Raw genomic sequence first — 57671 nt, forward strand, 5'->3', positions numbered from 1 at the left:
TCTGCTATGATAACTGAAACATTTTTTGTTGGACAAACTGAGAACTCTAAGTCCATTTCCATAAATTGTCGAAAATTTCTAAGCTTTAAAGTTTTAATTTTCATAGTCAATTCCCTCTCGTATTGCTATTTTAACTGAGATTTCGTCTACTTTATTATAGTATTCCCTTTCCTTCTCACTAGTATCTTTTGCTGTTGGAAATGGATTTTCTTTATATATCCTTTTTTCATTCTGCAAAATATACTTCAAAATTTCCTTTATATCTTCATTATTTATTAAATCCATATTCATTAACCTCCAATAAATCTCTATAAGCTTCTTCTATAATATCAATTTTTTTCTGAATTTCATTATAATTATCCGCACCATCTTGATATGCTTTCATTCTTTTTAATTCTCTAGCTACAAAATACGCATCCGCTTCATCCGGCTCAAACGTATCAGCATTATAGTCTTGAGGTAACATTACATAATCATAAATTTTTGACGTTGGTTTACCTGGATAAGTTCTTAAAATACGACCTCGCCTTTGAATAAATTCAGTTTGAGAATCAGTACTTGATAATATATATGCATCTGTAACTTCCGGTAAGTTTATCCCCTGGTCTAAGCATTTTATAGCTACAAGAACATTTAATTTTCTTTCTTTAAACTGTGTCAATATTTTTTTCCGTTCATCAGAATTCACTTGACTTCTTATCTTTCTCAGTTTTACTCGTTCGATTTCGCTTAGTTTTTTTGCTACAATATCAATATGTTTTTCTTCGAATTTATTTATATTATTGTTGTAACCTCCGGGAGAGCAGTAAACAATTGATTGATATTCATCATCTCTGCTTGAAAAGCTTGAAACTAGTTCATCAATTTTTGATGTCGAAGAGTTAGCAATTGTGGCGGTTATTTTTTCTATCTGATTTATTGCTTCTATGTTTTTTTTCAATAATTTTTCTTTATTAGTATAATAAATATTTCTATATTGTTCTAAAGATTCTTTATCAAAGTATAATAACTTTATATAATATTCATAGTTATTTAAAAAACCACTTTTTATTGCCTCATTTAAAGAGTATGAAAAAACGATTCCTCCAAAAAAACTAATTAATTCTTTGCTTTCATTTTTATTTTTTCTGAACGGAGTGGCACTAATTCCTAAGCGGTAATTAAATATATCTTCTAGTTGTTCGAACTTCCTTCTAGTTGTTTCACTGCCAAAGCTATGTACTTCATCGGAAATAATCAATCTTTCAATTTTTGAAACATTAATTATTTCTATAAATTTATTACTAATAAAAGTATCCCTCGTAACAATTACGTTGATATACCCATGACTCATACTAGAAAGTCTTCTTATTCTATTTTTTAAAGTTCCTGGCCATGAGGGGTTATCTCCAGAACAAATAATTGCTCTGGAACCACTATTAATTATATCTTCCTCCCATTGATATAAGAGTTCAATTTGAGGGACTACTATCACAGTCACCATTTTTTTTATTTCTTTCGCTAATTCTTGATAACATGCTAACGCTGTAATTGTTTTACCAGTACCAGTTGCCATTTCTAAAAGCCCTCTATAGTTGTTTTCGCGCCAACTTTCTACAGCTTTCAACTGATATTTGTAGAGACTACTATACTTTTTATAGATATTAACTGTAGAAAATATATCTTCAGAGTTCGACATGTTAGTTTTAGATATTCTTTCAATTTGTTCAATAAGTTCTTTAGTAACATCCAAGAGTATTAAGTCTGCTTTTTCTCCGCTCCAAATTTTATTAAAGTCATTTTCTATCTCATCCACGTATTTTTTATTTTCCCAATCATTTAGAACAACTAATGACTCATAATTATTAAACATTGCGTTATTTGTTTCATTATTAGAACCTGTAAATGCTAACCTGTTACCCTCGCTATCCTTAAATATACCCTTTTTATCATGAAACATACCTGTTCTTTCCGTGACCACAAATTTAATATCTACTGCTTTTCGAGCGATTAAATTGGATATTAATGGGAGCGTTTTACTATCATCAGAAATTTTCTTTAATTCTGTAGCAATAAACTCTGATATTTTCTCCCTCATACCATATCCCAATCGTATATTCTCTTTATCTTCATCGGACATAAGTGGGGAGCAAAGTATCTGTATGTATAAGTTATTAATATTTATACTATCTTCAATTTCTAATGCAAGATTTTCTAAAAATGAGGCAGAAAAATACCCCGAAATTCGTTTATACGACTCTGATTGTCTAATTGCTGGCTTATAGAATTCATCCAACATCTTATTATCGTAAGATGTGTAAGATATCCTCCATTTTATTTTTTTTAAGCTCATTTTATATCCACCTCACTTTATTTTTGGTTGTTATATATAAACATATTAACATATTCACAGAATAGATCATATTCAATATTAACGAATATCCCTTCTGATGTATTTAAATAATCTAAGTTAATATAAATTATAAATATAACACTTCTTTTTTATCTAAATAGCCTCAACTATATTTTTTAGATTTTAATCAAATAAAGAATAAGCAAGTCACCTCTATGATAGCGCTAAATATATTGGTTTATTATTTAATCCTCACCTCTCTTATGCACTATGTACAAAGATCTGTTTATTTTCTAGATGAATGGAGCTTCCTGTTTTCGTTCAAAAATAGTATGATAACAGCATAGCTATTATAAGAAGCTTCACGCTATAAATGTATCCGTTATCATTATTGTTTTGGCAATAAAACCAACATATAAATAGTTGGAAAATTATAGGAATAGGAGGAATTATACATGAGTAGTAACACGAGAAATAAAAAAGGCTTTTTTGATCGTTTTAAGGACATAGGGCCTGCAGCAATTGTAACCAGTGCTTTTATTGGACCTGGTACCATTACAACCACAACAATTGCTGGGGTTAACTTTAAATACGAATTGCTTTAGGCAATTCTATTCTCTGGTTTTTCTTTGTTGGTTTTAATGGAAATGTCACAAAGAATTGGTATTGTCTCTAATCGTGATATTGCCGAAGCATCTATCTCTACTTTTAATGACAATAAAACTGCAAGCCTAATTATTAAAGGTTTAATGGTCATTACTCTCTTTGCAACGGCTTTTGGATTTGAAGCTGGAAACTTAATTGGGGTTCTCTCGGTTTAGCTGATGTTTTAAGCTTACCGCAATGGGCAGCAGCTATCATTCTTGGCGGAGCAAGTTTTTATGCAGTTGTAGTAGGAACTGCCAAAACACTTGAAACATTAATGTCGATTTTTGTTGGTGTTATGGGAATTGTTTTTGTTATTACCATGTTTTTAGTTAGACCAGATTTCGGTGAAGTATTAAGAGGGTTTGTTCCAACAGGAATTCCTGATGGTTCTATTGTTAATATTGTTGCTTTAATTGGTACGACTTTAATTGGGATTAACTTGTTAATGAAAGCTATTACTACTGCTGAAAAATGGCAAGGAGAAGAACATTTGCCAGCAGCTCGTTTTGATACTGTTTTTAATGTGGGGATTGGTATTCTTATCACCGCAGCTATTGTTATTACTAGTGGAACTGTTTTATATGGAACTGGTACGGTTGTAAGTAGTCCCATAATTTTCTCACAAATGTTGGAACCTGTTTTAGGAAACTCAGCACGTATGATTGGTGACGTTAGGATTGCTGCTGCTGGGTTATCTTCAGCTATTGCAACACCACTTATTTTGAAAGTGGTTTTGGCTCGTCTCTTTAAATGGTAAGCAAATGGAACAAAAGCACGTGTAGCAGGTGGTTCCGCTGTTATTTTCGGAACAATATTTGCAGCGTTAGGAACAAGTCCAACGCAAATCATTATCTTTGCTTCTGCTTTTAGTGGTTTGTTCTTGCCTATCATAGCAATTTTAATCATGATTGCTGCAAACAACAAAAAATTACTAGGTAAACATAAAAATACAATTGTACAAAATATACTCGGTGGGATTGCAACTCTAGTAACATTAGGATTGGGAATCAATAGCTTATTGAAATTCTTTACAAATCTCTCTAACCTATAATTTGGTGCTCATTCATCATTAAAAGAGTATTTTATAATGCTAATGATGAATTTTCGATAAAAATCATCATTGGAACTACTTTAATAGAATCTAATGATGAAAATAGTGCTTATTTCATCATTAGAAGGCGTAAAACAAATGCTAATGATGAAAAGAGTCAGGACAAAAATGTCCTGACTCTTTTTTAATCTTAAGATAAGCCCAATACGTCCTCTTGATTATCTTGTTTCATCCATTCGGCTACTTCTACTGCCGTTCCTAGTACAAAATGGCTCCCTTCAACTAAGTGTTGGCTACCCTGTTCGTAATCCAACCCGCTCGATTCATAATCGTATGTTAAAGCGACTCGCTTTTTCTCAATAGCTGAATTTGGATGGGGTATTGCCGAAATCAATGATTTCGTATAAGGATGAATCGGGTTAGAAAATATCTCTTCTGTTGTTCCCGTCTCAATCATATGTCCTAAATGAAGCACGCCAATCCGATCAGAGATATAGCGGACCATGGACAGGTCATGCGCAATAAAGAGATAAGCAACGTTTGTTTCTTCTTGAATTTCTTTCATCAAGTTAACAATTTGTGCTTGAATGGAAACATCTAGTGCACTAATTGCTTCATCGGCAATAATCAGCTCCGGATTCATAATGAGCGCACGGGCGATACCCAGACGTTGGCGTTGGCCTCCTGAGAATTGGCTGGGGAAACGCCCCGCAAATTCCCGCGATAGACCAACACGCTCAAGAATCTCCATCACTCGGTCTGCACGTTCTTTTTTACTACCTGCTTTACCGTGTATATCCAAGCCATGCGCAACAATATCCATGACATTCTTCCGTGGATTTAAACTAGCCATTGGATCTTGAAAAATCATCTGCATCTTTGTTCGAAGTGTTTCTGTAGTTGGTTTATCAAGTTTATTTGAAATGTCCAATCCTTTAAAACGAATCTCACCATCCGTAATTTCATGCAACCGAATGACAGAGCGTCCAATCGTTGATTTCCCACTCCCAGATTCGCCTACGAGTCCGTATGTTTCGCCTGGATAAATATTAAAGGAGACTCCATCAACTGCTTTTACACTATAATGACGATTCACTTTAAAATGCTGTTTAAGATTTTCCACACTTAAAAGTGGTTCACTTACTGATGCCATAGGCTGCCTCCTCCTTTCTCATGCGTTCAATTCGTTCGATTAACTCTTGTGGCAAATCATACTGCGGAGCGTGTTCACTTAGTAACCAAGTTGCCGCTGAATGTGTATGCGTTAGCTGGAACATAGGTGGCTCTTCTCGTCTATCAATTTCAAGCGCATAATTATTACGCGGATAAAAGGGGTCCCCCACAATTTCTTTAGTCATATTAGGAGGATTGCCTGGTATTGAATACAATTTGCTTGTTTTCGTATCTAAGTCTGGCATAGCTAACAGTAATCCCCATGTATAAGGGTGTTGCGGGCGATAAAAGATATCGTCCGTTGTCCCTTTTTCTACAATTTTACCTGCATACATGACGTTCACATAATCTGCGACTTTGGCTACGACCCCCAAGTCATGGGTAATATAGATGACTGAAATACCCGTTTTCTCTTGAATATCTTGAATCAACTCTAATATTTTAGCTTGAATCGTCACATCGAGAGCCGTCGTTGGTTCATCACAAATTAGCACATCCGGGTCACAGGCAAGAGCAATTGCAATGACGATTCGCTGGCGCATTCCTCCCGATAAATGATGCGGATAATTATTCATACGCGCTTCTGGATTCGTGATACCGACGAGTTCCAGTAATCGGACTGCTTTTTCATACGCTTCTTTTTTTGGTGTTTGATAATGTGTCAGCATTCCTTCCATTATCTGGTTACCCACACTCATGGTCGGGTCTAAGGAAGTCATGGGATCTTGAAAGACCATTGCGATGCGTTTACCATTAATAGTATGGCGCATTTGTTTTTTCGATAGCTCTAGTAAATCTTGACAAGTATCTTGGTCATTGTCCTTATAATAATAATGAATTTGGCCGCTCTCAATAGCTCCATTCTTACTAAGAATACCCATAATGGCTTTAACGGTTACCGATTTTCCACTCCCGGATTCACCGACAATTGCGACTGTTTCACCTCTATACAAGTCTAAGTCAACACCACGAACTGCACACAATTTTCCACCTGATGTTTTAAAACTAATGGCTAAATCTCTAATTTCTAATACTTTATCTCGTGTCATCGTTAGACCTCCTTTAGGGTTGGATCAAGTGCATCGCGTAAGCCATCTGCTAATAAGTTAAAACTTAGCATTAAAAGCGCAAATACTAGTACTGGTGGAACAATCATATAGAAATGTGTTGTCAATGACTTAAAGTTTTCCGAGATTAAAGAGCCTAGCGAAGCCATTGGCACAGGTATTCCAATCCCAACAAAGGCTAAAAATGCTTCTGTAAAAATTGCGTTAGGAATCGAAAACATTGACATAATAAGGAGCTGGGAAAAAATGTTCGGTAATACTTCCTTGTACATAATTGGAAAGTCCTTGGCTCCCATTGTACGAGCTGCCAAAACATACTCACTCTCTTTTAATTTTAGCATGGAGGCACGAGCAATTCGGCTCATCCCAATCCAACCCGTTAAAGCAATCGCTAAGGTGATACTGAGTAACCCGGGTTTTAAAATAATAATTAATAAGGTGACCACAACGAGACTAGGAATACCATTAATGATTTCCAAAACTCGCTGCATAATTGTATCCACTCTACCACCATAGTAGCCCGAAACCATGCCATAAGTCATCCCAATCAATACATCCGCAATAACGGCTACTAAAGCAATATAAAGTGATATTCTGGTTCCCATCCACGTTCTGGTAAACAAATCTCTCCCCAACACATCAGTTCCAAACCAGTGATAAACATCTTCACCACCTGCTAGAGTTTCATACTTATTAACAACCAGTTCTCCAGTCGACGTTTTTAAAGTCTCAGAGCCGTCAAACAGACCTACTTTTTCTAATAGTGGGATGCGTGGAGCCATACTCTCATGTCCGGATATTTGTTGATCAAATTCGTAACCTGACATAAGTGGCCCGGCAAAAGCCATAAAAGAAATAAATATGATCATGACAAAGCCAAAAACTGAGCCTTTATTTCGGGCAACACGTTTAATCATTTGTTTCCATCGTGCTTCTTCAGAGTAATCCTCCTCAATGGTTAGTACTCCTGTAGTACCAATAAATTTGAATGATTCTGCTGTTTTGTTTATTGAGTTATCCATTTCCATTCTCCTTTACCAAACGAATTCTTGGGTCAAGGACACCGTACAGAATATCCACTACTAACATGATGCCAACATACATGGCGCTATATACAAATGCCAAAGCTAAGATTACATTATAGTCATTTGATTGGATTGCTTGAATCATCAATTGACCGATTCCTGGAATTGAAAATATTTTTTCAACTACGAGGCTACCAGTCATTAAACTAACAATCAGTGGTCCAAGAATGGTAATGATTGAAATGGAGGCATTACGTAACGCATGTTTAAGGATTAACTGCATACCAGATACCCCTTTACTTTCAACCAGTTGCATGTAATCGGAATTCATGACCTCTATCATCTCGGTTCGAGTAAAACGTGCAATGGTTGCTGTAACCGTCATACTCAAAGCTAAAGCAGGTAAGACGTAAGCAACCGCCCCTTGATCTTGACTGTAGAGCATAGGAAACCAACCAAGTCGGAATCCTAAATAATAAGAAAGTCCTAATGCAAAAACGTAAGAAGGAATAGATACTCCAATAACGGAAAAGAAAGTTGCAGCTGTATCAATCATTGTATTGTGTTTTAGAGCTGCCACAGTTCCTAAAATTAATCCTAAAATACTACCAATTACAATCGAAACTGCTCCTAAAGTCAAAGATATAGGCAAGCGGTTTTTTAAAAGGAGTGATACTGGCGTATTTTTTGAGATAGTATAAGAATCTCCAAAGTCACCTACAAGCATATTTTTTAAGTAACGGAAAAATTGTACAAAAACGGAATCATTCAAACCGTACTTCTCCCTTAAAATCATTTGTTGTTCAATGGATAACTTTTCATCGTTAAAAGGAGACCCAGGCATCCATTGCATCAGTGTAAAGAGGACAAGAATAATCACAAACAAAGTCAAAATGGATAAAAGAACACGTTTTGCAATATATTTTTTCATTTGAGTCTTCCTTTCTATTTTATTAAAAATGAAAAAGGATGCTGTGACTGCTTCTAGTCGGATAAACCCAACCGTTGCCTTGTCATGTATGCACCCTCTTCATTATTACAAGTTCGTATTAATCGATTGTCGCATTCTTAAACACACGTGGTACTCCGACAGAATGGAAATCAACTCCAGAAACGTTACTCTTAATCATTACGGCACTACCTTTTTGGTAGACTGGTAATACACTGGCATCATCAAGAATGATTTGTTCTGCTTCTTTTAACGCTTCCCAGCGGGCTTCTTTATCTAATGATAACTCGCCGTTTTGAGAAGAGAAAATCAGTTCGTCATATTCTGCATTTGTCCAACTACCATCATTATTAGAGCCGTCTGTTACCCATAAATCCAAGTAAGTCATCGGGTCAGCATAGTCAGGTCCCCATCTGGTTAGACCAAGATCATAGTCTTTACTCTTCATACGATCGAGACGTGTTTTCTTAGGCATTTGTTCAATTTCAATTGTGACACCTTCAAGGTTTTCTTCAATTTGTGACTTCAACATTTGAGAAACGTTAACAGCACTTTCAGTATCTTCTACCAACATACTGAATGTAAATTCTTCAGCAGCCAATTCGTCTTTTGCTTCTTCAAACAAAGCAACCGCTGCTTCCGGATCATATTCCAGGTAAGTTCCGGTTGTTGAACGGAAGTCTTCCCCGTCTGGTCCATTGGCCAAGTCAACCGGTACTATATAATTAGCTGGTTTGGAGCCATCCTTTAATGCTGTATTAACAATGGATTCCTTATCAATAGAGGTTGCAATTGCTTTCCTCAAATTTGCGTTATCCAAACCTTCTACCATTGTATTAGGAGAAATATACCAAACAAAACCGTCTTGAATATTAACAAATTCAGGATCATCCTTGAATAAATCTACTTGTTCTCCCGCTAAAGCAACGACATCAATATCGCCATTTTGGTAAGACAGCATTGTTTGTTGGGAATCCTTAATAACTTGGAAATTTAATGCATCAATCGCAACATTTTCTGCGTCGTAATAATCTTCATTTTTAACCAATTTAATGGATGTTGTAAGTGGCTCATACGCTTCTACTTTAAAGGCACCGTTAGCAATGAGCGTATCTGCTGAAGTTCCATAGTCATCCCCTACTTCTTCCATAAAGGCTTGATTCATAGGAAAGAATGAAATAAATGCCATTAAACTTTCGAAGTATGGGACAGGGTTAGATAGTTTCACTTCAAGCGTTTTATCGTCAAGGGCGGTCACACCCAATTGATCGGGATCAGCGGTACCATCAATAACATCTCCGGCATTTTCAACCCCTGCAATTCCCATGATATAAGCATACTCACTACCTGTATCAGGGTCTGCTAACCGGCGCCAAGCATATACGAAGTCATCCGCAGTAACCGGATCTCCATTCGTCCAAGAAGCATCTCTTAATTTGAAGGTATAGGTTAAACCGTCCTCACTCATCTCGGCTGATTCTGCCATTCCTAAAACAGGATCACCAGAAGAATCAAGCTGATAGAGACCTTCGATGATACTAGAAATAACTTCAAACGAAGCTCCATCTGTTCCAATTTGTGGATCCATTGAGGCAACTTCAACATCAAATTGCACATCTAAGGTTTTATCCCCATTTGTCCCGGTTGTGGCAGAATCCATGTTTGAATTCGCATCTGCAGAATCATTACCGCTGTCAGTTCCACATGCGGCCAGCAGTGTTAGCGCAGCTAAACTTGTAGCATATAATTTCAATCTTTTTTTATGTTTCATTTATATTCCTCCTTATAGCTGCCCGAACATTAACATTAGATTAGAATTTAATGTTAAGAATTATCGAAATTATAACCATAAACTCATTTTAGGTCAAGTAGTTTTTTAGAAAACAATAGACTTTTATTTTTTCGTTTGGTTTAATGATGACAAGAATCACTTGGAGGTGTTTTTTTTTGGAAAAAGAAAAAGTAACAATGGCAAATCTTTTTGATTTAAAAAGCTTAGGTCAACCTATCATTCATGATGACCTTATTTTCTATATTGAAACGCAACCTAATAAGGATGAGAACGCTTATCATTCGCACATTTATAGTATTCATAAAATAACTAAAGAGCGCCGTCGTTGGGGGGACGCTGGAACAAGCCAATCGCTTTTAACCATTTCTCCTAATGGTAAATATTTAGCATATTTAGGAAATAATAATAAAGATAAAAAAATGCAAATCATGCTCATGCCTTTAGATGGTGGGAGTGCTTATGCGATTACCGATGAAAAAGAAGGGGTATCCCATTATGTTTGGACCCGTAATAGTGCGTCTTTGTACTACCAAACATCTGTAAAAAATGAGGAAGATTCTCATGAAGATACGAAACAGCCTCATGCAATCATCATAAACAAATTAACTTACAAGCAAGACGGTTTGGGTATCTTTCCACAAAATCTCACCTATCAAATTAAAAAAGTCGACATTGCGAGCCTTGCTAAACAGCTTCTCTTAGAAGAAAAGCGTGAAATTGGTGTTGCTTATGTTTCACACGACGAAAGCTATTTATTAGTAAGCGATCAATTAGATCCAAATGACGAGTGGAATTATGGGGAAACTGTTTATTACTACGATATTAGTTCTAAAGAAAAACGCTCTTTAACAACGCGTATTCCTAAAGGAAATTTTTCTTTTGCAGCGATGTCTGAAGCGGAAGACTATTTACTATTGAGTGGAAATAATTTTGACTATGCCTTCGTTAGCTTGAGTCAAGTTTACGGATATGATATGGAAACCCATCAATTAGTCTGTTTAACAGAAAATTTAGATTTAGAAGTGAGTGATGCTCTGGTAGCCGATTTCCAGCAAAATACGAGCGGTGTCAAAATTGAATGGTTAAACGATTCAGAATTTTTATTCCCTGTAACGAAACATGGTAAAATTCAATTGTATAAGGGAGATCGAACTGGTAAAACTGAACTAATCTTTGACCAACGTCTACACCTAACAGATGGAAAAATAGATAAATCTACTAATCAGTTAGCCGTTACTTTTTCAACATTAACAAAAACATCTGAATTAGCACTTTTAAACCTAGATACAGGTCAATTAGATATTTTGTATCAGCCTAATAAACCTTTTTTCAAGCATCACGCGCTCGTTGAACCGGAGATGTTTTGGTATAAAGGCGCTGATAACTGGGATATTCAAGGCTGGTATTTACCCCCTCTAGAAGAAAAAAATAATCATCCGGCAGTTCTGTATATTCATGGTGGACCGCAAGTTGCTTACGGCGAATCATTCTTTTATGAAATGCAAGTTATGGCAGCTGAAGGTTATGGCGTTATTATGCTTAATCCCCGTGGTGGAAACGGTTATGGTCAAGCCTTTGTCGCTTCTATTTTAGGAGATTATGGAAATAAAGATTTTGATGATTTGATGTTAGGAACCGACTATATACTTGAACAGCATCCTGAAATTAATAAAAATGCTATCTATGTGATGGGCGGAAGTTATGGTGGTTTTATGACTAACTGGGTGGTTAGCCATACGAATCGTTTCAAAGCAGCAATTTCACAACGCTCTATCTCAAACTGGATTAGTTTCTATGGGACAAGTGACGTTGGTGCTTTCTTTGTAGAATTTCAGTTGAAGCGTGATTTATCTGACATGGTTGGGCTTTGGAATATGTCACCCCTTGCTTATGCTTCCCAAGTTAAAACGCCTCTTTTCCTTATGCACAGTGAGCAAGATTTGCGTTGTCCTTTGGAACAGGCGCAACAATTCTATGTCGCAATGAAAAAAAACGGTGTTGAAACTAAATTAATGACTTTTCCAGATTCTGATCATGGTCTATCTCGTAATGGTTTGCCAAACCTGCGTCTGGAACGTTCCAAAGCGATTTTTGATTGGTTAGCGACGCATTAGAATTGAGATTTGTTTATACAATCCAAACACTTCTCTCTATCCGAGCTCCCTTTTTTATGAGATACTCCTTCTTGTGATTTAAAGATGGAGGGAAACAATGATTTATATTCAAGAAGCAATTCTACATATTTTAGATCTAAATACCAACGAACCGATCTATTCGTTTGCTGGATTAGATATAACTGAAAAATTTACAATTGATTATATCCATGCCATGATTGGTAAAGTTGAAGATTCTGATAATATGAAAGAGGGAACACTTGCTGAAGGCGGTACGATAGTAACCATGTTAGAGCATATAACAGAGGACTTCGTAGGAGTGACGCGGGCACTTAGTGATAAGTTTTTTAAAATCACTAAATTAAATCCAGAGATTCCACCCGCTGATTTATTATTTACACGCTTTACCATGGATGACGTTCCTTGTCTGGGTCTCTTTAAACTAAATTATTCAGATAGTTTGACTCATTACGTTTCTAATGAAACAGACACCTTGACGAATCAACTGATTATCAATCGGGCGATTCTTCCTAGTGCGCGTCAAGCCATCCAAGAAGGTATGGTTTTGAACCTGGAAACTATGCAGTTTCATGTCATTGAAAAGAAACAAATGATTACTGAACTAGCTGAGAAAAAGTTTTACTTTACTGAAATGTTTTTGGAAGAATCGACAAAACCAAGTTTGAAGGAAAATATTACGATTATTAAAAAAGCAGTTCAAAAAACAAGTAAAGCTTTTAATGATGAAGAATTTGTAGCCCTTGCCGAAACAAAGCGGGCTATTGTCCATAGCATGGAAGAAGAGAGTGTCATTGATAATCAAGTGATTGCGGAACAACTCTTTGGAGAGAATTATGCTAAGAAAGAAAAATTCTTTGAAGAAGTTCAGGAATTAGGCTACGTCAATCGCGCTCCTGCAGAAATGGCGCTTGCTGGACCTAAATTTTCTAAGCAAAAACTGCGCTTAAATAACGGGATTGAACTGAGCATCCCATTAGATTTGTATCAAGATTCTGATGTTGTCGAATTCATTAACAATCCCGACGGAACCACCTCGGTTATGATAAAAAATATAGAAAAAATTAAGAACTTATTTTAAAGATAAAAACCTCGTTACTCCTATAAAAAGAGTAGCGAGGTTTTCATTTTTAAAGCTGACTTAATAAGTTGGATTGTGTTTTATAGAGATCGTAATAGTATCCACGCTGTTTAATTAATTCCTCATGACTGCCGGATTCTAAGATTCGATGATCGCCGATATAAAAAATACGGTCGCTATTGCGAATAGTTGAAAGCCGATGGGCTACTACGATGGCAGTTCGCCCTACCAATAGTCGATCCAGTCCTTCTTGTAAGGCCAACTCTGTTTGTGTATCAATACTTGATGTTGCCTCATCTAATATTAGAACTTTTGGATCGGATAATAAGGTACGCGCAAAAGAAATCAGTTGCCTTTGTCCAGCTGATAGCGTACTTCCACGCTCTTGAACGTAGGTATCATAACCAGATTTCAAGTTCATAATGAAGTCATGGGCAAGAACAATTCTAGCTGCTAAAATAACTTCTTCTTTCGTTGCATCCAATTTCCCATAACGAATATTCTCGAAAATAGTTCCAGAAAAAATAAAGGTATCTTGTAACATTACCCCTACTTCCTGCCGCAATGAAGCAACTGTAACATCCCTTATATCGATGCCATCAATTAAAATCTTCCCTTCGTCAACATCGTAAAACCGCGGGATGAGGTTGGTTACGGTTGATTTACCCGCTCCAGTTGCCCCAACTAAAGCGATTGTTTCGCCTGGTTTTACCTTGAAAGATAAATGTTCAAAGATTGGTTGATCTTCTTTATAGCCGAAACTCACATCTTCAAAAATTAATTCACCATTGATAGGTGGCATTACAAATGCGTGTGGTGAATCGGTAATATGTGGCTCAATATCCATCATTTCAAAAACACGTTCTAAATAAACCGTTCCAGACACTAATGAATTATAGAAATTTCCTACGTTAACAATTGGATTCCAAAAGTTGGTTACATAGGCAACAAATGCAATTAAGACACCCGTTGAAACCTCTACGCCAAGCCCTCGGATTCCGGCAAAATAAACAAATGAAATTGTAACCGAAGAAATTATCTCTATAATAGGCCCTAAAATAAATTGTACACGTACAGCTTTCATCCATGCTTGACTCTGCTGTTTGCTAACATTTGCAAAAATATCCACGTTCATACCCTCTCGTGTAAAGGTTTGCGTTGTTTTAATTCCTTCAATCGATTCGTGAATGTACGTATTCAAATTTGCTTGTTTTTCACTTAATTCTTCATAAGCCACTCGTTGTTTATTTTTAATGATCATGGTGACAATAAATAATACTGGTAACAAAATCATACTATACAGAGTTAACATAGGGTCAATTGAAATCATAATGGTCAAAGTTACAACGATACTTAAAATATCGGAAATAACCGTTATGAGTCCCGACGATAGGATATTACTAAGGGAATTAATATAATTGACAACTCGCACAAGTATTTCCCCGTGTGGACGTGTGTCAAAAAACTCAAAGCTCAATTTTTGTAAATGATTAAATAAATCTGAGCGTATGTCACGTAATACATCTTGACCTAATTTAGAAATGTTAAAAATACGGTAACGAATAGCTAACCCATTTAATAAATTTGCAAGTGCAAATAGAACGATAACCCATAAAATGGCTCTCAGGTTTTCATTTGGAATAGCTGTGTCAATAACATAGCTCGTTAAATAAGGTCCTAAAACCATGACTAGGTTAGAAAATAAGATAACTCCTAATAACTTCATTATATTTAATCGGTATGGTTTCAGATAGCTTCCAATCCGTCTAAAACCTTGAATGTCAATTTTATTTTTTTTTGATTTTTCAGCCATTCTCCTCACCCATCCCTGCTTGTCCTAGCTGTTCTTCATAAATTTTACTATAAGCGCCACCTTTTTCTAACAATTGTGTGTGCGTCCCCCGTTCAATAATCTCTCCTTTTGATAGTATCAATATTTGATTGGCATTTTTTACAGAAGAAATACGATTGGCAATAATAACCGTTGTTTTACGATTCTCATTTTCTTTTAAGCCTTTTTGAATTTTTACTTCCGTTTCCATATCTACTGCTGAAGTGGTATCATCCAAAATTAAAATAGATGGTTCTTTTATTAATCCTCTTGCTAAGGATAACCGTTGTTTTTGTCCCCCCGATAGACCACTGCCTCGTTCGCCTAGATAGGTCTCATATTGCTCAGGCATCTTTTCAATAAATTTGTTGGCGTCTGCTACACGGGCTACCCTTTGAACAGATTGAAAGGGAGCATTAGGTATCCCGTAGGAGATATTTTCTTTGATGGTATCTGAAAAGAGAAAAACATCTTGCATCACTACTGCAATTTGTTGACGTAGTTCAATGACGTTCATTTCCTTAATATCAATGCCATCAATTAACACCCGTCCTTCTGTTGGGTCAAAGAAACGTGAAATTAAATTGACGAGTGTGGACTTACCAGACCCCGTTTCCCCTAAGATACCTAACGTCTGACCTGCTTCGAGATGGAAGTTAATGTTGCGAATAACATCTACTTCAGGTTCATCTGGGAAAGAAAAAGATACATTCTCAAAGGTAATTTCACCTCTTAATTTTGGAATACTGATTCTTTCTTCTACTGGTATTTCTGGTTCAATCGCTAGCATCTCACGGATTTTCAGCGTACTTGCATCGAAGTTTTGTAAGTCATTTACGTGGTTCCCAACGTTACGCATAGGAACGTTCACCATCCATATCAACCCATTAAAGGTAACAAAATTCCCAATTGACATAGCATTTGAAATGACAAACATGCCGCCAGCTCCAATTGCAATAACCGACATTAAACTTGCAAACACTTCAATAGCTGGTAGATAAGTTGAAGAGATTTTGGCCGAATTTAAATTACGTTGTCTAAAATCTTCATTTCGGACATTAAACTTTTCAATCTCATAGTCTTCGCGCGCAAACGCTCGAACTACTTTGTTTCCACCAATATGTTCTTCTACCATCGTATTGAGCCGCGAAAAGCTTTCCCTAATTTGATAAAAAGCAGAACTAGCTTTTTTTGACAAGAGAATGGTTAATACAGCAATAAATGGTGCGACAATCAAAAGCATTAACATCAAACGCCATTCAATAGTGCCTAAAAAGATTAAGGCCGCAACAAAGAGAACGAGATTATCTAAGATATTAAAGTAAGTCCATGCAACGGCATGCCGTATGGCATCTGTGTCTCCCGTCATTCTTGCCATAATATCTCCTACCCGCGTATTATTAAAAAATGTAAAATCAAGTTCTTGTAATTTCGTATAGAGGTCTTGTCGAATTTCAAATAAAACATCTTGGCTAATTTGTTCAAACTTTATTTGGTAAAGGTAACGCATTCCCATCCGGAAGACAGTTGCTCCAATTAACAATCCTAATAAAGGAAGCAACCAATCAAGTTGTTGGTTATTGATGACTTGATCGACAATAAGACCGCTGATATAGGGAGTCACAATATTCATAAGAGCAATTATAATCGTTAAGATACTCGCCCAAGTCCAACCAAACCAGTATGGCCGAATATATTTTTTTATCCATCCTAAACTACTATCCAAGACACTTCCACCTTTCTATTTATGTTATTATCAGTGTAATTCAAACTATGTGTCCTTACTATGGAGGATCCATTCATACATTATGGACAATATTATCGCCCTGATAACTGTCAAGCGTTGCATCTCATGTATCAAATCGCTATACTTTTAAGTAAACAGAAGATACGTTGGAGGTCATCGTGATGCTTCATATTGACTCAAAAACATTTAATCCGGAAATCTTATATGCTTTTGATGCTTATTCATCAGGACCGAGTATTGGAAAAAGCCACTCTCATGACTTTTTTGAGATGTCTGTTATGTTAGATGGCCAGTCTTATTATGATATTGAAGGTCACATCCACCATGTTCATAAAGGTGCGATATTGCTCCTCAATCCTGGTGTAAAACATCAAGTTTCTACTCCTGAAGGAGAGACGAATCGCCAGTTGCATCTAGGTCTGCGTCATTTTGCAATCGATCGTTTCCCGAAGAATTTCTTTCCACTCAATACTACCGTCACTTATTTATCAGAATATCAAGATGTTTTTTCCCAAACTTGCCAAGAAATAATGACGGAACGTCTCGAAAGAAAAAAAGGGCATGCAGTTATTTTAAAGGGCTTGATATTAAAACTGATGATTTATATTTTACGAGATAAAACTTCTGATTCTAAAGAAGATACAGCTCTTATTTTGTCAGAGGAAGACTATAACCGACAACAATTAGTGACTGAAGTTAAATTATATATGGAATCTCATTATTCAGAAGACATCACCTTAAGTGATATTGCACAAGCTTTTTACACCAGCCCGGCTACTATTTCACGTGCTTTTAAAGACCAGCTGGACGATTCTCCTATTAATTATTTGATTCAATATCGTTTAGAAAAAGCAAAATCTCTGATAGAAAACCATCCTGACATTAGCGTGACTGATACAGCACAATTAGTAGGTTATGAAGATGCTCTTTATTTCAGTAAGCTTTTTAAAAAGTATTATGGTAGCTCTCCCACTCACTATCGGGATTTTTAGAATTATAACCTTTCAAAAAACTGCAAAGTAAAGGAGCACGTCATGCTAACAATTCCTGTGCATCATTATCCAGATCTACGGACACTTCCGACAAAAATTTTATATCAACTCTTTATTCTTATCTCAATTATAATGGCGGTTGTCGCTTTCTTTTTTAATACCCCCCTCGAAATTTGGGATGGATTTTGGCTGATTATGCGTTCACCTGCAAATTTACTGACCGATTATATGGCTTTGGCAAATCCAGGAGCTACCTTGATAAATGCTTCAATTATGACCTTGCAAGCTTTGGTGGTTGTCCGCATTTGTAATGCTAAAATAAATGGACCGGTTATTGCAGCGCTTTTTTTGATTATTGGCTTTTCTTTCTTCGGTAAAAACTTTTACAATTCTATGCCAATCGTCCTAGGTAGTCTTTATTACGCGAAAGTCACCCGTAATCCGCTTGAAAAGTCCTTATTGGCAGCTTTATTTGGAACTGCTCTAGGCCCCTTGGTTAGCGAACTGAGCTTTAACGAAGGGTTTCCACTCGTGATTGGAGTGAGTATGGGCTATCTTGCCGGTTTTATTGTGGGCTTTATTTTACCGCCACTTTCTAGACATGTGATTACCTTTACTAAAGGATTCAGCTTATATAATGTTGGTTTTACTTCAGGTTTTCTTGGAACGCTTGTTATTTCTTTAATGCGAAGTTTTGGAATGACTGTTGAAAACTCTCTACTCATCTCCAGTCTTCATACAAGGCCCTTTACACTTCTATTAATTACTTTTTTTACTGCAATTTTTATATTTGGTTTTTTTATTAATAATAAAAACTTCAAGGGTATCAAAGATATACATGAACAAACCGGTCAACTTTCTACTGATTTTATTGATGTAGGAGGTATCGGAGCAACCTTCATGAACATGGGCATGCTCGGTGTTTTTTCCACGCTCTATGTGTTGGCATTAGGCGGTGATTTGAGTGGACCAGTTATTGGCGGTATTTTGAGTGTGGTGGGGTTTGGAGCCTTTGGCAAAACCTTATTGACAGCGACACCTGTGATGATTGGTGCAACAATTATGTCTCATTTAACCTTACATGACACGCGAACAGCTCCCATTTTAATCGCGATTTTATTTGCAACAACGCTCTCTCCCATAACTGGGCGTTACGGAGCCATCGTTGGGATGATAGCAGGCGCCCTACACCTAGCTATGGTAACAAATGTTGGATTTTTATACGGTGGGGTTAATTTATATAACAATGGTTTCGCTGGTGGACTAATTGCTGCTATGATGGTACCAATATTAGAAGCAATCCACGTCCATCGCGTTGCCCGTCTAAATCCAGACCGTCCCGAACTTGATCCTGCTGAAGAAATTGAACGGCTTGAAGCTGGCGAATAAAAAACACGAAAACCTCAAAATCTTAAAGAGGTTTTCGTGTTTTTATAGTACCGTTTTATTTGAATCTTCGCTTGAATTCGATACTGCACTTCCCAAATAGAGATAGCTCCTGATAAATGCTTGGTCATCTGATCCATCACAAATTCGTAATCGTCGGAGTGGATTTTGTCTGTACAAAACTATAGTTGATAAACAACTTTTATTTATTACATTAATACCCTTTTTGTCTGATTATTTCATCTGTTTTTTCATATAGCTTTCTTGTTAGCTCTTGATTTCTTGCAATTTCCTTGACTTCTACTGGTTTACAATCAATAAAATATTGCCCTGAAACGCCTTCTACCTCTTTACTAGTTGCTACATACAGAGAAGTTTCTGCTCCTTCTTCGGGTGATTTGAAAAAGGGCCGTAAGAACTTATAGACGGTTTTTCCAAATCCTGTTTCTCGATACGCCCATACTGGTTGCAACAGCACCTGGATGAAGCGCATTGACGGTGATGGCTGTGTCAGAAAGTCTATCCGATAATTCCCTAGCAAACAAGAGAGTCATCATTTTCGATCTTCCGTAGTTCCCTATAATAGAAAATTTACTTTCCGGTTGAAGATTGGACAGATCAAATCGAGCCATTTTGTATCCATTTGAGGAAACCACTACTATTCGGGCAGATTTCGCTTTTTTCAAATTGGGTAAAAGTAACTGTGTCAAATAGAAATGACCGATGTAATTTACTCCAGTCATTTTTTCAAACCCGTCTTCTGTATATTCTTTTTTCAAAGCAAATACTCCAGCATTATTCACTAACACATCAATAATAGGATACTGCTCGATAATCATCCCTGCTGCTTTTTTTATGCTTTCTAAAGAAGCTAAGTCCCCTAAAACAAGAAAAACATGTTTGTTTCCACTCTTTTTTATAATTTCCTTTTGAGCTTTTTCCCCTTTTTCTTGAGAGCGACAAAGCATAATCACTTCAAACTTTTGTTTTGCTAACCCTAGGGCTGTTTCATATCCTACTCCGGTGTTTGCCCCGGTAACAACTGCTGTTTTCATTTTCGTCCCTCCACCATTTTTTATAAGTGAATGATACCATTTTAAGTAACAAATAAGGAGGTTACATCCCTTACACTCCTTTTATAAATAGTATATTAATCTTTTCGGGGTATGAATATGTATAAAAAAGGAACCATTGCTCTTCGATTCATTTTAAATTGATAGGTATTAGTATCTCCGAAATAGGAATATTGAGTGTATTAAAAATATTTATACGAAAATTAACTCAAAAAGAAATCCGATTATCGTTCTCTTATACGGATGGTCTTTTATCTACTCATCGGTCGACTATTACTCTTTTCACCATATTTATATATAGGTTTAGTAAAGAATCTGATATCCATTTATTTTATAAAATCTAACGCTACTGGGAGACATTGCAACTCAACTTACTCACCCTACACAAAAGAATAAATTGAAAAGAAGAATAAGAATTACTCTACCCGTAGTAATTGATGCGATTATGCCAAGAATTGTATTAGATGATGTCAATTCTTTTCTACTTCGTTTATTTGTTATTTATAGGTAGTTATTTCCCATTTAATTCAATAGAATTAGAGATATAAACATTCCATCCTCTTTCCTTTGCATAGTCTTGAATTTCTTTTTCTAGATGGTTATCTTTTGTATATTCCAGTAAAAAAACATCTTTATCTAAGTCCTCCATCGCATTCAAATAATCTATATAATAATTTTGTTCCACCTCAGTTTGAATACCAAACGTTTGATCCTCAAAATTTATCGTTGAAAATACTGTTTCTTGATTCACACTTGTTAAAATATCATTCACTTGATTGCTTCTTTGGGCATATAACTCGACAAATTCATTCCCACTATTCACGATAACTGGTTTTTCATGAGTCATTACTCCTTTTAAAGTAGCTTCTACTCCTAAATAAATTGCCTCAGTAGGAATTTGACTATATACATCTACGTTATCTATCCAGAATCCATCTACATTTTTTCCAGTAACGAAATAACTAATTTTTCTTCAATGAAGCGCTGCCATTCTTTACTAGAAACGTTTATCCAATATTCATCTTCCCAATCTTGATAGGGCTTTTCAATTAAATGATGGAATTCTTCAAAATAAGGACGAAACATTTCTAACGAACCAATATTTAAATATGTATAAACCTGTTGACCACGGTCTTGCATGAACAAAATTTCTTCTTTAGACAGAACCTGTGCATCGACAACTACTAGTTTGTATCCTTCACTTGCCTTTACTGCATCCTCGCCCTCCAAGCTTAAGAAAACTCCATAACTAGAAAGCCGTAACAGTTTATATTCATTGAAGATTCTTTTTATTGGTAGAGTTATGATAATTACTTCACATAAAGTATATCTATTTATAAATCATACATTCAACCCATATCGTTCATAAATAGAAAGTCTTTAAAATAGAGGTTCTTTTGCAATAATTAACTACCAGAATCCTCTACTTTTCTATTGTACAGTAAAAAAAGACAAGGAATGATACAGTGAATTTAAAAAATGATGGTTGTGAACAAAGCGATAGATACTATCACTCTCAAACAATGCCAAGAAACAATCCACGTCCATCGCATTGCCCGCTTAAATCCAGACCGTCCCGAACTTGAAGCTGCTGAATAGAAAACAGACTTTTCTTCCCTTGCGAGAGAAAAGTCTGTTTTTTATTTTTTCTTTTTGAAAAGTTGTTGAACCTTTCCTAGAAAACTTGTTTTTTTGTCAATTTGATCTAATTCGGTCTGCAACTCTGGGGCGATTTTGCTATTCTTCAAACGTGACTGTAGTTCTTTTTTCATTAATTCGCCAATATTTTTTAAGTCAGGATATTCACCGTCTACTTCACCTTTTGCGATAAAAGATAAGACCTCAATATAGCTAAAAGCGAGCGCAGTAGTTAGGATAGAGGCCGTCCCCCCACTAATTAACCCGCCAGCTAGTGTTCCCGCTCCAGGAATAAATTTTATTAAATTCGATACAATGTAGCGGCCCAAATAAGTTGCACCACCGGTTCCACCAACTGCTCCCAAAATACTTGCAATATTCGTGCGTTCCATAGAGATACCGAATATAGCGGTAATATGGGCCATCATGCTAATCTGCATAGGCACTAGAACCGTGGCATCAGAAAATGGAATGGGGGTAAAACCTACCCCGAACGTAGAGGCAATATAGCGCCTTGCCCAACGCCTAGCTGCTTTCGCTTTACGTTCAATATCTACTTGTTGGGCATTGTTAAAAGCTTTGGTAACATCCTTAGGAATCACTTCAATGGTACGCGAAATTAGTTCTTTTAGTCCACTTCGTGGAATAGTTAACTCATCCGATATCACCAAGGGTTCTGCCATAATGTTCATAACGGCGGCTATTTCTAAATTTAACTCTTCAATATAGTTACGAAACGCTTGCGCCGGTTGACCGATGGCTTGGGTTAACACAATAATTACCGGTAAATATTGTGCAAGTTCATTTATAAAAGAAATTTCTGTCTCTTCAATGCGAGAAGAATTCGCATTGATACAGTAGTAAATAACATGAATCGCTTCTTCAGGTCCTTTTTCTAGGCTCGTTTTGATAGTTGAAAAAATTTCGCTCCGTACTTGCGTTTGGATGGTTCCACTCAATTCTAACCCGCGTGTATCATACAGTACAATAGGAACTCCTTCTTTAGATATAAGTCTCAAGTGTTTGGTTACCGGTTTGCCAATACCCGTGGAAGCCAGTTTCTCACGAAATATATTATTTACAAGTGTACTTTTCCCAACACCCGTTTTACCGACAAGCATAATATTAACTGTCTGCATGTTATTGATTTCTTTTTGTGTTTCATTTAAAAGCTCATCGACTAGGCTTAAATCAATATTCTTGTTCACCATCTTATTCACTCCTATCAGTCTTTTAGATAGCATTCTAAAATATTAAAGCTATATTCTCCCATCATGTCAGCAGTGTCTTCCATTCCAGATTCTAACCACGTCCGGATAATCCCTTGTATGGAATAAGAAAAAGCAGAAACAATATAAATCGCTGGTACATCTTTTTGTTTGGGTCCTAGTTTGGCGATGAGACGATCTTTCAAGAGCTCATTGAATTTGTGATGAAAGGAATAGCTACTATTCTCATTCGTCAAACTCTTAATCAGTAGACTATTTTTCTGAATGTATTTAAATAGCGTTGTAAATTCATCAACAAGCTTTTTTCTACTTAATTCAGAATGGATATTACGTTGGGCTAAATTCAAAATGTTGGATCCTGTTTCGCTAATTTCAATCATGAGTTGATTGATACTCTTTTCCATTAGATCATATTTATCTACATAATGAAGGTAGAAGGTGCCCCGATTAATCCCCGCTATATCTGTAATTTCTTTGACTGATATTTTATTTATTGATTTTTTCTCAAGTAATTCTGTTAAGGCCTCTTGAATGCCTTGTTTTGTTCGTATAATACGGCGATCAATTTGTTTCGTGTCCATGCTTATTGATACCAACCCTTCTTTTTTATCGCTTTTAACTTCTTCTATGTATTATAAGCTACTTCCTGTCTAATTAACAACATAAAGAGCAAAAGAGTTGGATATCAAAGGTAAAAATTACCATAAAAAGAAGGTTGAGACACACGTCTCAACCTTCTTTTTAAAATATTAGTCTCTTCTGTTACCAAAAATCATAACCAATCGCAATAGTTGTAGGAAGCTCATAATCGCGGCAGCGACATAGGTCAAAGCTGCTGCATTTAGCACATTCTTAGCTTTGGGAACTTCATCTCTTTCAAGAATATTTCCACTCCCTAGAATTTCAATGGCACGGTAAGAAGCATTAAATTCAACGGGTAAGGTAACCACTTGAAAAACAAAGGTAAGTGAGAACAAAAGAATACCAAGTTGGATGAGTGTTTGCCCGCCTGATCCTAGAACAACCCCAATTAAAATCATCGGCATCGATATGGATTGCCCAAAATTAGTAGCTGGAACAAGTGCATGACGTAAACGAAGCGGTACATAGCCTACTTGGTCTTGAATAGCATGCCCTACCTCATGTGCCGCAACACCAATTGCAGCAACGGACGTTGAGTTTGCGGTGGTATCAGAAAGACGTAAAACTTTGGCACGTGCGTCATAATGGTCAGTCAAATCCCCACTGACACGTTCAAGACGAACATCTTGAATCCCCGCACGATCTAATATATATTGGGCGGCTTGTGTTGCTGTATAGCCTTTTCGGCTAAGAACTTTACTGTATTTATTAAAGGTACTTTTAACGTAAGCTTGAGCAGCAAACGAAATAACCAACCCGATAATAATTAAGAAATAACTACCCCCATAGAATAGTGGCATCTGAAACCCTCCTTTTATTTAATTATAACAAATGAGTTTGAATATTGTGTGAAGATTTATTTAAGCAAAGCTAAACCCTGCTTATAAGTTTGAAGACGATTATATTGAACTTCTTCTAATCGTTCCTCATAGTCATCAATAAAATGTTGATAAGCTTTTGTCCAGTTGTCAATGCGTTTAAAGGGTGTGTCTATTTTTTGATTGAATTTAGCTGTAAACAAAATACCGGTTCCTCTAAACTGATGCAACTGCTTGATATTATCATCAATCAAATAATCTGAACGGACTACTTTTTTATTACCACAATAAATATAATGATTGACGTCTAAAAAAGGAAAATGCTCCTGGAGCCATTCAAATTTATCTTGGAAGGAGCCAGGTATCTCCATTGCAGCTGTTGCAATATAGACATCATATTGTTGGTTGAGTTCTGCGACAACTTCAATCGCATTTTCTTTAACAGCAAGATCCCGTGTAAAACCAGGTTGATTTAATTCTCTGATAAAAGCTGCGCGTTGTTTTTCATTAAAGGCTTCTTCTAAATCTAAGGTTAATAAATCATCGGGTGTATAAGTCGTTTGGTTCATTTGATTAAAAAAATCAACCATTTTCTCAGTCGTACCTGCCAACACGTCATCCATGTCAATTGCGATACTTATTTTTTTAGGCAAGTGTCACCTAATCCTTTCTTCTTTACTTTCTATACCCTATTATACCAAAAAAACTCCCAAAACCAGACTCTTTTGTCTGATTTTGGGAGACTCTCATTAATTAGACTTCTTTCGGTAAAATTAAATTTAAGATAATCCCAGCTAGGGCACTTAAAGCCGTTCCGGATAATGTAAGAAGAGGCAATTCTAGCGTTGCCCCGCCCAAACCTAGTACGAGCATGGAACTCGCTATAATAAGATTGCGAACCATTCCAAAATCAACTTGCTCTTCTATTAAAACCTTTAAACCGTTACTCGCAATAACACCGTATAAGAGAATAGCCATTCCCCCTAATACAGGACTAGGAATGGTTGAAATTAAAGCTGTAAACTTTCCTAGAAAACTCAACCCAATTGCAAAGAGTGCTGCGTTACGAATAACCGAAACAGAAGCAATCCGAGTCATACCGATTACGCCAGTATTTTCACCATAAGTGGTATTAGCCGGCCCACCAATAAGAGCCGAAACAGCCGTTGCAACGCCATCACCTATTAAGGTTCGATTTAAACCTGGTTCTTTCATAAATTCACGGTCACAAATTTTTCCTAAAACGGTATGATCGCCAATATGTTCCGAAATGGTTACTAAGGCAACGGGAACGATTGCTAATGCTTCTGGTCCGAAGTATGGCCGGTAAGAACTAAACCATGGTGTTTGGAAAGGAAGGATAAAACCTGGTAATTCAAACCAGCGCGCTTGAAGAACAGGGGTAAAATCCACTAAGCCAATCGCTAAAGCAATCAGATACCCTCCAACAATTCCGATTAGAAAGGGAATAATTTTGAAAAAGCCCTTCGCTTTGGTGTTAACGAAAGCGGTGATTAAGAAGGTGGCTACTGCTACAAACATATGCCGGACGTCCCCACCTGCTACAAATCCAGCGTTTGTTACTGCTGAACCTGCTAGGCCTAAACCGATTACCATAATCATAGGGCCAATTACAATGGGTGGTAGTAGGGTATCAATCCATCTCGTTCCTATCAGTTTAACAAGTGCTGCTGCACTTACATAAACCAACCCAACTAAGACAATACCCGTTTGGGCGGCGCCAATATCGCCTCCCATTTGTTCGATTGCGACTGCCATTGCTGAAATATAAGCAAATGATGAGCCTAAGTAAACGGGCACTTTTGCTTTAGTCGCGAAGCGATAAATCAACGTTCCTAGTCCACTTGCAAACAGTGCTACTGAAACAGGCATCCCTAGAATTAAAGGAACCAAAATGGTCGCTCCAAACATAGCGAAAATGTGTTGAAAACTTAGTAAAATACCTGTTAAAACGGGGGGTTTTTCATGTACCTCTAATAATAATGCGCGTTGACTGACAGCCATACCTTATTCCTCCTAGTTTTGGGCATAAAAAAATGCCCTTTTTCTAAGCAAAAGGACCTATAGGTATCAAATATGAAATTTGTACCCTTCCTGACCTCACGGGATCAATTTAAAGGACTTGTGCTGCAATTACTATAGCATAACTTTTTTTTGACTTCAAGCTCTTATATTTGAAATTACTCTTGGTTTTTTAATCAAATTTTCTTTAAATTATTACGCAATTACAAAGATGTCTACAGATATTCAGCGTATACTAGATGAGTAATGAAAGACACAATCGGTTTTCTTAATTTATAATCTAGGAGCTGCAACTCCTTCCTTTTAGACAGCGCCCGGGCGTTGTTTTTTTTTGTGCTAAACAGGTCATTTTTATTTTAAACACTGCGATGCTATACTGATGGTAAAATCTTCATGAGGAGGGTCTAGAAATGAAAAAATTAGTAGATAGTCAACAGATGAGAGCGATTGATACGTACGCAATTGAAACAATCGGGATTCCCTCACTTGTGTTAATGGAAAATGCGGCCAACCAAGTGGTCAAGACAATGGAATCAAAAATTGATAGCGAAGATATTATTCTGGTCGTAAATGGATCAGGTAATAACGGTGGAGACGGTCTTGCTATCGCAAGGATTCTCTTAAATCGTGGCTACCAAGTAGATGTTTTTTTTGCGGGTAAATTAAACCATCTATCAAACGAAACACAAAAGCAATTAACTATCCTGGAAAACTTAGATATGGTTATCTGGACTTCCCTAGATGAGGTAGAATTTGATCATTATACTGTTTTGGTCGATGCTTTATATGGAATTGGATTGACCGGTACTGTCACTGATGCTAGTTATGCAATTATTGAACGAATGAACCAACATCATGGTCTGACTTACGCCGTTGACATGCCTTCTGGTATTTCAGCGGATGATGGCAAGGTAAAAGGAATAGCGGTGAAAGCAGACTATACGATTACTTTTGGAGAGGAAAAGTTAGGCCAGATTCTTTACCCAGGTGGTCAGTATTGCGGCCAGCTCATTCTTGCTGACATAGGTTTTCCGCCTCATGCTGCGCCAGTTATTCACTCTGATTTTTATCGTTATGACAGAACAGATTTAAAACGATTACCTAAAAGAGATGCATATACACATAAAGGTTCCTTTGGGAGAGTTCTGGTAGTGGCCGGCTCAGAAAACATGAGTGGTGCGGCCTTCTTTTCGGCTAAAGCTGCTTACCGTACTGGAGCTGGCTTAGTAGAAATTTTGACAGTTGATGCTAACCGTACTATTTTACAAGCGCAATTGCCTGAAGCAATTTTAACTACATATAATCCCGAAGAGTTAGATAGTAAAGAAGAAAAGAACGCTATCAAAAAGGCAGTTGAGCGAGCTTCTTCTATTGTTGTAGGTCCAGGTTTAGGAACTTCCCACAACTCTCAAAAGCTACTTGGTTTAATGAGTCTGTATGCTGATGTTCCAGTTGTTATGGACGCTGATGCGATTAATATTGCTAGTAATTATTATAATACCTTCCCACTGATGCGAAATAACACTTATACACGGATAAATGAACTTTCAAATTCGCTACCCGCCGGTTCCATTGTAACCCCGCACATGAAGGAGTTTGCTCGACTGACTGATCAACCTATGTCGGTTGTTCAAGAAGATTTATTAGAAATTACGGATATTTGTACGAAAGATTCGCATTTAGTTTTTGCTATTAAGGATGCACGTAGTATGGTAGCTCATGATTCACAGCGTTATCTTAATTACTCTGGGAATAACGGTATGGCAACTGCTGGTTCTGGAGACGTCTTGACTGGCATTATGGCTGGATTAATTGCACAAGGGTTGCCATCTTTTGAAGCAGCTAAATTGGGCTCCTACGTTCACGGTTTAGCAGGAGATTACGCCTCTCAAAAATTAAGCTCTTACAGTGTGATGGCTTCTGATTTAATTGACTCCTTAAGTGATGTTTTTTTATAGAAAAAAGAGCGAAGGCAAATTAAATTGTCCTCGCTCTTTTCTATTTTAATGATTTATTATTATTTCCTTTTTTCTTTGGATACGTGAAACACTCTTTCACTGCGTTCATAAGGAACGTCTTCTATTCCTTGACGTGTGTTCATCAGACGAGCAACCACGAAGAAATAATCAGATAAGCGGTTTATAAATTTTAAAACGGATGGATTGACTTGTTCTGGTTCAGCTTGCATAAAAGTCACTATTTTACGTTCCACATTACGTGTTTCTGTTCTTAAAACATGGAGCCAACTTGCCGACTCACTACCTCCAGGAATAATGAAATACATAATTTCTGGTAATTCAGGGTCGTAATGATCAATGCGCCCTTCTAACCAAGTTACATGCTCGCCGGTAATTTTATAATCCCGATGTCCATTGGGTATAGACAAATCTGATGTACAATCAAATAAAAACTGTTGAATGGTACGTAAGTCTTTGCGAATATCTTCTGAATGTCCGTCTTTTATGAGAGATGCTTCGACCAGACCGCACCAAGAATTAATATGATCCACTTCGCCGAACGCATCTATTCGCGCATCATTTTTCTCAACAGCTTGTCCGCCTCCAATGCGCGTTCTGCCTTTATCTCCTGTTCGTGTATAGATCGATGGTTTCATTTATCGCTTCACTCCTTTTTATTTATCATACCAGATTTTAATATTAAAATGAGTGTTTGTGGTTTTATATGCTAGAATAAAGAAAATAATTACTAAAGGAGTGTTTATATGGTTGAACAAGAAAAAAAATCGTCTACCAGTTTTCTTAAAAGCTCCAAATTCATGCAATTTTTCGGAGGCAAAAACCTTCTTTTTTCCTTAACGGCTTTTATTCTAATTGGTCTGTTAATCATGGTTTACCAGCAAATAGCTTTTATCTTTTACCCATTACGCGTTATATTCTCAACTATTGTGACGCCAATTGTTCTGGCTATTATCTTCTTTTATATTCTGAACCCACTCGTATCTTTTCTAGAAAAAAAGAAAATAGGTCGTATTTGGGGAACGATCATTGCATTTCTTGGCGTTATCCTTTTAATTGCGGCTGGAATTTTATCGGTTGTCCCAATATTGACAGAGCAAATTACTGATTTCGCAAGTGATTTCCCTGAATATATTCAGGGACTAAATCAAAATTTTAAAGAGTTTTTTGTTGGGAGTCAATTTGAAACTTATTTTAACGATATGATTGGGAGTTTGGACTCACGTATTAGTGAAGCCCCCGGGGAAATTTGGAATTGGATTTCCAGCTCTTCTCAGCAAATTTTTGATGTCTTTTCCACTATTTCGAATGTTGTCGTTGCTGTTGTTACTTTTCCAATTATTCTCTTTTTTATGCTGGCTGACCGCGGGAAATTCAAACCTTTTATTATGCAGTATACACCGCCTGTCTTTCGTAAAGATTTAGTAACCATTGGGCGACGTATCAGTGAAGTCTTAAGTTCTTATGTTGTCGGGGTGGCCCTAGTGGCATTGAGTTTAGGAGTCATTTTATTTTTTGGTTACCTGATTATTGGGCTTGATTATGCCTTCGTTCTAGCGGTAATTGCAACCATCACTGCTGTTATTCCTTTTATTGGTGCAACCATTGGGATTATTCCAGCCATTATTGTCGCTGCCTTTACCTCCCCTGCTATGCTTATCAAGATGATTGTCGTTTGGGTGGTTGCTCAAGCCGTTCAAGGGAATATTATTGAGCCAAATATTATGGGTAAAAAGCTGAAAATACATCCACTGACTATCATTATCGTCTTACTGATTATGGGCAACCTTTTAGGTATTGTCGGTATGATACTCGGAGTTCCTATTTTTGCTGTTGCACAAGTCTTGTTCGAATATATATTCAATAAGTTTAGAAAACATTATAATCGTTATTATGGCAATGTTGCTGGACGATTTGAAATTGAAGAAGAATAAAAAAAGAAGCTTTTAGCTTCTTTTTTTTGCCTATTCATCACTAACATATTAAATAAAGATGCTAGTGATGAAAATGATGACTATTTCATCATTAGCGATTATATTTTGCTTACTTATGATAAATTATCGCTATTTTTCATCATAAGCACCTATGTTTAACTTTCTAATGATGAAGATTTCTTCTACAGCGAGGATATTAGTCTTTTTTATTTTTTCATTTCATCTATTCGATTAACCAGCTTACTTTTTTCACTATTTTCGATTTCCCAGTGGATGACAAAGGTTAGAATCACACGCAACACAACGATTGCTGCTAAAATAACAAATTCATCTAAGGTCTGGATTACAACTGTTTTGAGAATCTCAGCAGCTAATTTAAATTCTAAACTATATGCCAGTGCTTTGGCTAAATCCAATTTCGGATCAGAAGCCATGAGATTTCCACGGGAAAGGAGAAAGAAAAACAGCGACCGCACAACTCCATAAATAATAATCAAGACACCAATCAATTCAATAATAGCGGATATAACGGGGATAATTAAAACTAACAGGGCATGTACATCCATTTTGATTCCCTCTTTTCATTATACTCTTATGTCTTTATTCTACCTGAACAACCTTTATATTCAATAAAATAAAAAGTTAGCAATAGCGTGTCAGGCTATTGCTAACTCCTTCTTTAATCGTCTAATTTCAGTCCTTTTAAAGCATCAAATAGGGCATTATTGAGTGGTTCTTCTTTTTCTTGCTTGTTTAAAAACTTTCTTACATCACGTTTATCGGCTTTTTTACTGCTTTGTTTTTTTCTTTGTTGAAAAGCAGATAGTTTTTCGCGGAAGCCACAATTTTTACATACAAACATTTGGCCATCCCCTTCACCCACCATTTCGAGTTTTTTATGACATTGTGGACAGCGTGCATTGGTTAGACGCGAAATATTTTTACGATGACCACATTCTCGATCCTGACAAACTAGCATTTTGCCTTTTTTACCGGTTACTTCCAACATTGGCTTTCCACAATCGGGACAAGGTTTACTGGTCAGATTATCATGCTTAAATTTGGCATCACTCTGTTTTATTTCAGAGACAATTTTTTTAGTATAAGTTTTCATTTCTTGAATAAAGGTATCTTTGTCCAGTTGACCTTTGGCAATTTTTTCAAGGCGTAATTCCCAATCTCCTGTTAATTCTGGTGATTTTAATTCAGAAGGAACGAGTTCTAAGAGTTGACGTCCTTTGCCAGTAGTATGAATACTATTTCCGCGTTTTTCAATCATAAATGAGCTAAATAGTTTATCAATAATATCGGCGCGCGTTGCAACAGTACCCAGTCCACCTGTTTCTCTTAAGGTTTGAGCTAACTTTTTATCTGAAGAAGCCATATATTTAGCAGGATTTTCCATAGCTGTTAATAAAGTCGCTTCTGTAAAATAAGCAGGTGGTTTGGTTTGCCCACTGGTTTCATTTAATACACGAATGGATAATTTTTCACCTTTATGAAGCTGTGGCAATAACTGGTTTTTTACATCTCCATCAGATTCATTATCTTCTTCGTCTTGGTTGTAAACATCACGCCAGCCTGCTTCAATAATGGTTTTTCCTTTTGCAACAAAGCTTTCACCTGCTAGGCTCGTTTCCAATGTAACTTCTTCCCATATTTCACTTGGAGATAGAGCAACTAAGAAACGTTTGACAACCAAATCATAGATTTTCCGCTCTCGGTCACTCAGATTTTGGATCGGAACCCTTTCTTCGGTAGGAATAATCGCATGATGGTCCGAAACTTTACTGTCGTCTACAAAAGACTTATTGGTTTTAATTGGTTGATTTACTAGCTTATTAGCTAACGGACGGTAAGCAGGAATAGCAATTGCTTTGAGTCGATCCGGAATCGTTGCTACAATATCTTGAGATAAAAAGCGAGAATCTGTCCGTGGATAGGTCAAAAGTTTATGACGTTCATAAAGCGTCTGCATGAGATTCAAGGTTTCCTTAGCTGAGTAACCAAAGAAACGGTTCGCATCCCTTTGTAGCTCAGTTAAATCATAGAGTCCCGGTGCAGGCGTTTTTTTACGCTTACTAGTAAGTGACTCAATTGTTGCAGCTTGATTCCCTATTTTTTTTTGTATCATTTGAATGTCATCTCGATCAAATGAGCGCGTATTATTATTTTTATCGCGCCAAATTAATTTCAAGCCTTGATCAGTTTGCGCCTCCAAACCATAATAGTTTTTTGGTTGGAACTTCTTGATTTCTTCTTCGCGCTGTTGGATAATTGCTACCACTGGCGTTTGAACACGTCCACAGTTAAGTTGTGCGTTATGTTTCGTTGTTAACGCACGCGTTGCATTCAAACCGATATACCAATCGGCTTCGGACCTAGCAACTGCTGACTGGTATAAATTTTCATAATTTTTACCAGGTTTTAGGTTATTAAAACCATCCTTAATGGCTTTATCTGTTACAGATGATATCCACAAACGTTTGATAGGCTTATGGACATTGGCTTTTTCAATCGTCCAACGCGCAACAAGTTCTCCTTCGCGTCCTGCATCGGTTGCAATAATAATTTCATTAACATCTTTACGATTAAGTTGTTGCTTGACCGCATTGTACTGCTTACTGGTTTGTTTAATAACTGTTAGTTTTAAATCTTGGGGTAACATAGGTAAATCATTTAAATTCCAAGTTTTATATTTTTTATCGTAGTGTTCTGGTTCGGCTAAAGTAACCAAGTGGCCGAGCGCCCATGTCACAATATAACGATCGCCTTCCAGATAGCCTTGCCCTTTTTTATTGCATTTTAAAACACGCGCAATATCGCGTGCAACTGATGGTTTCTCAGCTAATACGACACTTTTTTGCATAATAATAGTCAATCCCTTTCGTTCTCTTAGATTCTGTCATACTATACCATAATCATAGAATGACGCGATTTTGGATGCACTTACTAAATAGAAAAGGCAGCTTTTCCTCATAAAGGAGGAAAGTTGCCTTTTTAGAATGTTTCTTTGATATCTTGTGGCAAGAGTGTAAATAGATCTGCTTCTTCATCAAGCGCAAGACGATTACTTTGCTGAAGTTTTGCTTTTTCAAAGAGACTACGGGCAGCACGTGCGTTCCCGAAATGTTGATCTCGTTTGCTAAAGCCATCTGCAAAAACTTGTTGTACTTTTTCTTTCGTCTCTTCTGTCACGATAAAACCTTGCTGATGCGCAGCCATCACGAAAATTTCGAGTAGCTCATCGCTGCTGTAATCTGGAAAATCTATTGTATAGGCAATACGACTTCGTATTCCAGCGTTCATACTCAGCATCCGTTCCATTTCAACCGGATAACCAGCCATAATAACAACCAACTTATCGCGGTTATCTTCCATTTCCTTTATCAACGTACTGATTGCTTCAAACCCGAAATCATTCTGTGAGCCAGAATAAAGAGAGTAAGCCTCATCAATAAAAAGCACCCCACCATAAGCTTCTTTAATTTTCTCAAGCGTTTTGGGCCCTGTTTGGCCAATATATTGACCGACCAAGTCATCACGGGTTACTTCGATCATATGTCCCCGTTTCAAAACGCCAATTGATTTAAGTATTTGGCTAATTAAACGGGCAATGGTTGTTTTCCCTGTTCCTGGCTTTCCAGTAAAGACCATGTGAAGCGCTAAATCATTGAGTTGATAGCCGTGTTCTTCGCGGCGCTTCTCAGCTCGAACGTAATTAATAATTGATTTTACTTGCTCTTTTACATCATCCAAACCAACTAAAGCCTGTAATTCTCCCATTAAATCTTTAATATCATCTCCGAATAGCTGTTCAGGATTAATTCCAAAATCCAATGGTTCTAAAATAACCAAATCCTCTTCCGTTACACTCTGGTCGCTTAAACGAAAGGCACGCTCACGCATGGCCGCTTCCATAATGTTTCGAACTGCGCGAGCATTGGCAAATTGTGGCAAAACTTTTTCTTGGTTAATTCTTACCAAGAAAGCCTTTTCGGCATCTTCTGTCAATGTATAATGGTTATTTTCAGCTTGTTTTTTAGCAATAGCTAGTAACTCGTAATCTGTAAAATCATCAAAATTAATTTGCATATTTATACGACTGGATAACCCAGGATTTGATTTTAATAGTTCCTTCATACCATTGTCATAACCTGCCAAAATAACAATGAAGTCTTTACGATAATCTTCCATCGCTTTAATCAAGACTTCGAGTGCTTCTGAACCATAATCAGACTGGTCACTCTTTCCTGAAGCTAATGAGTAGGCCTCATCAATAAAGAGCACACCACCCTTAGCAGATTCGATTGCTTCACGTGTTTTTTGAGCTGTCTGTCCCATGTAGCCACCAACTAAATCAGAACGATCTACTTCAACTAATTGACCCGTTTCTAAAATACCTAAAGCTGCAAAAATATCCCCTAAAATTCGCGCAACTGTTGTTTTTCCGGTTCCGGGATTTCCTGAAAAAGCGAAATGGTAGCTAGCCTCTTCTTTTTTTTCAATTGACAGCATGTAAGCACGACGTTTGTCATACTCCATTAATTTAACAATTTGATTTACTTCCCGTTTTACCTCGTCTAAACCAACTAGCTGATTGAGTTCTTCCAATGAATGCTCTAAAGAAGGCTTGGTTTTTTTATAAGGTTGACTCGGTTCAAAATTAAAAAAGTCTCCAGACTGTTCGCGTTTATTCTTATTCGGTTGCATGCTCGCAATTAAGGAAGCAACCTTTGCTGTACTGGGTGATAATGGGCGCGTTTGTTTTAAATACTCAAACATTTTACGACATTCTTCAAAGTCACCATGAATGTAATAGGCATAAACGCGGTCGTATTCAATATCATCATCGTAGCCATATTTTTCTGACTCAGCAATCGCTGCTAGTATAGTTTCAACTGGCGCTTCTTTTTGAAGTAATATTTTCGTTTTTAAACGGTGAGAGGCGTAAGTTTTAGGCCGTTCCTTCAAAATCCCTTCGATTAACTCTAGGGATTTATCTAACTGATTCCGACCAAAAGCCATTTCAGAAAGGATTTTGGCTGCTTCCCAATTAGAGGAATTAGCTTCATAAGCACGCGCTGCTAAATGTTCTGCATCTTGCGGAAGTTTTAAATGGTTATAAAGTTGTGCTAATAATACTAAGTAATTATCTTGCGTAGGCTTAAGATCAACCGCTTTTTGAGAAAACGCCATTGCTTTTTGGTAGTCATGCCGTTTGAAGTAACTTAAACCCAATAAATAATTAACTTGTGGGTGATCGGGATAGGCTTGAAATGCTTCCCGTAAGGCAGGTAAACTACTCAAGGCCATATTTCCTTTAATATTATATTCCATTCCCCGTAAGCGTTCTTCCATAGCTGTTATACCTGCTTCTTTATCAATCAAGTGCACGGTTCCGCCTCCTTTCATTTACTGTTATTTAATAAAATAAACTGTTCTAGTATCCTTACTCATTTTATCATATCTATTCTTTCTTTACCTTATTATAGCTTTGATTTTTTAAGGAGTTAGCAAACTGATACACATATCCAGACTGTCTACTTTTTTTACAATGGGATTATAACTAAATTAATGTTATCATTAAGGTATAAAAAAAACGTTTTATTGATAATAAGAAAGGAGCTTCATTATGTTCTTAAACCGTACAGATGCTGGCAAACAGCTAGCCGAAAAGTTACAGGCATACAAAAATCAAGAGGTCGTTGTTTTTTCCTTATCTCATGGTGGTGTTCCCATAGGTATTGAAGTCTCCAAAGTATTAGACGCACCATTAGAATTAATTTTTACAAAAAAAATAAAACATCCTTATAATCCCGTTTATGCCATTGGCGCGATATCGGAAAATGGTATGTCCATTTATAATGACTCAGAGATTGCTAAAGTAGAAGATGAGTGGTTGGAAAATGAAGAAGCAAAATTAAAGAATGAAATTAAGTATAGACGCTACAAATTTGGAGACATCAAACATTTTGCAACTGGTAAAACTGCTATTATTGTTGACGATGGCATTGCAACAGGTTTTACCATGTTAGCTGCTATTGACGATGTTAAGAAGCAAAATCCAAGTAAGATTGTAGTTGCAATCCCTGTTGTGCCAGAGCAAATGGCTCAAAAATTAGACCAAGAGGTTGATGAAGTCGTAGCCATTGACCGGACACGAACCTACCAAGGTTCTGTCAGTGCTTATTATGAACAACTAGAAAAACTTTCTGACGAAGAATTACTCGAGCGCCTTGAATTAATGCGGAGCTCTGATAAGATTTAACCGAGGTGAAAAAATGAAAGAAATCAGTTTGAATGATACGGTTTATGATACTGTCAGCAAACATCCAGAGGTTCGTGAAGTGATTGTCGGACTGGGCTTTAGTCCGCTCCGGGATGATAAAATGTTACAGACTGCTGGAAGGATGATGACACTCGGCAAGGCGGCTAAACAATTTGGTATCTCCTATGAAACCATTGTTACAACGATGCAAAATAACGGTTTCCAAGTGAAGGAGAAACATTTATGATAGAAGAATTAAAAAACAAACGTTCCAAGGAATTCGAAGAAAGACAAGCGGTGTTAAAAGATTTAATTACACGTCTACATGCGAATGAAGACGAAGAGGTAATCAAAAAAGAATTTAAACAGCATTTTAACAATGTGAGTGCTTTTGAAATTTCCGTAATGGAACGGCGATTAATGTCACAAGGTATTGAAGCAGAAGAAATTATGCGTCTGTGTAACGTTCACGCTTCCCTTTTTAATGGCTCCATTGAAGCTGTTTACGAAAATAGTGAAGAAGTCGATAAACCTGGACACCCTATTCGCGTTTTGAAAGAAGAAAATTTAGCGATTGAAAGTGCGCTGGACCGCATTGATAAGCTCTTAGCCGTTTACTTGCCTGATCCGGATGCGGAATTGAAAAAGGGGCTATTGAGACAGCTAGATATCCTCTGGGAAATTGATAACCATTATGCTCGCAAAGAACATTCTTATTTCCCAATCATGGAGCGTTATGGTTTGTTGGCGCCACCGAAAGTTATGTGGGGAGTAGATGATCAAATTCGCGATTTAATTCGCGATTTTCGTCAAGCCATCTCTGATGATAAGTTGGAAGGGTTAAACTTTGAAACGGTTAAATATGAAATTGAAGAAATGATTGTGAAGGAAGAAGAAATTATGTTACCGATGATTTCTCCTTTCTTTAATGAAGACGACTGGATTTCTATTGCCGAAGAGTCAGATGAAATTGGGTATTGCATCATTAAACCAGAAGTAAAATGGACGCCTCAACGGGCATCCTTTGAATCTTCTGATGCTTTGGACGATGATACTATCTCTTTAGATACGGGGTATCTAACACACAAAGAATTACAAAAGATTTTAGATTTACAACCGTTAGAATTAACGTTTGTAGATGCCAATGATATTGTTAAATATTTTAATAATGGCCCCGGAGAAAAACTTCTCCCCCGGACGCAAAATGCTATTGGTCGTGAAGTCTATAATTGCCATCCACCTAAAAGCCAGCCTATTGTACGCCAATTAATTGCCGACTTTAAAGCAGGTAAAAAAGAGATTGAACAATTGTGGTTCCGTATGAAAGGAACTTATATTATGGTTAGTTATGCAGCTGTTCGCGATGACGATGGCACTTATATGGGAACTTTAGAATGGGTACAAAATATCGAAAATATCATTGATATTGATGAAGAAAAACGGACAATCGAATAGATTGTCTGTTTTTTTGATTAAGATAACATCTCTAACTTATCATTCAACTTTTGGTAAATGGTTTTCATGAACGGTTCAGTAGACAATACAACTGCTTGGTCTCGTTCCACCCAGTCTAAGGCACTATTTTCATCTGATTTTATAACTAGAGATTCTCTTTCGTCTGCTTGTAGTAAATAGGTAACATTAAGATGCAAGTGCTCTGCAATTTTTTCGCCTCTTTTTTCATGCGCCGGTACATCTAGAATTTCTAGTGCATAAATCTCTTCACGCAGTGCTTTTAAACTCTCTAAACCAGTCTCTTCATTTGCTTCTTTTAAAGCAACGCGAAGAAAATTGGCGTCCCCGTCTACATGCCCACCTACCCATGCCCAAGAGTCATAAATATTATGATACGCCATAACTACTTTTTTTAAATTTTGATTGACAATCCATGCCGAGGCTGTAAAATGCGCTAATTTATTTTCACGTGTCAATAAATCTTGGTAAGTATCAATATACTCTAACATACGAGCTTTATCAGTTCTTTCTTGTTCATTATAAGGTTGATAAGCCATAATCTCTTGACGAATATCCATTTGAACACTTCCTTTTCATCTATTTATTTCATTATAGGAACACACGTTCGCTTTGTCAATTTAAAAATAAGGAAAGAATGGGATTTGAACCGCTCCCTTCTTCCCTTCAATTTATAAAATAATAACGCTAATTAAAAAACTGATTAGTAAAATTGCAATAGGTACGGTAATAATAAAAGCAGTAATCCCTACAAGCGTGCGATCTTCTCGCCAAACAATAGCAATTAAGTTACCTACAACACTCACAAAAGCAGCTAGCATCCCTGTTAACGCAAAAAGAAAAAGAATCCAATCCATAGTCGAATGGGTCAATTGATTGCCACTACCAAACCGTGGTTCTAAATAAGCAACGAGCCCCCAACTTATTAGAAAATAGATTATTCCCCAAACGGATATTTTCCCCAATTTTGTTTGCGGAAGAATGTATTTTTTCATCTTGTTTCCTCCTTTTATTGTTTGGTACTGCTCCCATCTTGATAATTAATTTCATAACCATCTTGAATATTGAAAATATAAACATTGAAGTATAAGCCATCATCTTCTACTGATTGTGCCATCATATGGACCCCTCGTGCTACTAATTCTTCATCGCGAAAAACAGGTTGGACCTTATAGCGTACGTGGTGGCCAGTTTGCTCTAAGTAATAAGCAATATCGTTTTCAAAACGTAACATGTGTGGGTTATTTAAACTCCTTGTACCCGTCATTAAATTACGAATATTATTATTTTCACCCGTCAGTTGAAAACCAATCAGATGACTCCGATTATATAGCCATTGACCATTTTCGAGTTCCCTTTGGTTCCAACCAGATGGGTCAATATATAAACTCTCGCGCTCAGTCGTGGGATATAAATCCGTACTTAACATCGCATGAGCCGGACCGACCCGATTAAAGCGATCAATTTCACTGAACGATTGCCAACTTCCATCTTCGAGAGATAATTCATCAGGCGTGAATTCAGGAACATTATTATTAATTTCAATCACTTGATTGACGCCATCATACTCCAGATAAGTTAACTCTGATTCTGGGATGGATTCGGTCATAAAAATTGATTCAACAAACTCTTCTATAACCGGAATTGGTTGCGTTAAAAGTACAAAAAAGGTTGCGGAAACAGTTAAGATGGCTGTAATCACTTTCAATTTTATATCTAATTCATCTTTCTTTTTTCGTGATCTAGCCATTTTTTATCCTTTCTCAAAACCTTCATCGCGTAAATAACCTTCACACGCTTCTTTCGTTTTAAAGACAGCCTCTACTTGACCATCTGGTAATAAAATAGTCCATACAGGATTTTCATAAGTGAGTTGCAAGCGATCACCATTTATATGCACCCAGTCTTCAAAGTAACCATCTTCATAGCCATCTTCAGTCTTTTTGAGGTGAGCAATCGCCTTTTCAACCCACTCGCGAATTTCTTCTTCATCTTCATCAAGTACGGATACATATCCTTTTTGTGTCTCTTCCTTTGGTAAATAGCCAGCATAAATTAACGCATTTCCGTTTGGATGCAAAAATCGGACAACCGTGGTTTTGGCAACCGCACTTTCTTTAAAATGATAATTTAATCGGTTTAGAGACACTGGAACGGCTTCTAATTCTTCATAACTGTCAAAAATTCTCTTTTTCTCTTCAAATGATAAGGGCATTTTTTCCACCTCTTCTAATGTGATACACCATTGGTATTATAGCAGAAATCGAAGCGTCTGTTTAGGACCTCTCCGATTTGCCGTTTAAATATAATAAAGATTCTCTGATGGGTATTCCGGGTCACTTGTAATATCGATCCCTAGATTGCGTAAAATTTGTTCGTCATCTTTTTTCAGCATAACAGTTGAATGGGCTTGAACGCCTTCTAACTCATAGAGTTTATTGTAGCACATTTGGGCGGTTGGGTTGGTAACTGCACTAATGGCAAGAGCGATTAGAATTTCATTGGCATTGAGTACGGGGCGGCGATTTCGCAACACATCAGATTTTGTCTTTTGAATGGTTTCAAGAATAGCTAAAGAAAGTAGAGGGATTTCATCTGCAACATTGGCTAGTTGTTTAATCGAATTTAAAATAGCCGCAGAAGAAGAATCCATTAAGTTAGAAGTACGTCCTGTTACGATTTGACCATTTTTTAGTTCAAAAGCAATGACGGCAGGTGTCTCGTTTGTTTCTGAACGTTTCCGACAGCGTTTGGCATAGTCTCTAGCCGGTTGTACTGCTGGGCGATCCGTTTGTTTTAAATTGGCTTGATCTAGCAAAATTTGCATGCTTGAAACAATATCTTTCCCTAACAAACCTTTTTTATAGTCACATTGAACAGTAAAACTTCTCCGAATGATTTCTTGGTTTGATGCTTCACGTACCACTTCATCATCTACAATACCAAAGCCTACTCGGTTTACACCCATATCCGTTGGCGATTGATAAATGGATTCTTTTTTGGTGATTCTTTCGATAATTCTTTTGATGACCGGAAAGATTTCAATATCACGGTTATAATTAACCGCTACTTCTTTGTAAGCCTCAAAGTGAAAATTATCAATCATGTTCATATCTTTTAGATCAACCGTTGCTGCTTCATAAGCCATATTCAACGGATGTTTCAGACTGATATTCCAAACAGGAAAGGTTTCGAACTTGGAATAGCCTGCAGAGCGGCCTTGTTGATTTTCATGGTAAAGTTGATTTAAACAAGTTGCCAATTTGCCGCTTCCCCCACCTGGCGCAGTCATCACTACAATCGGTTTGGTTGTTTCAATATAGGGGTTAGAGCCAAATCCTTCTTTACTAACAATCATGTCAACATTTGAGGGATACCCTTCAATACTTTTATGAGTATAGACTTTCATATCGCGCTTTTCCAATTTATTTATAAATAATTTGGTATTCGGTTGACCATGGTAGCGCGTAATAACCACACTATTAACCGAAAGTCCTAAACTTCTAAATTCATCGATTAAACGGAAAACTTCCATATCATAAGTAATTCCGTAATCCCCACGAATTTTATTCCGTTCAATATCACCTGCATAGACACAGATAACGATTTCTGCTTTGTCGGATAAGCGTTGTAAGATTTTAATTTTAGCATCTTCATCAAACCCGGGGAGGACACGTTTTGCGTGTTTGTCACCAATGATTTTTCCACCAAATTCCAAATATAATTTATCATAGTGGCTAACGCGCTCTGCAATATAGCGACTCTGCTCTTCGACATATTTTTTAGAATCAAAACCTATTTTATTCATTATTTACCTCCTCGAAATTCCTTAACTCTATCTATTATATCCTTATTCTGATTGATGGCAATGTCTTAATTTAAAGTTGACAAATCTGCGTTTCTAACGGTATACTAGTACTGTTACTTCCTCATTTTGAGCCGTTAGTTCAGCGGGAGAATGCTTCCTTGACAGGGAAGAGGTCACAGGTTCAAATCCTGTACGGCTCATACTTAATCAAAGCCTTGTAATGCCGTTAGAGCGGACATTACAAGGCTTTTTTCATTCCCATTCCTGATAATTCTCAAAGGTTTTTTGATAATCTTTAATGATACTGGTTTTGCGTGTTTTAAGCACAGCAATTGCACCTAACAATTGATCGGGTTCATCCGTTAAATCACACTCTTCTTTTTGACGTTCCATAGCCTCTTCAACCGGTTCATAAGGCGCTGCTTGTTTTATTTCATTTAAAATTTTATAGATTTGTTTGCGCATCCGTTCCATCCGAATAGGTTCTGCAGCTTTAATTTCTTCTAAATGTGCCAGAACAACTCGAAAATGCAGATGACGTGTCATTCGCCCATCTTTTACATGCACATATTCCTTATTGAATGGTGAGACTCCTTGAGCTTGTCCATGAATTTGGTACCATCCATCATAAATTTCCCAAACGCCTTCTGGATCGTCCGGTTGAAAATCCCGTTTTAATTTAAAGGTTGGGTCCTCACCAGTAATTTCGGCTACCCACCTTTTTTCATCCGAGGTGTTTGGCATGAGTTGCAGTATTTGTGGTTTCATTTGGTCACATCCTTCTTTACTTGTCTCTTCTAGTTTACACCAAATGACTCTTTATAGTAGGAAAAATCTATTCGAATATGCGAATGGATTTAAATAGAAAACGGCTTCAGTTTGGTAGCATCAAGATTGCTACCGTCTACCGCATGTGATATATTTAAGGTATAAAAACGATTGCATCGATCGGTAAAAGAAAAGAGGGATGTTTATGGCACGAGGTGGAGGCCGCGGAGGAGGTGGCGGTGGCTCATTTGGCGGCGGCGGTATGCGCGGAGGAGGTGGCTCCTTCGGTGGTGCCCGTGGCAGTGGCGGTCGCAGCAGTCTAGGAGGTCGCGGTGGTGGCTCATTCGGCGGTGGTTCAAGTGGCGGCCGTGGTGGAAGCGGTGGCGGAATATTCGGTGGTGGCTACGGTGGACGCCCCATACGTACAGGGCCTATATTTATCAATAACTCTGGTAGAAGACGCCGCTATGGTGGTGGTCCCAATAATTCACCCGGTGGTTCTTCTGGTTGTGGTTCTCTCGTTCTAATCGGTTTTATTTTGATATTAGCTTTTGTTTTTATCAGTTCGATTGGAAATAGCGGATCAAACAGTAGCTCATCTATTGCGCCATCAACGATTGAGCGTCAGCCTTTACCGGCTGGTTCTGTTAATGAAACAGATTATTTCACAGATGATGCGAGTCCCAAATGGATTACGAACGATAGCCAGCTAAACAGTGGTCTTCGTTATTTCTATAAAAAAACGGGCGTTCAACCACACTTATACATTACAGACTCCATTAATGGCTCTTCAAATGCAAGTTATGAACAAGTTGAAGCTTTTGCAAATGACCTCTATGATGAGCTCTTTACAGATGAAGCACATTTGTTACTAGTTTTTTATGAAGGGATTCCAAACCAATATATCTCACATTACGTAACTGGCACCCAAGCTAAACAAGTCATTGATTCAGAAGCTGGCAGTATTTTGCTCGATTATATCGATCGCAACTACTATGATAGCAGCTTGACAGACGAACAGTTTTTCAGTCGTTCCTTTGAGGAAGCAGCTGACCGTATGATGGAAGTAACTACTTCACCTTGGATTCCGGTCCTCATCATATTTGGGGTTGGCGGTATTGTGATTGTTCTTTTCATCTGGTGGCGTAAACGTAAAGAACAAGAAGCGATTAAAGCCAAACAAACAGAAGAAATGCTTAACAAACCAATCGATACCTTTGGTACAGACTCTTTAGCAGATGAACTAGCAAAAAAATATTCAGACGATGATAAAAAATAATAAAAAAACTCAAGGGGGAAATAAATAATGGCAATTTTAGGACGCTTTTCAGATATTATCAGTGCAAATGTCAATGCAATCATTGACCGAATGGAAGAACCAGAAAAAATGATTGATCAATATCTTCGGGATATGATGGAAGACTTGGCGGAAGTAAAACAAAGTACAGCTGGTATCATGGCTGAGGAAACTCGTGCAAAACGCGAGATTGACCAAAACGAAGCAGAAGTAAACAAATATAACCAACTCGCTAAAAAAGCTTTGGAAGCTAATAACGAAGATGATGCGCGTATTTTCCTTTCTAAAAAACAAGAACTTGAAAGTGTCGGTGCTGGCTTAGCAACGAGTTATGCGGCTGCTCATGAAAATGCTGTTAAAATGCGTCAAATGCACGATAAGTTAGCAAAGGATATTGAAACATTACGCCAACGTCGTGCTATGATTAAAGGCAAACTTTCTGTTGCGAAAGCGCAAGAAACTTTAAATGATGTTTCAGACAATGTAACCAAATCTGAAAGTGCGATGGGGTCATTCAGTCGAATGGAAGACAAAGCCAATCGTTTACTAGACGAAGCAAACGCTATGTCTGAACTTAATTCTGAACCAATGGATTCCGCTAAAGCGCTAGAAGAAAAGTATGCAAACCAAACTTCAGCTGCAGTTGAAGATGAATTGGAAAGAATGAAAAAAGAATTAGGAAAATAATTATAAATAAGAAGTGGCTGAGACAAATGTCTCAGCCACTTCTTATTTATAATTAAAGATAAGATACCGTTATTCCTTTATTCAAATGGATAGGTTAATCCCCATTCTTTGCGTACTTCATCCATAATTTCTAATACATCAACCGTTTTTTCAAGTGTATGGTTTTGTTCTTTATTTAAAATCATTTGGGTAAAATTAGCTATTTCATAGTTTAAAGCTTGTTTAGAATCTCCCGCTTGAATAACTTGTTCTTGCCCCTCATTACTTGTAAAGCGCGCTTCAGATGCACGCGGATAATCAGTAATAGTTAAAAAACCTTTTTCAAAAGCTACCACACCATGTTTAGGCATTTTGGCACGGAAAGTGAGCGAGACAGTTGCCATTTCATTTTCAGCATTACGCATAATGATTGCTGATGTCTCATCAACACCTGATTGATGCAAGTTGCCCATTGTCTTCACTTCAGTCGGTTTACTTGTCAGGAATTGGCGTACAAATGAGAGTGCATACGTTCCAATATCAAACAGAGCTCCCCCCGCTAAGTCTTTATTGAAAAAATAAAGCGAAGGATCTTCCTCTTTGAAACTGCCAAAAGAAGCTTGAATCATTTTTAATGGACCTAAATCATTGCTGCTAATCCACTCTGTCAATTTTTTATAGAGTGGCATATTGTAAATAGTCATAGCTTCTGAAAGGTACAAGCCTTTCTCCTCTGCAAGTGTTTTTACCTCTGTTAATTGCGCACCATTTACGGTTATAACCTTTTCGCATAAAACATGCTTCCCCGCTTGCAAACTTTCTTTGATGAGTTGATAGTGATGACTATGTGGAACAGCAACATAAATCACATCAATGGCTTCATCTGCTAAGGCTGCCTCATAGGAATCATAAGTATGCGGAATATCGTATTTGCTTGCAAAATCTGTTGCTTTTGTATGCGTTCGCGATGCCACGCCGTATAAAACTGCCTCTTCTGCCGCAAATTGAGTGGCAAACTCACTCGCAATCGTTCCAGTACCTAGTATTGCCCAGTTTAATTGCTTCATATTAACGATGCCTCCCAAATATATTTTATTGAATCTACTATCTCTAAGTTACCATTAAATAGATAAAATAATAAACGATATCTGTTTCTTATGCGCGGTAACGAAGTGTTAAACCTTTTAGAAAATTACGAACATACCGATCCCCACAAGGCTTATAATTGCGATGACCTTCTTTGCGTAATACTGCGCTCAACTCACTTTTTGAAATTTCAACTCCTGCTTCACTTAACAGTTCTAACATGTCTTCACTCGTTAAAGAAAGAGCAATTTTTACTTTTTTAAGTAGTAAATTGTTTGCATTTTCTTCATTCAGTTCCATTTGCGGTTCAAAGCCATCGCGTACGCCACGCTGTGATGTAATTAATCCGTTTAAGAATCGCTCAAGATACTCATGACTTAACTCTAATTCATAGGCATCGTCTTGTTTATTTAACAATTTTTGGATGTCTTTTCTACTTAACGTCACCCCACCCATTTTAAAAATTTCTACCATATCAGCATCTTTAATATTTAATGCGTAACGCAAACGTGTTAAACGATCATTATTATTCATTTCGCTCCACCTTCCATTTCTCATTAAGATTATAACAAATTTTCTGATATACTAAAGTAAATGTTTAAAGGAAGAAGTGATTACCATTCATAAAGGGGTAACAAACCATACAATTAAAACCCAGACAACGCTCTTACCATTTCTACTTGAGACGCTATCAGGTCTCAGTCGGAATGCTGTTAAATCTATTTTAACAAGAGGGCAAGTGGCGGTTAACGGTAAGACAACAACCCAGCATAACCATCCTCTTGAACCAGGTGATATCGTTGGTATTACAAGTAATAAAGTTGCTAAGAAAACCACTGCTTTAAAAGGCATCCGTATTTTGTACGAAGATGATGCTCTCATTATTATCCATAAAGACTCTGGTATTCTTTCTATGGCTGATCGTAGCCAAACTGAAATGACTGCTTACAGTCAATTAACCAGTTACGTTAAAGAAGAAAATAAAAAGAATCGTATTTATATTGTTCACCGTCTCGACCGTGATACATCTGGTGTTATGGTTTACGCTAAAACAGAAGCAATCAAATTAGCTCTTCAAAAAGATTGGCATACCATTGTAAAAGAGCGTACCTATATTGCACTCGTTGAAGGGGTGATAACTGAAGATAAAGGAACCATTCGTTCTTGGTTAACTGAAAGTAAAGCCATGAAAGTGCATTCTCATAACTATGATAATGGCGGTAAGCTCGCTGTGACCCATTACCGAAAAATACGTGCAAATGCACACTATTCTCTTTTAGAAGTTGAACTGGAAACAGGCCGGAAAAATCAAATTCGCGTCCATATGGAAGAAATTTATCACCCTGTTGCAGGTGATAAAAAATACGGCGCTCAGACAAACCCATTAAAACGTTTAGGGTTACATGCTTCAACGCTTTCATTCGTTCATCCTACTAGTGGTAAAATAATCCGCTATAATTCAAAAACACCTAAAGATTTTCTCTATCATTCTAAGTAATACCCATAAAAAAGCCTCTTCAAATAAAATTTGAAGAGGCTTTTTCGTTAGTTGGCAAATGCTCCTAAACCTTCATAATTATCGCTATGAATCACATCTGAACGTAAGTAGTTGATGATGGATTCAGGAATCTCCACACCTTCTGATTTATTTTTTTCATACCGTTGGTTTGATCCTTGACCGGGGTAACGGACACTTGTAAACCCTTCTGCAGGTTTCACAGCATTCAGTTCATTCATTGTTTGAGTAATATTCTCTTTAAAGGTTTCTGGATTACCAAATCTGGCCGGATCAATTATAATATATAATTGTCCTAAATTACGACCTGCATGGAGGTCATGGTACATTGAAGAAACATGTTTGCCAAAAGGTAAATTCATAAGTACCCCTGATAAAATATCTACCATCATCATTAAACCATACCCTTTAGGGCCCGCAATGGGAACAAGACCATTAACTGCATTTGGATCAGTTGTCGGATTCCCATTTTTATCAACTGCCCAGTCAGAAGGAATTTTATTACCCTTAGAACGTGCATCCAATATTTTACCCCAAGCTTGAACGGTTGTTGCCATATCGAAAACTAGTGGTGTTTTTGAAGAACTTGGTGCACTAAAGCCAATCGGATTCGTCCCGTAATAAGGTTCTGCTCCTCCAAATGGAACTGCCATTGGATCTGACTGCGTCATAGCAACTCCCACTAGTCCTTCTTCGGCAATTTTTCTTAAATAGTAAGATAGCGTTCCAGTATGACCACATTTCGAAACCCCTACTACTGCAACACCAGATTCCTTAGCCATTTCTATAGCAGGTTCCAAAGCTAAATTAGCAATGTATTGTCCTTGGGCATTATCCCCGTGGAACACTCCTGAACTTTCACCTGTCTTTTCAAAATGTATCGTCGGTTCACGAGTAATACCCCCTTTGTTAATCCGTTCTGCGTAGTATTCAACTCGAACCGCGCCATGTGAATGCACCCCGCTTAAATCTGCATAAACGAGATGATTAGCCGTTTCTTTGGCTTGCACAGTTGGTAGTCCTGCCGCTTCTAATTTTCCTTGAATAAGTTCATGCAACGTTTCACTTGTCACTTTAATCATTTTTTATCTCTCCTTTTTCTTTTAAGGGTCTTCTAAAAATGAAAGCACTTCCACAATAAGTGTCTTTATTATCGTATTAATAAAGCTTAATGAACAAACTGAAAGTTTTTTACATAAATATCCCATTAACCAGTACAATAGATAGACTAGTTAAAATAATAGGCAATTAAAGGAATATGAGGGATAAAATGAAAAATATTAAAATGATAATTGAATACGATGGTAGACGCTACTTAGGCTGGCAAAGGTTAGGTGACTCGGATAAAACGATTCAAGGTAAAATAGAAAATATATTGTCAGAAATGACTGATACAAAAATCGAGATTGTTGGCTCGGGCCGAACTGATGCCGGCGCTCATGCGAATGGACAAGTAGCCAACTTCAAAACGAACTCTGAAATGGACTTGTTAACTATGCGCAATCACCTCAACCGTTACCTTCCGCAAGATATTGTTATTAAAGAATTGGTGGAAGTTCCTGAGCGTTTCCATTCGCGCTATCATGTTAGTGGAAAAAAATACAGCTACTATGTTTGGAATGAACTAGTCCCTTCAGCATTTGAGCGACATTATAGTTACCATTACCCTGAAAAACTGAATCATGAGAAAATGCAAGAGGCTTGCAAAAAACTGGTAGGCAGACATGATTTTTTAGGTTTTTCTTCTCTTAAAAAATCAACCATTCGAACCATTGATGAAATTTCTATCCGTCAAGAAGGAGCGCTGCTTCATTTTACCTTTATCGGTGAAGGCTTTTTACATCATATGATTCGTACCATGATGGGAACTCTTTTAGAGATTGGTTCTGGATATAGGGAATTAGATTCAATTGATATGATTTTTGATAGTAAAATTAGGAGTATGGCTGGAGAGACTGTACCTGCTCAAGGTCTTTTCCTCGATGAAGTGTACTACAAGTAAAACAATAAAAAAGACAACCCTAATAAAATAGGATTGTCTTTTTTGCTTGATTACCCAAAGTATTGTAATAAAATTCCTGCTGCTACTGCTGATCCAATCACGCCTGCTACATTCGGCCCCATTGCATGCATCAGTAAAAAGTTGGTTGGGTTTGCCTTTTGTCCTTCTTTTTGTGCTACACGTGCTGCCATTGGAACTGCTGATACACCTGCTGCCCCTATTAAGGGGTTTACTTTTCCATTTGTCAGGTGATACATCAGACGTCCCATTAATACACCCGCTGCCGTTCCAGTAGCAAAAGCAACTAACCCTATAAAAATAACAATTAAAGTTTCTTTAGATAGTAAAATATCCGCTTCAGCTTTGGCACCTACGGTTATACCCAAGAAAATGGTAATGATGTACATTAAGGAATTTTCTAACATCTCGGTTAATTTCGGCACAACTTTACTCTCACGTACTAAGTTTCCTAACATTAACATTCCAATTAACGGTGCGGCGGTTGGCAACAATAAGATAACTGCTAGTGTCACAATAATTGGAAAAAGAATTTTTTCCTTTTGACTAACCGGTCTTAACTGTTCCATCTTCACTTCACGCATTTCTTTAGTTGTTAGAGCGCGCATAATGGGTGGTTGGATAATTGGCACTAAAGCCATATAAGAATAAGCAGCTAAAGCAATCACCGATAATAGTTCTGGTGCAAGCTGTGTTGCGGTGTAAATAGCGGTTGGCCCATCTGCCCCACCAATAATTGCAATCGCAGCAGAAACGGGACCAGTCATTCCTAACAAAATGGCCCCAAAAAAAGCGACAAAGATGCCTGCTTGTGCCGCGCCTCCTAGTAGAAGTGTCTTAGGATTAGCTATTAAAGGACCGAAATCTGTTGTCGCTCCTAAACACAAGAAAATTAACGGCGGATAAATCCCTAAGTTTGTTCCTTGGTATAAATAATATAAAAGGCCACCTGGATTTTCTCCAATTGGTGCAGTCATTAAACCTCCCAATGGTAAATTGACAAGTAGCATCCCGAATGCAATGGGAAGCAATAAGTAAGGCTCATATTTTTTTGCAATCGCTAAATATAAAAATACGAGCGCTATACCAATCGCAATAACTTCTTTAAATGTTAAACTTAACAGTCCTGATGTTTGCATCGTATCAGTTAAGACTTGTATCACGACTATCTCTCCTCTCTATCATTCCTCGAAAGATAACTATAAACGAAGCAAGACATCACCAGAGTCAACAGACTGGCCCTCAGATACGAGCACTTCACGAACGGTGCCATCTTCAGGAGCTACGACTTCATTCTCCATTTTCATTGCTTCTAACACACAAAGTGTATCGCCAGCGTTTACTTGCTGTCCCACCGTTACCTTCACCGAGACAATTTTACCGGGCATTGGTGAATTGACAGCTATTCCACTACCACTGGTTGATGCAGAAGCTGGGGAAGAAGACGATGGTGTAGCGCTTTGAGAGAGATTATCAAAAGAAGCCTCATCTACTTCTTTTATTTTTACTGCGTAAACTTTTCCATTTACTTCAACTTCATAAGTTTTCATCATAACTACTCCTTTACTTAATTAGTGTTACTGACTCTACTTGATAATGTTTATCTTGTTCATCTTCACTCGCCATTATGAGAGCGGTTAATATTGCAACCATTTCTGTTTCTTTATCAACTTGGTGATCCGTTACTGGTAACTCTCTTCCTTGATCAACAAGTTTTTGATTTTTAGTTTTTTCCTGAGCTTCTTGAGCAGCAATATCTGCTTTAAAGAAATACTTAAACGATTCTAATATAAGCATTAATAAAATGAGGACAGCAAAAACAACAACTAAGGATACAACGGTTATTTCAAGTGCTTTTCCCATTGTTAATTCTTCCAAACTAATCACCCCTACTCTTTAATATTTTGCGCGAATTCGAATGGGTTCATCTTTTTTTACCTGTGGGTGTCGGCGCTTCTCTAAAAATGTCTTAGCGTTTTGTGGAAATAATGCGTACATTAAGACATCTTCATCACTTTCAGCTAAGTTACCAATTTTTTCTTTCTCACTTTCAAAACCAGGTTCGATTAAATCGGCAGGACGAACCCTCACTATGTCTTCATCTTCTCCAATAATCAGCTTTTGTATGTCAGGATCGATAGGTGCCGGCGAGCAACCATATCTTCCCTTTACATAATCCTTAATCTCATTGGGAACCATTTTGTAGCGTTCACCTGTCAAAACGTTAAAAACTGCCTGTGTTCCGACCATTTGACTCAGAGGGGTTACTAATGGTGGATAACCAAGCTCTTTACGAACACGTGGCACCTCTGCAAGTACCTCCTCGTAGCGATCGTAGGCACCCGCTTCCATCATTTGGGAAGAAAGGTTAGAGAGCATCCCACCTGGGACCTGATACATGAGTGCTTTTGGATCCGTTGTTAAGAGACGCGGGTTGATGGTTTTATTATCTAAATATTTCTGACGAATGGGTTTGAAATAATCCGCAATAGATTCCAATTTTGCTTTATCCAAATTGGTATCATAGCCCATCTCTTGGAAAACTTCGTTTAAAGATTCCGTTGCCGGTTGACTCGTTCCGCCAGACAAAGGCGACATTGCCGTATCGATAATGTTGGCCCCTGCTTCAACAGATACCAAGTAGGTCATCTCTGAAGTGCCACTTGTTGCATGCGTATGCATTTCGAGTGGCAAATCACCAATAACCCCTTTTATAGCCGGAACAAGTTCACGGGCAACTTTGGGAGTTAGAATACCAGCCATATCTTTAATACAAATTGAATCCGCTCCCATTTCAACAAGCTCTTTAGTCAACTGAGTATAATAAGCAACCGTATGGACAGGACTTGTTGTGTAGCAAATAGCCATTTGTGCATGGCCACCGTATTTTTTAACTGCTTCGATGCTTTTTTCTAGATTTCGTGTATCATTTAAAGCATCAAAGATACGAAAAATATCAATACCGTTTACAATTGCCTTCTCGATAAATTTATCTACAATATCGTCAGCGTAATGGCGATATCCCAGAATGTTTTGCCCTCGTAATAGCATCATAAGTGGTGTGTTGGGTGTATGATCACGGATGATACGTAAGCGCTCCCAAGGATCTTCGCTCAAAAAACGAATAGCGGAGTCAAAAGTCGCTCCTCCCCAACACTCTAAAGCATAGTAGCCCACTTCATCTAATTCCTTTAATATAGGTAACATTTCTTCTGTAGTCATACGTGTTGCCATCAAGCTCTGATGCGCATCTCGTAAAACAGTCTCGGTAAATCTGACCTTTAAAGGGCCCATTGTTTATTCCTCCTATTTCTTTTTATTTATGTGAAAAAGTTACATGATTATCTGTTGCTTTCAAATTATCACTCTGGTATTTATAAGTCAATTTTATAGTAGTATTTTAGACACTTTTTATGATTGCTACAACATGAACCATCCGCTGCTTGATTTATCTCACATAAACAGTATAGTTAACATAAAATGTTCAGGTAAAGGAAGTGTCTGTGTGCGTATCAATAAATATATTAGTGAAGCAGGAAAGTCTTCACGACGCGGAGCTGACAAGCTAATTCAAGAAGGCCGTGTCATGCTCAATGGAAAAAAAGCAACCATTGGTGGTAGCCAAGTAGAGCCGGGTGATGACGTACGTGTCGATGGTAACCAAATCTATGTTGCCCGTAACAACGTCTATATCGCACTAAACAAGCCCGTTGGTATTACGAGCACTACTGAAAAAGGTGTAAAAGGAAATATCGTTGACCTAGTCAACCACCCCATTCGTGTTTTTCATATTGGTCGTTTAGACAAGGAGTCTGAAGGATTGATTTTATTGACCAATGACGGCGATATCGTAAATGAAATTCTAGATCCAAAAAATCAACATGAAAAAGAATACATCGTTTCTGTAGACCGCCCGATTACACCAGAGTTTCTAACAGCTATGTCTGAAGGGGTTGATATCCTAGGTACAACAACACTCCCTAGTCAAGTCGAACAGTTGTCAAAATATGAATTTAAAATTATCTTAACTCAAGGACTCAATAGACAAATTCGTCGTATGTGTGAAGCCTTGGGATACAATGTCTACCGATTGCAGAGAATTCGTGTCATGAATATTCACCTAGCAAACCTGCCTGTAGGACAATGGCGTTATTTATCAAAAAAAGAAAAAGAACGTTTGTTTAAAGATTTAAATTACCAACCCAAGGAATGGTAAAGTTCACTTCTTTCCTAATTATTTCTATGGTTAGCTTTAATCTCATGAATTTGTTGGATGGGAATGGATAACTTTTGATAGAGCTCATAACTTTTTTGATATGCTTTTACGTTTTCTTCAATTGGAATCACCTCTATTACTCGCATTTTTTTTAATTCTTCTAAGTAGTCCATTTGGTCAATTGAAACAGCCCCAAGGCAAGAACTTTCAAATTGCGGCGTGATAGTAAGCGTTTTATTAAAAATATCCGCTGCCATTTGTTTCCAAAAAGCAGAACGTAAAAAACCACCGTTGACTTTTAGTTTTTTCGCCGGTCCTGCGTTTGTTTCAAGTATATTTAAAACTTCAACTAAATTATATAAAACACCTTCCATAACTGCTCGAATGAGGTGACCTGTTGTGTGGTTGGCACTCAGGCCGATAAAATGCGCTTGAACAGAAGCATCCCATAAGGGAGAACGTTCTCCGTTTAAATAAGGGAAAAACAAGAGACCATCTGCACCGGGTTGAATTGTTTCCATCAAATTGTTAATTTCATCGTAGTTCATCACTTCAGTCTTTGATAAAATACTTGCAAACCATTCAAAGGCATTCCCACCATTATTGACAGCACCACCTATAACCCATTTGTCTTTAGCTAAATAGTAACAAAATGTCCTTCCTTCAGGATCTAGAACGATGTGATCACTCACCATTCTCACCGCTCCACTTGTTCCAATCGTCATTGCTACTTCATTATTAGCAATAGCATTGAGCCCCAAATTAGCCAGACACCCATCGCTTGCACCAATTATAATCTGCGTTTCTAACGATAAGCCAATTTCTTTATACGCTACTGGATTTATTCTTTTAAACACGTAATTTGTATCCACTGGGTCTGATAAAACTTCTTGTTCAATACCTAAAAAAGAGATAATATCTGGATCCCAATCAAGAGACTGTAAATTGAATAACCCTGTGGCTGACGCAATCGAATAATCTACTTTCAATTCACCGGTTAGAAAATAGGTTATATATTCCTTTATTCCGATAATTCGATTTCCTCCTACTAACAATTCCGGAGAGTCTGCTTGTAACCATAATAATTTACTAAATGGTGACATAGGATGGATGGGTGTTCCGGTTTTCTTATAGACCCAATCCAAATCTTGAACTGCTTTTGCCTTTTCTAACTGAAAACTAGATTGGTTATCTGCCCATGTATAAAGGGGCGTTAAGGGTTCGCCTTCTGTAGAGACAATCATCAAGCTGTGCATGGCGCTAGAAAAGGATAAGGTGGTTATTTTTTTTGATTGCGGATAAGTTTGTTCAATCAATCGCTTTATAACGGATTGAACTGCTGCAAGAATGAGATCTGGATTTTGTTCAGCCATACCCATTTTTTCCCGAATTGTAAGGTATTCTTTTGAAGCTGCATCCACTACTTCGAAATGCTCGTCATAAAGAATAGCTTTCGTACTAGTTGTTCCAATATCGATTCCGATTTTAAACTTTTGAGTCATACATCACACCTCTTTATAACTATTGTTCACTCAAACAAAGAGAGGACCGGAACTTCTTCCGATCCAGTGTTTTAACAACTTTACACGGCTTTATTTAATTGAATCTTTTATCTAATACTTGAGGTATTCTAATCCCACAGCCTCATAAGATAGCGCTTTCATTTTTAAATAAGCTTAGTCACTTCACTACTTGTAAAGAGTTGTACTATTTCTTACTGCTTACTATCAGTATAATTAGCCCGTCACTTAATGTCAACGTCTGCTGTGAAAGCGATTTTACATATTATAATTTTTGAATAACTTGACCGCTTTACTCCCATATATTATGGTTAATACTATTAAAGATATTACTGTCCGTTAATTTTACGGCCGAGTAAAATTTAATTATGCTCAACTCACTCCCATTAGGCATTTGAAGGAAGTGTGTATGGGCATTTTTTTATATAGGAAGGAAGAGGTTTAATTGCAAAAGGCAGTTATAAAAGACTTTTCAAGATATATTAGTTTAAATATTTTAGGGATGCTAGGACTTTCTTTTTATATTCTAGCCGATACTTACTTTATATCAAAAGCACTGGGCGCTGTCGGTATCGCATCACTCAATCTCTCTATTCCTATTTATAGTTTTATTCATGGGGTTGGACTGATGGTTGGAATGGGAGCGGCCACAAGGTTCAGTATCTTAAAATCACAGCACAAAAAAGATTCTATTAACAAAATAAACATTGTTTTTTCGAATGCAATGAAAATAGGTTTATTAATGGGGATACTTTTTCTCTTGATAGGGCTTTTTGGTGCCAAACATTTGGCAAACGTACTAGGCGCTGATTCATTAACTTTAGCGTTTACACAAGCCTATTTAAGAATCATTCTATCTTTTTCACCTTTTTTTATCATTTTTGATTTGTCAATTTAAGCTAGACAAAGTAGATTCATTTATGTAACTCAAAAATACTTCCAGCGGCGTCTGGTATGCCAAGGATTTTCGTGGGATATTATTTCGCTTGTTCGCAACCGATGAGACAAATGTTTGGTCCACTTGATTGAAGTCCATTTCTTTTGGCAACCCATCTTTTCGCAGCAATCCGTTGGAGTTTTCATTTAATGCGCGCTGTGATGGCGTTCCAGGATCGGCAAAATAGATGGCGATATCATGTTGGTTGCTTAGGTTTTTCCAATTGGAGAATTCTTTTCCACAATCAAAGGTGATGGACTTAAATAGATGTCTAGGAATCGATTCAAACCACTGGTTCAGTGTATTCTCGATATCGTTTGCCTTTCGCCCATGGGGCTTCAAGGTGATAATGACTTTGGAAAGTCGTTCTACCAAGGTGATGACGGCACTTTTGTGATGGACACCAACAATAGTATCACCTTCGATATGACCAAATTCTTCCTTGAATACCGGATAATCCTTTTCCCTTTCAACGATATTCCTCTTGAAAGCCTGTTTTCCCCGACGTTCTTGATGGCCGTTTGGTTTCCGCTTTCCCTTCATGGGTAAAGTTGTTTCATCGAATATCTTTTCTTTGAAGCGACGATAGAGCGTCCGCATGGAACATGCGATTGGCATTTCTTGGCGACCAATGATGACATCTGGCGTCCATCCCTGTGCAATTTTTTTATTGATGTACACTTGTTGTTCCTCGGGCAGGATTATCTTGTGCCGTCCACAACGCGCCTTGTTTTTCTTATATTGTCGGTAATAATCCAAGGCCGTATGGCCTTTCTTCAGGAAGTTGATGACGTTGTAGATGGTCATTCTAGAACGTTTTAACTGAGCCGATATTTTTGTTACAGCGATATTTTGGTGGTAGTAAGCCTCTATCATCACTAGTTCATCCATGGTAAGATGGGTGTAGGTCATTCGTGATCACTCCTTTGTATTCTTTGGTAGGAATTACAATTTGAGTGTACCACGAATGGCTTATTTATTTGTCTAGCTTAATTTTACAATCGGCGATTAATAACATTCTTCTAGCCTATGTCCGCAATGATAATCATCCAAAACTGGCTATGAGGGCTATGTTGATTGGAAGCTTTTCAAATATCATTTTAGATTATATTTTTATCTTTCCTTTTAATATGGGAATGTTAGGAGCAGCCCTAGCTACTGCCCTAGCTACTGCCCTTGCTCCGATCATCAGTGTCTTGGTCTTGTTGAGTCATTTTATTTATCGTAAAAACACCTTTAAGTATATCAGTAGTAAGTTAAGCATTAACATTGTTCGCGATATTTTCAGCCTGGGTCTTTCTTCTTTTATTATTGAAATTTCATCTGCAGTGGTTTTAATCACTCTTAATATTGTTATTTTAAGGATTGAGGGCAATATCGGCTTAGCAGCCTATGGTATTGTTGCTAACTTAGCTCTTGTAGTGATTGCCATTTTTACGGGGTTAGCTCAAGGTACACAACCTTTAATCAGTAAATACTTCGGACAAGGGAACCGACAAATGGTTAGGGCTGTTCGTACATATGCACTCGTGAC

Annotated in this window: 58 protein-coding genes and 1 tRNA gene (2 of these 59 only partly in view); 21 read left to right on the forward strand and 38 right to left on the reverse strand. The window is 37.3% G+C overall.

Annotated features, from left to right (window positions below; genetic code table 11):
* The 3 genes in view from BW727_RS07670 to BW727_RS07680 are tightly spaced (each overlapping or abutting the next) and all read right to left on the reverse strand, a layout consistent with a single transcriptional unit that may run on beyond the window.
* Window positions 1-104: the 5' end (the start) of an AAA family ATPase gene (locus tag BW727_RS07670; protein ID WP_062469908.1), read on the reverse strand. The gene continues 1915 nt to the left of window position 1, outside the view; the window shows 104 of its 2019 coding nt (coding positions 1-104); the start codon lies at window positions 102-104; its stop codon lies off the left edge, out of view.
* Entirely contained in the window at window positions 94-285 is a 192-nt protein-coding gene (locus BW727_RS07675; RefSeq protein WP_062469905.1) for a hypothetical protein, read from the reverse strand. Before BW727_RS07675 ends, BW727_RS07670 begins: the two co-directional genes overlap by 11 nt.
* Window positions 269-2332 carry a DEAD/DEAH box helicase family protein gene (locus tag BW727_RS07680; protein ID WP_062469902.1) on the reverse strand — a complete coding sequence of 688 codons (2064 nt, stop codon included), beginning with the start codon at window positions 2330-2332 and terminating at the stop codon, window positions 269-271. Before BW727_RS07680 ends, BW727_RS07675 begins: the two co-directional genes overlap by 17 nt.
* A 455-nt stretch (window positions 2333-2787) precedes the next feature.
* Between BW727_RS07680 and BW727_RS10620 the strand changes: the two genes are divergently transcribed.
* From BW727_RS10620 to BW727_RS10900, 4 genes are all read left to right on the forward strand, one after another.
* Window positions 2788-2937 (forward strand): hypothetical protein, encoded by a 150-nt coding sequence (locus BW727_RS10620; RefSeq protein WP_156179552.1) that lies wholly within the window; start codon window positions 2788-2790, stop codon window positions 2935-2937.
* A gap of 42 nt (window positions 2938-2979) precedes the next feature.
* Entirely contained in the window at window positions 2980-3153 is a 174-nt protein-coding gene (locus BW727_RS10625) for a hypothetical protein (protein WP_159443135.1), read from the forward strand.
* Window positions 3154-3191: 38 nt separating this feature from the next.
* On the forward strand, window positions 3192-3737 hold the full coding sequence (locus tag BW727_RS07690; RefSeq protein ID WP_335617531.1) for a divalent metal cation transporter: 546 nt from the start codon (window positions 3192-3194) through the stop codon (window positions 3735-3737).
* A 123-nt stretch (window positions 3738-3860) separates the two neighbouring features.
* Window positions 3861-4031: a hypothetical protein gene (locus tag BW727_RS10900; RefSeq protein ID WP_335617515.1), complete on the forward strand. Its 171-nt coding sequence runs from the start codon at window positions 3861-3863 to the stop codon at window positions 4029-4031.
* A 190-nt stretch (window positions 4032-4221) separates the two neighbouring features.
* Here the strand turns inward: BW727_RS10900 and BW727_RS07695 are convergent, their stop codons facing one another.
* The 5 genes from BW727_RS07695 to BW727_RS07715 form a co-directional block, all read right to left on the reverse strand.
* Window positions 4222-5184, reverse strand: a complete 963-nt coding sequence (locus BW727_RS07695; RefSeq protein ID WP_062469896.1) for an ABC transporter ATP-binding protein — start codon at window positions 5182-5184, stop codon at window positions 4222-4224.
* Complete coding sequence (locus BW727_RS07700) at window positions 5168-6253, reverse strand: ABC transporter ATP-binding protein (RefSeq protein WP_062469893.1); 1086 nt, start codon at window positions 6251-6253, stop codon at window positions 5168-5170. Before BW727_RS07700 ends, BW727_RS07695 begins: the two co-directional genes overlap by 17 nt.
* Before the next feature lie 2 nt (window positions 6254-6255).
* Window positions 6256-7293 carry an ABC transporter permease gene (locus BW727_RS07705; protein ID WP_062469890.1) on the reverse strand — a complete coding sequence of 346 codons (1038 nt, stop codon included), beginning with the start codon at window positions 7291-7293 and terminating at the stop codon, window positions 6256-6258.
* Complete coding sequence (locus tag BW727_RS07710) at window positions 7286-8227, reverse strand: ABC transporter permease (protein ID WP_062469887.1); 942 nt, start codon at window positions 8225-8227, stop codon at window positions 7286-7288. The genes BW727_RS07705 and BW727_RS07710 overlap by 8 nt, the downstream gene beginning before the upstream one ends.
* A 118-nt stretch (window positions 8228-8345) precedes the next feature.
* Window positions 8346-10016, reverse strand: coding sequence for a peptide ABC transporter substrate-binding protein (locus BW727_RS07715; RefSeq protein ID WP_062469884.1), 1671 nt, complete (start codon window positions 10014-10016; stop codon window positions 8346-8348).
* A 197-nt stretch (window positions 10017-10213) separates the two neighbouring features.
* On the opposite strand from BW727_RS07715, the gene BW727_RS07720 reads away from it, so the two are divergent.
* Together BW727_RS07720 and BW727_RS07725 are read left to right on the forward strand one after the other, a co-directional pair.
* Window positions 10214-12151 carry a S9 family peptidase gene (locus BW727_RS07720; protein WP_418268862.1) on the forward strand — a complete coding sequence of 646 codons (1938 nt, stop codon included), beginning with the start codon at window positions 10214-10216 and terminating at the stop codon, window positions 12149-12151.
* A gap of 97 nt (window positions 12152-12248) precedes the next feature.
* Window positions 12249-13250, forward strand: coding sequence for a nucleoid-associated protein (locus BW727_RS07725; protein WP_062469872.1), 1002 nt, complete (start codon window positions 12249-12251; stop codon window positions 13248-13250).
* A 49-nt stretch (window positions 13251-13299) separates the two neighbouring features.
* Here the strand turns inward: BW727_RS07725 and BW727_RS07730 are convergent, their stop codons facing one another.
* Both BW727_RS07730 and BW727_RS07735 read right to left on the reverse strand, forming a co-directional pair.
* Entirely contained in the window at window positions 13300-15063 is a 1764-nt protein-coding gene (locus BW727_RS07730; protein WP_062469869.1) for an ABC transporter ATP-binding protein, read from the reverse strand.
* Complete coding sequence (locus tag BW727_RS07735) at window positions 15056-16807, reverse strand: ABC transporter ATP-binding protein (RefSeq protein WP_077795817.1); 1752 nt, start codon at window positions 16805-16807, stop codon at window positions 15056-15058. Before BW727_RS07735 ends, BW727_RS07730 begins: the two co-directional genes overlap by 8 nt.
* A gap of 182 nt (window positions 16808-16989) precedes the next feature.
* Here BW727_RS07735 and BW727_RS07740 point away from each other — a divergent pair, with 182 nt between their 5' ends.
* Together BW727_RS07740 and BW727_RS07745 are read left to right on the forward strand one after the other, a co-directional pair.
* Window positions 16990-17820, forward strand: a complete 831-nt coding sequence (locus BW727_RS07740) for a helix-turn-helix transcriptional regulator (RefSeq protein ID WP_062469866.1) — start codon at window positions 16990-16992, stop codon at window positions 17818-17820.
* A gap of 42 nt (window positions 17821-17862) precedes the next feature.
* A complete protein-coding gene (locus tag BW727_RS07745) occupies window positions 17863-19209 on the forward strand; it encodes a DUF1576 domain-containing protein (RefSeq protein ID WP_062469863.1) in 1347 nt (448 codons plus the stop codon).
* A 211-nt stretch (window positions 19210-19420) separates the two neighbouring features.
* Here the strand turns inward: BW727_RS07745 and BW727_RS10750 are convergent, their stop codons facing one another.
* From BW727_RS10750 to BW727_RS07785, 9 genes are all read right to left on the reverse strand, one after another.
* The gene (locus BW727_RS10750) at window positions 19421-19678 is read right to left on the reverse strand and encodes a Rossmann-fold NAD(P)-binding domain-containing protein (RefSeq protein ID WP_227807171.1); all 258 of its coding nucleotides are present in this window, start codon (window positions 19676-19678) and stop codon (window positions 19421-19423) included.
* A complete protein-coding gene (locus BW727_RS07750; protein WP_227807172.1) occupies window positions 19626-20261 on the reverse strand; it encodes an SDR family oxidoreductase in 636 nt (211 codons plus the stop codon). Before BW727_RS07750 ends, BW727_RS10750 begins: the two co-directional genes overlap by 53 nt.
* A 529-nt stretch (window positions 20262-20790) precedes the next feature.
* Window positions 20791-21126, reverse strand: a complete 336-nt coding sequence (locus BW727_RS07755; RefSeq protein ID WP_062469859.1) for a hypothetical protein — start codon at window positions 21124-21126, stop codon at window positions 20791-20793.
* Between the two features lie 89 nt (window positions 21127-21215).
* Window positions 21216-21509, reverse strand: coding sequence for an endo alpha-1,4 polygalactosaminidase (locus BW727_RS07760; RefSeq protein WP_062469855.1), 294 nt, complete (start codon window positions 21507-21509; stop codon window positions 21216-21218).
* A gap of 410 nt (window positions 21510-21919) precedes the next feature.
* Entirely contained in the window at window positions 21920-23128 is a 1209-nt protein-coding gene (locus BW727_RS07765; protein ID WP_062469854.1) for a YcjF family protein, read from the reverse strand.
* Window positions 23129-23142: 14 nt separating this feature from the next.
* On the reverse strand, window positions 23143-23727 hold the full coding sequence (locus BW727_RS07770) for a TetR/AcrR family transcriptional regulator (RefSeq protein ID WP_062469852.1): 585 nt from the start codon (window positions 23725-23727) through the stop codon (window positions 23143-23145).
* 168 nt (window positions 23728-23895) lie between these two features.
* Complete coding sequence (locus tag BW727_RS07775; RefSeq protein ID WP_062469850.1) at window positions 23896-24588, reverse strand: zinc metallopeptidase; 693 nt, start codon at window positions 24586-24588, stop codon at window positions 23896-23898.
* 56 nt (window positions 24589-24644) lie between these two features.
* On the reverse strand, window positions 24645-25259 hold the full coding sequence (locus BW727_RS07780) for a 5' nucleotidase, NT5C type (RefSeq protein WP_062469848.1): 615 nt from the start codon (window positions 25257-25259) through the stop codon (window positions 24645-24647).
* Window positions 25260-25359: 100 nt separating this feature from the next.
* Window positions 25360-26631, reverse strand: coding sequence for a uracil-xanthine permease family protein (locus BW727_RS07785; protein ID WP_062469845.1), 1272 nt, complete (start codon window positions 26629-26631; stop codon window positions 25360-25362).
* Window positions 26632-27059: 428 nt separating this feature from the next.
* On the opposite strand from BW727_RS07785, the gene BW727_RS07790 reads away from it, so the two are divergent.
* On the forward strand, window positions 27060-28607 hold the full coding sequence (locus tag BW727_RS07790) for a bifunctional ADP-dependent NAD(P)H-hydrate dehydratase/NAD(P)H-hydrate epimerase (RefSeq protein WP_062469842.1): 1548 nt from the start codon (window positions 27060-27062) through the stop codon (window positions 28605-28607).
* A gap of 59 nt (window positions 28608-28666) precedes the next feature.
* Here BW727_RS07790 and BW727_RS07795 read toward each other — a convergent pair whose 3' ends face one another.
* The gene (locus BW727_RS07795; protein ID WP_062469839.1) at window positions 28667-29263 is read right to left on the reverse strand and encodes a cob(I)yrinic acid a,c-diamide adenosyltransferase; all 597 of its coding nucleotides are present in this window, start codon (window positions 29261-29263) and stop codon (window positions 28667-28669) included.
* A 108-nt stretch (window positions 29264-29371) separates the two neighbouring features.
* Between BW727_RS07795 and BW727_RS07800 the strand changes: the two genes are divergently transcribed.
* Entirely contained in the window at window positions 29372-30559 is a 1188-nt protein-coding gene (locus tag BW727_RS07800; RefSeq protein WP_062469836.1) for an AI-2E family transporter, read from the forward strand.
* A gap of 206 nt (window positions 30560-30765) precedes the next feature.
* Here BW727_RS07800 and BW727_RS07805 read toward each other — a convergent pair whose 3' ends face one another.
* The 3 genes from BW727_RS07805 to BW727_RS07815 form a co-directional block, all read right to left on the reverse strand.
* The gene (locus BW727_RS07805; RefSeq protein ID WP_062469833.1) at window positions 30766-31125 is read right to left on the reverse strand and encodes a DUF1622 domain-containing protein; all 360 of its coding nucleotides are present in this window, start codon (window positions 31123-31125) and stop codon (window positions 30766-30768) included.
* A gap of 113 nt (window positions 31126-31238) precedes the next feature.
* Window positions 31239-33440 carry a DNA topoisomerase III gene (locus BW727_RS07810; protein ID WP_269466547.1) on the reverse strand — a complete coding sequence of 734 codons (2202 nt, stop codon included), beginning with the start codon at window positions 33438-33440 and terminating at the stop codon, window positions 31239-31241.
* Window positions 33441-33559: 119 nt separating this feature from the next.
* Window positions 33560-35956: an AAA family ATPase gene (locus BW727_RS07815; protein WP_062469830.1), complete on the reverse strand. Its 2397-nt coding sequence runs from the start codon at window positions 35954-35956 to the stop codon at window positions 33560-33562.
* Between the two features lie 238 nt (window positions 35957-36194).
* On the opposite strand from BW727_RS07815, the gene BW727_RS07820 reads away from it, so the two are divergent.
* Genes BW727_RS07820 through BW727_RS07830 form a run of 3 tightly spaced genes read left to right on the forward strand, consistent with a single transcriptional unit; the run spans window position 36195 to window position 38285 of the window.
* Complete coding sequence (locus tag BW727_RS07820) at window positions 36195-36830, forward strand: phosphoribosyltransferase (protein ID WP_062469827.1); 636 nt, start codon at window positions 36195-36197, stop codon at window positions 36828-36830.
* Window positions 36831-36843: 13 nt separating this feature from the next.
* Window positions 36844-37077, forward strand: coding sequence for a DUF1858 domain-containing protein (locus tag BW727_RS07825; protein ID WP_062469824.1), 234 nt, complete (start codon window positions 36844-36846; stop codon window positions 37075-37077).
* Window positions 37074-38285 (forward strand): DUF438 domain-containing protein, encoded by a 1212-nt coding sequence (locus BW727_RS07830; RefSeq protein ID WP_062469821.1) that lies wholly within the window; start codon window positions 37074-37076, stop codon window positions 38283-38285. Before BW727_RS07825 ends, BW727_RS07830 begins: the two co-directional genes overlap by 4 nt.
* 17 nt (window positions 38286-38302) lie before the next feature.
* Here BW727_RS07830 and BW727_RS07835 read toward each other — a convergent pair whose 3' ends face one another.
* From BW727_RS07835 to BW727_RS07855, 5 genes are all read right to left on the reverse strand, one after another.
* Window positions 38303-38863 carry an NUDIX hydrolase gene (locus BW727_RS07835; RefSeq protein ID WP_062469818.1) on the reverse strand — a complete coding sequence of 187 codons (561 nt, stop codon included), beginning with the start codon at window positions 38861-38863 and terminating at the stop codon, window positions 38303-38305.
* 111 nt (window positions 38864-38974) lie between these two features.
* Window positions 38975-39298: a hypothetical protein gene (locus BW727_RS07840; protein WP_062469815.1), complete on the reverse strand. Its 324-nt coding sequence runs from the start codon at window positions 39296-39298 to the stop codon at window positions 38975-38977.
* A gap of 14 nt (window positions 39299-39312) precedes the next feature.
* Window positions 39313-40053 carry a DNA/RNA non-specific endonuclease gene (locus tag BW727_RS07845; protein ID WP_062469812.1) on the reverse strand — a complete coding sequence of 247 codons (741 nt, stop codon included), beginning with the start codon at window positions 40051-40053 and terminating at the stop codon, window positions 39313-39315.
* A 3-nt stretch (window positions 40054-40056) separates the two neighbouring features.
* Window positions 40057-40518, reverse strand: coding sequence for a hypothetical protein (locus BW727_RS07850; protein ID WP_062469809.1), 462 nt, complete (start codon window positions 40516-40518; stop codon window positions 40057-40059).
* An 84-nt stretch (window positions 40519-40602) separates the two neighbouring features.
* Complete coding sequence (locus BW727_RS07855) at window positions 40603-42111, reverse strand: DUF1846 domain-containing protein (protein WP_062469808.1); 1509 nt, start codon at window positions 42109-42111, stop codon at window positions 40603-40605.
* Between the two features lie 128 nt (window positions 42112-42239).
* On the opposite strand from BW727_RS07855, the gene BW727_RS07860 reads away from it, so the two are divergent.
* Window positions 42240-42311, forward strand: a tRNA-Val gene (locus BW727_RS07860).
* 52 nt (window positions 42312-42363) lie between these two features.
* Here the strand turns inward: BW727_RS07860 and BW727_RS07865 are convergent.
* Window positions 42364-42879 (reverse strand): hypothetical protein, encoded by a 516-nt coding sequence (locus tag BW727_RS07865; protein WP_062469807.1) that lies wholly within the window; start codon window positions 42877-42879, stop codon window positions 42364-42366.
* Between the two features lie 205 nt (window positions 42880-43084).
* Between BW727_RS07865 and BW727_RS07875 the strand changes: the two genes are divergently transcribed.
* Window positions 43085-44158 (forward strand): hypothetical protein, encoded by a 1074-nt coding sequence (locus tag BW727_RS07875; protein WP_216596676.1) that lies wholly within the window; start codon window positions 43085-43087, stop codon window positions 44156-44158.
* A gap of 27 nt (window positions 44159-44185) precedes the next feature.
* Entirely contained in the window at window positions 44186-44863 is a 678-nt protein-coding gene (locus tag BW727_RS07880) for a PspA/IM30 family protein (protein ID WP_062469805.1), read from the forward strand.
* Between the two features lie 77 nt (window positions 44864-44940).
* Here BW727_RS07880 and BW727_RS07885 read toward each other — a convergent pair whose 3' ends face one another.
* Entirely contained in the window at window positions 44941-45909 is a 969-nt protein-coding gene (locus tag BW727_RS07885; protein ID WP_062469801.1) for a Gfo/Idh/MocA family protein, read from the reverse strand.
* Window positions 45910-45997: 88 nt separating this feature from the next.
* Window positions 45998-46462: a YehS family protein gene (locus BW727_RS07890; protein ID WP_062469798.1), complete on the reverse strand. Its 465-nt coding sequence runs from the start codon at window positions 46460-46462 to the stop codon at window positions 45998-46000.
* A gap of 76 nt (window positions 46463-46538) precedes the next feature.
* Here BW727_RS07890 and BW727_RS07895 point away from each other — a divergent pair, with 76 nt between their 5' ends.
* Window positions 46539-47426: an RluA family pseudouridine synthase gene (locus BW727_RS07895; RefSeq protein ID WP_077795820.1), complete on the forward strand. Its 888-nt coding sequence runs from the start codon at window positions 46539-46541 to the stop codon at window positions 47424-47426.
* 47 nt (window positions 47427-47473) lie between these two features.
* Here the strand turns inward: BW727_RS07895 and allD are convergent, their stop codons facing one another.
* A complete protein-coding gene (gene allD, locus BW727_RS07900; protein ID WP_062469795.1) occupies window positions 47474-48526 on the reverse strand; it encodes an ureidoglycolate dehydrogenase in 1053 nt (350 codons plus the stop codon).
* A gap of 188 nt (window positions 48527-48714) precedes the next feature.
* On the opposite strand from allD, the gene truA reads away from it, so the two are divergent.
* Complete coding sequence (truA, locus tag BW727_RS07905) at window positions 48715-49446, forward strand: tRNA pseudouridine(38-40) synthase TruA (RefSeq protein WP_062469792.1); 732 nt, start codon at window positions 48715-48717, stop codon at window positions 49444-49446.
* A 50-nt stretch (window positions 49447-49496) separates the two neighbouring features.
* On the opposite strand, the gene BW727_RS07910 is transcribed toward truA, so the two are convergent.
* From BW727_RS07910 to BW727_RS07925, 4 genes are read right to left on the reverse strand one after another with little or no spacing between them, the layout of a single operon-like run.
* Entirely contained in the window at window positions 49497-50603 is a 1107-nt protein-coding gene (locus tag BW727_RS07910) for a sodium ion-translocating decarboxylase subunit beta (RefSeq protein WP_159443140.1), read from the reverse strand.
* A 60-nt stretch (window positions 50604-50663) separates the two neighbouring features.
* Entirely contained in the window at window positions 50664-51014 is a 351-nt protein-coding gene (locus BW727_RS07915) for a biotin/lipoyl-containing protein (protein WP_062469786.1), read from the reverse strand.
* Window positions 51015-51027: 13 nt separating this feature from the next.
* Window positions 51028-51342, reverse strand: a complete 315-nt coding sequence (locus BW727_RS07920; RefSeq protein ID WP_062469783.1) for an OadG family transporter subunit — start codon at window positions 51340-51342, stop codon at window positions 51028-51030.
* Window positions 51343-51360: 18 nt separating this feature from the next.
* On the reverse strand, window positions 51361-52758 hold the full coding sequence (locus BW727_RS07925) for an oxaloacetate decarboxylase subunit alpha (protein WP_062469780.1): 1398 nt from the start codon (window positions 52756-52758) through the stop codon (window positions 51361-51363).
* 211 nt (window positions 52759-52969) lie between these two features.
* Between BW727_RS07925 and BW727_RS07930 the strand changes: the two genes are divergently transcribed.
* On the forward strand, window positions 52970-53680 hold the full coding sequence (locus BW727_RS07930) for a pseudouridine synthase (protein WP_062469777.1): 711 nt from the start codon (window positions 52970-52972) through the stop codon (window positions 53678-53680).
* A 14-nt stretch (window positions 53681-53694) separates the two neighbouring features.
* Here the strand turns inward: BW727_RS07930 and BW727_RS07935 are convergent, their stop codons facing one another.
* A complete protein-coding gene (locus BW727_RS07935; protein ID WP_062469774.1) occupies window positions 53695-55182 on the reverse strand; it encodes a gluconokinase in 1488 nt (495 codons plus the stop codon).
* A gap of 463 nt (window positions 55183-55645) precedes the next feature.
* Here BW727_RS07935 and BW727_RS07940 point away from each other — a divergent pair, with 463 nt between their 5' ends.
* Window positions 55646-56098 (forward strand): MATE family efflux transporter, encoded by a 453-nt coding sequence (locus tag BW727_RS07940; RefSeq protein ID WP_062469772.1) that lies wholly within the window; start codon window positions 55646-55648, stop codon window positions 56096-56098.
* On the opposite strand, the gene BW727_RS07945 is transcribed toward BW727_RS07940, so the two are convergent.
* The gene (locus BW727_RS07945; RefSeq protein WP_077795676.1) at window positions 56090-57049 is read right to left on the reverse strand and encodes an IS30 family transposase; all 960 of its coding nucleotides are present in this window, start codon (window positions 57047-57049) and stop codon (window positions 56090-56092) included. The genes BW727_RS07940 and BW727_RS07945 overlap by 9 nt on opposite strands.
* A gap of 44 nt (window positions 57050-57093) precedes the next feature.
* Here BW727_RS07945 and BW727_RS07950 point away from each other — a divergent pair, with 44 nt between their 5' ends.
* Window positions 57094-57671 carry the 5' portion of an MATE family efflux transporter gene (locus BW727_RS07950; RefSeq protein WP_077795821.1) on the forward strand. The gene runs 373 nt beyond the window's last position, so 578 of the gene's 951 nt are visible here — the first part of the coding sequence; its start codon is at window positions 57094-57096; the stop codon falls past the right edge of the window.

The sequence above is a fragment of the Jeotgalibaca dankookensis genome, from assembly GCF_002005405.1.
Taxonomy (GTDB): domain Bacteria; phylum Bacillota; class Bacilli; order Lactobacillales; family Aerococcaceae; genus Jeotgalibaca; species Jeotgalibaca dankookensis.

Bases quoted from the DNA above. Each gene is read 5' to 3' on its own strand.
- BW727_RS07675 (WP_062469905.1), bottom strand. From the start codon at position 285: ATGGATTTAATAAATAATGAAGATATAAAGGAAATTTTGAAGTATATT.
- BW727_RS07680 (WP_062469902.1), bottom strand. From the start codon at position 2,332: ATGAGCTTAAAAAAAATAAAATGGAGGATATCTTACACATCTTACGAT.
- BW727_RS10620 (WP_156179552.1), top strand. From the start codon at position 2,788: ATGAGTAGTAACACGAGAAATAAAAAAGGCTTTTTTGATCGTTTTAAG.
- BW727_RS10625 (WP_159443135.1), top strand. From the start codon at position 2,980: ATGTCACAAAGAATTGGTATTGTCTCTAATCGTGATATTGCCGAAGCA.
- BW727_RS07695 (WP_062469896.1), bottom strand. From the start codon at position 5,184: ATGGCATCAGTAAGTGAACCACTTTTAAGTGTGGAAAATCTTAAACAG.
- BW727_RS07700 (WP_062469893.1), bottom strand. From the start codon at position 6,253: ATGACACGAGATAAAGTATTAGAAATTAGAGATTTAGCCATTAGTTTT.
- BW727_RS07705 (WP_062469890.1), bottom strand. From the start codon at position 7,293: ATGGATAACTCAATAAACAAAACAGCAGAATCATTCAAATTTATTGGT.
- BW727_RS07710 (WP_062469887.1), bottom strand. From the start codon at position 8,227: ATGAAAAAATATATTGCAAAACGTGTTCTTTTATCCATTTTGACTTTG.
- BW727_RS07715 (WP_062469884.1), bottom strand. From the start codon at position 10,016: ATGAAACATAAAAAAAGATTGAAATTATATGCTACAAGTTTAGCTGCG.
- BW727_RS07720 (WP_418268862.1), top strand. From the start codon at position 10,214: ATGGCAAATCTTTTTGATTTAAAAAGCTTAGGTCAACCTATCATTCAT.
- BW727_RS07725 (WP_062469872.1), top strand. From the start codon at position 12,249: ATGATTTATATTCAAGAAGCAATTCTACATATTTTAGATCTAAATACC.
- BW727_RS07730 (WP_062469869.1), bottom strand. From the start codon at position 15,063: ATGGCTGAAAAATCAAAAAAAAATAAAATTGACATTCAAGGTTTTAGA.
- BW727_RS07740 (WP_062469866.1), top strand. From the start codon at position 16,990: ATGCTTCATATTGACTCAAAAACATTTAATCCGGAAATCTTATATGCT.
- BW727_RS07745 (WP_062469863.1), top strand. From the start codon at position 17,863: ATGCTAACAATTCCTGTGCATCATTATCCAGATCTACGGACACTTCCG.
- BW727_RS07750 (WP_227807172.1), bottom strand. From the start codon at position 20,261: ATGAAAACAGCAGTTGTTACCGGGGCAAACACCGGAGTAGGATATGAA.
- BW727_RS07755 (WP_062469859.1), bottom strand. From the start codon at position 21,126: ATGACTCATGAAAAACCAGTTATCGTGAATAGTGGGAATGAATTTGTC.
- BW727_RS07765 (WP_062469854.1), bottom strand. From the start codon at position 23,128: ATGGTGAACAAGAATATTGATTTAAGCCTAGTCGATGAGCTTTTAAAT.
- BW727_RS07770 (WP_062469852.1), bottom strand. From the start codon at position 23,727: ATGGACACGAAACAAATTGATCGCCGTATTATACGAACAAAACAAGGC.
- BW727_RS07775 (WP_062469850.1), bottom strand. From the start codon at position 24,588: ATGCCACTATTCTATGGGGGTAGTTATTTCTTAATTATTATCGGGTTG.
- BW727_RS07785 (WP_062469845.1), bottom strand. From the start codon at position 26,631: ATGGCTGTCAGTCAACGCGCATTATTATTAGAGGTACATGAAAAACCC.
- BW727_RS07790 (WP_062469842.1), top strand. From the start codon at position 27,060: ATGAAAAAATTAGTAGATAGTCAACAGATGAGAGCGATTGATACGTAC.
- BW727_RS07795 (WP_062469839.1), bottom strand. From the start codon at position 29,263: ATGAAACCATCGATCTATACACGAACAGGAGATAAAGGCAGAACGCGC.
- BW727_RS07800 (WP_062469836.1), top strand. From the start codon at position 29,372: ATGGTTGAACAAGAAAAAAAATCGTCTACCAGTTTTCTTAAAAGCTCC.
- BW727_RS07805 (WP_062469833.1), bottom strand. From the start codon at position 31,125: ATGGATGTACATGCCCTGTTAGTTTTAATTATCCCCGTTATATCCGCT.
- BW727_RS07820 (WP_062469827.1), top strand. From the start codon at position 36,195: ATGTTCTTAAACCGTACAGATGCTGGCAAACAGCTAGCCGAAAAGTTA.
- BW727_RS07825 (WP_062469824.1), top strand. From the start codon at position 36,844: ATGAAAGAAATCAGTTTGAATGATACGGTTTATGATACTGTCAGCAAA.
- BW727_RS07830 (WP_062469821.1), top strand. From the start codon at position 37,074: ATGATAGAAGAATTAAAAAACAAACGTTCCAAGGAATTCGAAGAAAGA.
- BW727_RS07835 (WP_062469818.1), bottom strand. From the start codon at position 38,863: ATGGATATTCGTCAAGAGATTATGGCTTATCAACCTTATAATGAACAA.
- BW727_RS07840 (WP_062469815.1), bottom strand. From the start codon at position 39,298: ATGAAAAAATACATTCTTCCGCAAACAAAATTGGGGAAAATATCCGTT.
- BW727_RS07845 (WP_062469812.1), bottom strand. From the start codon at position 40,053: ATGGCTAGATCACGAAAAAAGAAAGATGAATTAGATATAAAATTGAAA.
- BW727_RS07850 (WP_062469809.1), bottom strand. From the start codon at position 40,518: ATGCCCTTATCATTTGAAGAGAAAAAGAGAATTTTTGACAGTTATGAA.
- BW727_RS07855 (WP_062469808.1), bottom strand. From the start codon at position 42,111: ATGAATAAAATAGGTTTTGATTCTAAAAAATATGTCGAAGAGCAGAGT.
- BW727_RS07865 (WP_062469807.1), bottom strand. From the start codon at position 42,879: ATGAAACCACAAATACTGCAACTCATGCCAAACACCTCGGATGAAAAA.
- BW727_RS07875 (WP_216596676.1), top strand. From the start codon at position 43,085: ATGGCACGAGGTGGAGGCCGCGGAGGAGGTGGCGGTGGCTCATTTGGC.
- BW727_RS07880 (WP_062469805.1), top strand. From the start codon at position 44,186: ATGGCAATTTTAGGACGCTTTTCAGATATTATCAGTGCAAATGTCAAT.
- BW727_RS07885 (WP_062469801.1), bottom strand. From the start codon at position 45,909: ATGAAGCAATTAAACTGGGCAATACTAGGTACTGGAACGATTGCGAGT.
- BW727_RS07890 (WP_062469798.1), bottom strand. From the start codon at position 46,462: ATGAATAATAATGATCGTTTAACACGTTTGCGTTACGCATTAAATATT.
- allD (WP_062469795.1), bottom strand. From the start codon at position 48,526: ATGATTAAAGTGACAAGTGAAACGTTGCATGAACTTATTCAAGGAAAA.
- truA (WP_062469792.1), top strand. From the start codon at position 48,715: ATGAAAAATATTAAAATGATAATTGAATACGATGGTAGACGCTACTTA.
- BW727_RS07910 (WP_159443140.1), bottom strand. From the start codon at position 50,603: ATGCAAACATCAGGACTGTTAAGTTTAACATTTAAAGAAGTTATTGCG.
- BW727_RS07915 (WP_062469786.1), bottom strand. From the start codon at position 51,014: ATGAAAACTTATGAAGTTGAAGTAAATGGAAAAGTTTACGCAGTAAAA.
- BW727_RS07925 (WP_062469780.1), bottom strand. From the start codon at position 52,758: ATGGGCCCTTTAAAGGTCAGATTTACCGAGACTGTTTTACGAGATGCG.
- BW727_RS07935 (WP_062469774.1), bottom strand. From the start codon at position 55,182: ATGACTCAAAAGTTTAAAATCGGAATCGATATTGGAACAACTAGTACG.
- BW727_RS07945 (WP_077795676.1), bottom strand. From the start codon at position 57,049: ATGACCTACACCCATCTTACCATGGATGAACTAGTGATGATAGAGGCT.